The organism is Bacillus sp. UNC438CL73TsuS30 (assembly GCF_000482325.1).
Lineage (GTDB): Bacteria > Bacillota > Bacilli > Bacillales > Cytobacillaceae > Neobacillus.
Genome location: NZ_AXVA01000026.1, coordinates 1 through 57,671, shown reverse-complemented (window position 1 = coordinate 57,671; position 57,671 = coordinate 1). Strand labels below are relative to the sequence as shown.

The 57,671-nt window shown below is 39.9% G+C and carries 50 protein-coding genes and 1 pseudogene (1 of these 51 running past the window's edge); 11 read left to right on the top strand and 40 right to left on the bottom strand.

All coding sequences use genetic code 11. The annotated features are described in order from the left end of the window. From M028_RS0110510 to M028_RS0110495, 4 genes are all read right to left on the bottom strand, one after another. Window positions 1-519 carry the 5' portion of a helix-turn-helix domain-containing protein gene (locus M028_RS0110510; protein WP_026573882.1) on the bottom strand. 1,113 nt of this gene lie to the left of the window's left edge, so 519 of the gene's 1,632 nt are visible here — the first part of the coding sequence; its start codon is at window positions 517-519; its stop codon lies beyond the left edge, outside the window. Window positions 520-1,012: 493 nt separating this feature from the next. Next, entirely contained in the window at window positions 1,013-2,134 is a 1,122-nt protein-coding gene (gene solA / locus M028_RS0110505) for an N-methyl-L-tryptophan oxidase (RefSeq protein WP_026573881.1), read from the bottom strand. Between the two features lie 205 nt (window positions 2,135-2,339). Continuing rightward, window positions 2,340-3,044: a hypothetical protein gene (locus M028_RS0110500; RefSeq protein ID WP_231510796.1), complete on the bottom strand. Its 705-nt coding sequence runs from the start codon at window positions 3,042-3,044 to the stop codon at window positions 2,340-2,342. 131 nt (window positions 3,045-3,175) lie between these two features. Continuing rightward, entirely contained in the window at window positions 3,176-3,802 is a 627-nt protein-coding gene (locus M028_RS0110495) for a metal-dependent hydrolase (RefSeq protein ID WP_026573879.1), read from the bottom strand. Between the two features lie 833 nt (window positions 3,803-4,635). Between M028_RS0110495 and M028_RS31470 the strand changes: the two genes are divergently transcribed. Next, window positions 4,636-7,800 (top strand): EAL domain-containing protein, encoded by a 3,165-nt coding sequence (locus M028_RS31470; protein WP_051590998.1) that lies wholly within the window; start codon window positions 4,636-4,638, stop codon window positions 7,798-7,800. A gap of 59 nt (window positions 7,801-7,859) precedes the next feature. Here M028_RS31470 and M028_RS29770 read toward each other — a convergent pair whose 3' ends face one another. Beyond that, a complete protein-coding gene (locus M028_RS29770; RefSeq protein WP_081810711.1) occupies window positions 7,860-8,948 on the bottom strand; it encodes a patatin-like phospholipase family protein in 1,089 nt (362 codons plus the stop codon). Between the two features lie 292 nt (window positions 8,949-9,240). Between M028_RS29770 and M028_RS32725 the strand changes: the two genes are divergently transcribed. Next, window positions 9,241-9,396 carry a hypothetical protein gene (locus M028_RS32725; RefSeq protein WP_155925541.1) on the top strand — a complete coding sequence of 52 codons (156 nt, stop codon included), beginning with the start codon at window positions 9,241-9,243 and terminating at the stop codon, window positions 9,394-9,396. Window positions 9,397-9,451: 55 nt separating this feature from the next. Here the strand turns inward: M028_RS32725 and pyc are convergent, their stop codons facing one another. The 23 genes and pseudogenes from pyc to M028_RS29755 all read right to left on the bottom strand — a co-directional run bounded on the left by pyc (window position 9,452) and on the right by M028_RS29755 (window position 34,953). Next, window positions 9,452-12,892 (bottom strand): pyruvate carboxylase, encoded by a 3,441-nt coding sequence (pyc, locus tag M028_RS0110465; RefSeq protein ID WP_026573878.1) that lies wholly within the window; start codon window positions 12,890-12,892, stop codon window positions 9,452-9,454. Between the two features lie 52 nt (window positions 12,893-12,944). Next, on the bottom strand, window positions 12,945-14,252 hold the full coding sequence (locus M028_RS0110460; protein ID WP_026573877.1) for an aminotransferase class I/II-fold pyridoxal phosphate-dependent enzyme: 1,308 nt from the start codon (window positions 14,250-14,252) through the stop codon (window positions 12,945-12,947). A 47-nt stretch (window positions 14,253-14,299) separates the two neighbouring features. Further along, window positions 14,300-14,884, bottom strand: coding sequence for a cysteine dioxygenase family protein (locus tag M028_RS0110455; protein WP_035424060.1), 585 nt, complete (start codon window positions 14,882-14,884; stop codon window positions 14,300-14,302). A 481-nt stretch (window positions 14,885-15,365) separates the two neighbouring features. Further along, the gene (locus M028_RS0110450; protein ID WP_081810716.1) at window positions 15,366-15,740 is read right to left on the bottom strand and encodes a RidA family protein; all 375 of its coding nucleotides are present in this window, start codon (window positions 15,738-15,740) and stop codon (window positions 15,366-15,368) included. A gap of 133 nt (window positions 15,741-15,873) precedes the next feature. Continuing rightward, window positions 15,874-16,677 (bottom strand): annotated as a pseudogene (locus M028_RS29765) (sulfite exporter TauE/SafE family protein). Window positions 16,678-16,724: 47 nt separating this feature from the next. After that, complete coding sequence (locus M028_RS0110440; RefSeq protein WP_026573874.1) at window positions 16,725-18,152, bottom strand: MBL fold metallo-hydrolase; 1,428 nt, start codon at window positions 18,150-18,152, stop codon at window positions 16,725-16,727. A 16-nt stretch (window positions 18,153-18,168) separates the two neighbouring features. Next, window positions 18,169-18,750, bottom strand: a complete 582-nt coding sequence (locus M028_RS0110435) for a hypothetical protein (protein ID WP_026573873.1) — start codon at window positions 18,748-18,750, stop codon at window positions 18,169-18,171. A 26-nt stretch (window positions 18,751-18,776) separates the two neighbouring features. Then, window positions 18,777-19,976 (bottom strand): NAD(P)/FAD-dependent oxidoreductase, encoded by a 1,200-nt coding sequence (locus M028_RS0110430; protein WP_026573872.1) that lies wholly within the window; start codon window positions 19,974-19,976, stop codon window positions 18,777-18,779. A gap of 286 nt (window positions 19,977-20,262) precedes the next feature. Next, complete coding sequence (locus M028_RS0110425; protein ID WP_026573871.1) at window positions 20,263-21,006, bottom strand: amino acid ABC transporter ATP-binding protein; 744 nt, start codon at window positions 21,004-21,006, stop codon at window positions 20,263-20,265. Between the two features lie 20 nt (window positions 21,007-21,026). Next, window positions 21,027-21,710 (bottom strand): amino acid ABC transporter permease, encoded by a 684-nt coding sequence (locus M028_RS0110420; protein ID WP_442852781.1) that lies wholly within the window; start codon window positions 21,708-21,710, stop codon window positions 21,027-21,029. Window positions 21,711-21,721: 11 nt separating this feature from the next. Next, entirely contained in the window at window positions 21,722-22,540 is an 819-nt protein-coding gene (locus tag M028_RS0110415) for an amino acid ABC transporter substrate-binding protein (protein WP_026573869.1), read from the bottom strand. A gap of 368 nt (window positions 22,541-22,908) precedes the next feature. Continuing rightward, entirely contained in the window at window positions 22,909-23,250 is a 342-nt protein-coding gene (locus M028_RS0110410) for a thioredoxin family protein (protein ID WP_026573868.1), read from the bottom strand. 13 nt (window positions 23,251-23,263) lie between these two features. Next, window positions 23,264-24,229, bottom strand: a complete 966-nt coding sequence (gene trxB, locus M028_RS0110405) for a thioredoxin-disulfide reductase (RefSeq protein ID WP_026573867.1) — start codon at window positions 24,227-24,229, stop codon at window positions 23,264-23,266. A 230-nt stretch (window positions 24,230-24,459) separates the two neighbouring features. Next, window positions 24,460-25,932 carry a Na+/H+ antiporter NhaC gene (gene nhaC, locus M028_RS0110400; RefSeq protein WP_051590997.1) on the bottom strand — a complete coding sequence of 491 codons (1,473 nt, stop codon included), beginning with the start codon at window positions 25,930-25,932 and terminating at the stop codon, window positions 24,460-24,462. Window positions 25,933-25,960: 28 nt separating this feature from the next. Beyond that, window positions 25,961-27,133 carry a MalY/PatB family protein gene (locus M028_RS0110395; RefSeq protein WP_026573865.1) on the bottom strand — a complete coding sequence of 391 codons (1,173 nt, stop codon included), beginning with the start codon at window positions 27,131-27,133 and terminating at the stop codon, window positions 25,961-25,963. Window positions 27,134-27,258: 125 nt separating this feature from the next. Continuing rightward, window positions 27,259-28,239 (bottom strand): 1-aminocyclopropane-1-carboxylate deaminase/D-cysteine desulfhydrase, encoded by a 981-nt coding sequence (locus tag M028_RS0110390; protein WP_051591002.1) that lies wholly within the window; start codon window positions 28,237-28,239, stop codon window positions 27,259-27,261. A 17-nt stretch (window positions 28,240-28,256) separates the two neighbouring features. After that, on the bottom strand, window positions 28,257-29,429 hold the full coding sequence (locus tag M028_RS0110385; RefSeq protein ID WP_026573863.1) for a trans-sulfuration enzyme family protein: 1,173 nt from the start codon (window positions 29,427-29,429) through the stop codon (window positions 28,257-28,259). 243 nt (window positions 29,430-29,672) lie between these two features. Continuing rightward, a complete protein-coding gene (locus M028_RS0110380) occupies window positions 29,673-31,121 on the bottom strand; it encodes a sigma-54 interaction domain-containing protein (RefSeq protein ID WP_026573862.1) in 1,449 nt (482 codons plus the stop codon). A 253-nt stretch (window positions 31,122-31,374) separates the two neighbouring features. Continuing rightward, window positions 31,375-32,532 carry a trans-sulfuration enzyme family protein gene (locus M028_RS0110375; protein WP_026573861.1) on the bottom strand — a complete coding sequence of 386 codons (1,158 nt, stop codon included), beginning with the start codon at window positions 32,530-32,532 and terminating at the stop codon, window positions 31,375-31,377. A 291-nt stretch (window positions 32,533-32,823) separates the two neighbouring features. After that, on the bottom strand, window positions 32,824-33,009 hold the full coding sequence (locus tag M028_RS29760; protein ID WP_035424059.1) for an aspartyl-phosphate phosphatase Spo0E family protein: 186 nt from the start codon (window positions 33,007-33,009) through the stop codon (window positions 32,824-32,826). 426 nt (window positions 33,010-33,435) lie between these two features. Then, window positions 33,436-33,660 carry a hypothetical protein gene (locus tag M028_RS0110365; RefSeq protein WP_026573860.1) on the bottom strand — a complete coding sequence of 75 codons (225 nt, stop codon included), beginning with the start codon at window positions 33,658-33,660 and terminating at the stop codon, window positions 33,436-33,438. Between the two features lie 180 nt (window positions 33,661-33,840). Continuing rightward, window positions 33,841-34,548 carry a DNA alkylation repair protein gene (locus M028_RS0110360; protein ID WP_026573859.1) on the bottom strand — a complete coding sequence of 236 codons (708 nt, stop codon included), beginning with the start codon at window positions 34,546-34,548 and terminating at the stop codon, window positions 33,841-33,843. A gap of 138 nt (window positions 34,549-34,686) precedes the next feature. After that, window positions 34,687-34,953 (bottom strand): aspartyl-phosphate phosphatase Spo0E family protein, encoded by a 267-nt coding sequence (locus tag M028_RS29755; RefSeq protein ID WP_035424058.1) that lies wholly within the window; start codon window positions 34,951-34,953, stop codon window positions 34,687-34,689. Between the two features lie 312 nt (window positions 34,954-35,265). Between M028_RS29755 and M028_RS0110345 the strand changes: the two genes are divergently transcribed. Next, window positions 35,266-35,619 carry a hypothetical protein gene (locus tag M028_RS0110345; protein ID WP_231510795.1) on the top strand — a complete coding sequence of 118 codons (354 nt, stop codon included), beginning with the start codon at window positions 35,266-35,268 and terminating at the stop codon, window positions 35,617-35,619. A 146-nt stretch (window positions 35,620-35,765) separates the two neighbouring features. After that, on the top strand, window positions 35,766-36,233 hold the full coding sequence (locus M028_RS0110340; RefSeq protein ID WP_026573857.1) for a hypothetical protein: 468 nt from the start codon (window positions 35,766-35,768) through the stop codon (window positions 36,231-36,233). A gap of 504 nt (window positions 36,234-36,737) precedes the next feature. Here M028_RS0110340 and M028_RS0110335 read toward each other — a convergent pair. Genes M028_RS0110335 through M028_RS0110325 form a run of 3 tightly spaced genes read right to left on the bottom strand, consistent with a single transcriptional unit; the run spans window position 36,738 to window position 40,216 of the window. Further along, window positions 36,738-37,523: an SDR family oxidoreductase gene (locus M028_RS0110335; protein ID WP_026573856.1), complete on the bottom strand. Its 786-nt coding sequence runs from the start codon at window positions 37,521-37,523 to the stop codon at window positions 36,738-36,740. Between the two features lie 16 nt (window positions 37,524-37,539). Beyond that, window positions 37,540-38,814, bottom strand: coding sequence for a (Fe-S)-binding protein (locus M028_RS0110330; RefSeq protein ID WP_026573855.1), 1,275 nt, complete (start codon window positions 38,812-38,814; stop codon window positions 37,540-37,542). Then, window positions 38,807-40,216: an FAD-binding oxidoreductase gene (locus tag M028_RS0110325; protein ID WP_442852782.1), complete on the bottom strand. Its 1,410-nt coding sequence runs from the start codon at window positions 40,214-40,216 to the stop codon at window positions 38,807-38,809. Before M028_RS0110325 ends, M028_RS0110330 begins: the two co-directional genes overlap by 8 nt. A gap of 80 nt (window positions 40,217-40,296) precedes the next feature. On the opposite strand from M028_RS0110325, the gene M028_RS0110320 reads away from it, so the two are divergent. Further along, entirely contained in the window at window positions 40,297-40,938 is a 642-nt protein-coding gene (locus tag M028_RS0110320; RefSeq protein ID WP_026573853.1) for a hypothetical protein, read from the top strand. A gap of 289 nt (window positions 40,939-41,227) precedes the next feature. Here the strand turns inward: M028_RS0110320 and M028_RS0110315 are convergent, their stop codons facing one another. From M028_RS0110315 to M028_RS0110280, 8 genes are all read right to left on the bottom strand, one after another. Next, window positions 41,228-42,025: an ABC transporter permease gene (locus tag M028_RS0110315; RefSeq protein ID WP_026573852.1), complete on the bottom strand. Its 798-nt coding sequence runs from the start codon at window positions 42,023-42,025 to the stop codon at window positions 41,228-41,230. Then, window positions 42,025-42,972: an ABC transporter permease gene (locus M028_RS0110310; RefSeq protein ID WP_026573851.1), complete on the bottom strand. Its 948-nt coding sequence runs from the start codon at window positions 42,970-42,972 to the stop codon at window positions 42,025-42,027. The genes M028_RS0110315 and M028_RS0110310 overlap by 1 nt, the downstream gene beginning before the upstream one ends. Further along, window positions 42,936-44,033, bottom strand: a complete 1,098-nt coding sequence (locus M028_RS0110305; RefSeq protein ID WP_026573850.1) for an ABC transporter ATP-binding protein — start codon at window positions 44,031-44,033, stop codon at window positions 42,936-42,938. Before M028_RS0110305 ends, M028_RS0110310 begins: the two co-directional genes overlap by 37 nt. Window positions 44,034-44,050: 17 nt before the next feature. Beyond that, window positions 44,051-45,148 (bottom strand): ABC transporter substrate-binding protein, encoded by a 1,098-nt coding sequence (locus M028_RS0110300; RefSeq protein ID WP_026573849.1) that lies wholly within the window; start codon window positions 45,146-45,148, stop codon window positions 44,051-44,053. Window positions 45,149-45,180: 32 nt separating this feature from the next. Next, window positions 45,181-46,158, bottom strand: a complete 978-nt coding sequence (locus tag M028_RS0110295) for a TAXI family TRAP transporter solute-binding subunit (RefSeq protein WP_026573848.1) — start codon at window positions 46,156-46,158, stop codon at window positions 45,181-45,183. A gap of 151 nt (window positions 46,159-46,309) precedes the next feature. Next, the gene (locus M028_RS0110290; protein ID WP_026573847.1) at window positions 46,310-47,695 is read right to left on the bottom strand and encodes a sigma-54-dependent transcriptional regulator; all 1,386 of its coding nucleotides are present in this window, start codon (window positions 47,693-47,695) and stop codon (window positions 46,310-46,312) included. Then, on the bottom strand, window positions 47,670-49,589 hold the full coding sequence (locus M028_RS0110285) for a transporter substrate-binding domain-containing protein (protein WP_269320927.1): 1,920 nt from the start codon (window positions 49,587-49,589) through the stop codon (window positions 47,670-47,672). Before M028_RS0110285 ends, M028_RS0110290 begins: the two co-directional genes overlap by 26 nt. A gap of 967 nt (window positions 49,590-50,556) precedes the next feature. Then, window positions 50,557-51,720 carry a CdaR family transcriptional regulator gene (locus M028_RS0110280; protein WP_026573845.1) on the bottom strand — a complete coding sequence of 388 codons (1,164 nt, stop codon included), beginning with the start codon at window positions 51,718-51,720 and terminating at the stop codon, window positions 50,557-50,559. A gap of 137 nt (window positions 51,721-51,857) precedes the next feature. Between M028_RS0110280 and M028_RS0110275 the strand changes: the two genes are divergently transcribed. The 6 genes from M028_RS0110275 to M028_RS0110250 all read left to right on the top strand — a co-directional run bounded on the left by M028_RS0110275 (window position 51,858) and on the right by M028_RS0110250 (window position 57,087). Next, window positions 51,858-52,853 (top strand): ornithine cyclodeaminase family protein, encoded by a 996-nt coding sequence (locus M028_RS0110275; protein ID WP_051590996.1) that lies wholly within the window; start codon window positions 51,858-51,860, stop codon window positions 52,851-52,853. 134 nt (window positions 52,854-52,987) lie between these two features. Continuing rightward, the gene (locus M028_RS0110270; protein ID WP_035424052.1) at window positions 52,988-53,362 is read left to right on the top strand and encodes a RidA family protein; all 375 of its coding nucleotides are present in this window, start codon (window positions 52,988-52,990) and stop codon (window positions 53,360-53,362) included. A 21-nt stretch (window positions 53,363-53,383) separates the two neighbouring features. After that, window positions 53,384-54,649 (top strand): NAD(P)/FAD-dependent oxidoreductase, encoded by a 1,266-nt coding sequence (locus tag M028_RS0110265; RefSeq protein ID WP_026573842.1) that lies wholly within the window; start codon window positions 53,384-53,386, stop codon window positions 54,647-54,649. Window positions 54,650-54,672: 23 nt separating this feature from the next. After that, complete coding sequence (locus M028_RS0110260) at window positions 54,673-55,605, top strand: substrate-binding periplasmic protein (RefSeq protein ID WP_026573841.1); 933 nt, start codon at window positions 54,673-54,675, stop codon at window positions 55,603-55,605. A 27-nt stretch (window positions 55,606-55,632) separates the two neighbouring features. After that, complete coding sequence (locus M028_RS0110255; RefSeq protein WP_051590995.1) at window positions 55,633-56,406, top strand: amino acid ABC transporter ATP-binding protein; 774 nt, start codon at window positions 55,633-55,635, stop codon at window positions 56,404-56,406. A gap of 12 nt (window positions 56,407-56,418) precedes the next feature. Then, window positions 56,419-57,087 carry an amino acid ABC transporter permease gene (locus M028_RS0110250; protein WP_051590994.1) on the top strand — a complete coding sequence of 223 codons (669 nt, stop codon included), beginning with the start codon at window positions 56,419-56,421 and terminating at the stop codon, window positions 57,085-57,087. On the opposite strand, the gene M028_RS34050 is transcribed toward M028_RS0110250, so the two are convergent. Next, window positions 57,049-57,671 (bottom strand): hypothetical protein (locus M028_RS34050; protein WP_035424051.1); only part of this gene is annotated, 623 nt, incomplete at its 5' end. The genes M028_RS0110250 and M028_RS34050 overlap by 39 nt on opposite strands.

Here is a 57,671-nt window from a genome sequence, read left to right as displayed (position 1 = left end):
AGAAGTCAACCCTACCAACTTGCTTTTATCCCAAATTTCTTTTGACTGTCTGATATTGCCGTATAAAAGATCGTATGCCAAACTAATCCTAAGCGAAGACATAAACCCTTCGATGTCGCCCTTTGTTTCAGTCCCTCTACGTTGCCATTGCCTTTTACATTCATGGAACAGGCAACAAACCATTTCCTTGTGCAGCGGTTTTTTCAAGCAGTCAATCGCTCCGTTTTTAAAATAACTTCTCATTTCCTCGTCACGGTACTGATCTTTTACAATCACAATTCTTGATTCGGACTGACTGTACTTTAAGTGGTCCAATATTTGCTGTTTCTCATCTTTCAAAAAGCAATCAAAATCAATCACGGTAACAGAGGGATAGGTATCGAAGGACAGCCTCATTTCCAAATAATCTTTGCTGTTGCAAACGTCAAGCACAAAGGGAAAGTCATATTCTGCAATGATATCTCTAATAAGTTCGATAACCTCTATATCGTCCATGACTAACAATACAGTATTCTTCACTCGGAACACACCCTTTCATTCTTACTTAGCTCTGTGTACCTATAATACAAAAATTCCATTTTTTCATCTAGGCTTGATCACAGGGTTGCTGTCATAGACCGCAAAGTAGATATTTAATACTTGAATTATAGGCCGAATAAGACTTTTTTTTATTGTTTATCTTTACCTAAGGTAGAAATATTACATATATAGGGAGAGACAGACATGAAGAGGAGTTGGACAGAAGACGAGCTATTAGAACATTCTCTATAGCCCCAAAATGAACTTGGACAGCTCTAGTTAATTATTTTATAATAACTCAACTTTCGCAGTTGAATCTTAATTAGCAATAATAGAAACATCCCTTATGCGGGAAGACTTAAAGCATATCGTTCTGAATACCATAGGGGCGGTTCCGATGGTTCTCTGAAGAGGTCCACAGAGACAGTTCTCTTGGTCTATTTTTTCATCTCTCTGACAAAAAAAGCCGACAGAACCGTCCCCATGGACATTATCACCTTATTGAAAATCTACTCAAATCGTAATCCGCTTTCCCCTTTGTAACAACCTGGCTGATGACTTCACCAATCACACTTGAAAACTTAAATCCATGCCCCGAAAACCCAGCAGCAATAAACAGATGAGGGTACTGAGGATGCTGATCCAAAATAAAATCTTCATCCGGCGTTAACGTATAAAAACAGGTACTTCCTTTTACCAAAGGGCCATTAGCTCCCGGCATGTATTTCTCTAAAAAGGTACGCATCTCCTGTTCATCATCCGCTCCATACGGGCTTACTGTTTCATCCGGGTCCACCGGTACTCCCCCATCATGGCGGCCGATTTTCACTCCACTTCCACCAATACTCGGAAACCCATAATAATGGGCATTCAGTAAATCAACTGTAAAGGCGGGAAATATGCTAGAATCATATAATTGCCGGTCACATTCCGACCATGAAACGGTTTTCCTGGTGGGCTGAAGCGAGAGATCCAATCCTAACTCCCTTAACAATTTCCCCGACCATGCACCTGCACTTACAACCACAAAATCTGAATGATAGGTGTCATTTGCCGTTGCAATGGTTGCTCCGCTAGAATGAACTTCAATCTTTTCAGCCTTTGTAAACGGAAGTAAGGTCATACCATTTTCCAGACCCAAGTCTCGAAAAGCCTGTATGCATTGTTCACTGTACAGAACGCCTGACCTCGTTTCAAAGCATCCGGTAAACCCTTCTGGGAAGGAAATACCCGGCCATCGATACGTCATCTCCTCACTAGATAAGACCTCAAAAGGCAAAGAATACTCCTTGCCGCTATGGATCGCTCCTTTTATAAAAGGGGAGCCTGGTGCTCCAACACCTAGCACCCCGGTTTGGAGAAATAATCGTTTATTCGATTCCGCCTGAAGCTGTTCCCATAATTCCTGTGCTCGTAATACGAGGGGAACATACTGTTTCCCTTCCCCATACGCATGGCGGATAATCCTTGTTTCCCCATGATGGCTTCCCTGATCATGCGGTGGATTGTTTTGGTCTAGAAGCAAGGTTTTGATGCCCAGCTTGGATAAATAATATCCCGCAGCCATTCCCATAGACCCTGCTCCAACAATAATCACATCATAATGTTTTCCCATCTGCGTTCCCCCTCCCTTGTAATCTTCTACATAATAAAATTAATTCCTTTACTATTAATAAAATACATCGGAAAGGCTTTCCCTTACAACTCCAACAGGAAAAGCAGATTTGAAAAGGAAATCTGAAAACAATAAAATAAGCATCGAAATCGATGCTTATTTTGCATGTTAAAATCATATATTTTCAACTTAATAAAATACCAGTTTATCGATCGCATCTGTACTTGAACTTAGGCTCTGTCTGAATATAATAAGCATTTCTTACCTCTGCACTCCAATTGGCAAAGGCTTCTCTCCATTCAATGGTATTAAAGAATTCATCAACCGTTTGATTTTCAGAATCCCAAACAATAAAGGTGTTGAGCGGGGCAATGCCGCCTGACCAAATTCCATTATTGGCGTCCGTATTATCTTCCCTTACTAATAATATAGGCAGACCAAATTGGAAAGCCATAGAAGGTTCTACTTGTGAATATACGGATCCTTCCCAGAACGGAGGGGTCGATGGGGATGGTCCTTCATTCGTTTCAACGACCTCAACGAGAAATCGACGAAAGTTCATGGTCAACATTCCATAACTTGATGAAACCAACCGGCGAATATCCGTTAAAATGGATTCAGGATAACTTTCACTTAATGGTAAGGTACGCGGAAAAAGCAAAGCATTCTCAATATCTAATATGAGACGGTTTAGAAACATGCTTTGATTGTCATTTAAATGTGTGGTCGTACTTAAGAATATCGGAATGCGATAGGCTCGCTCAATAACTTCTTGGTGTTTAGCTTTATATTGTTCTTTACTGCTAGGATAGGCATACTCAACGCCTTCTTGGTGTTTATCTTTATTTTTTTCTTTACTACTGGGAATACGATTGTCTTGGTTACCTTTATGTTTGTCTCTACTCCCCACTGTCTTTTCCCCTTTTTATTAATACTTTAAGTTGACCACTTTTTGGCATTCTTCATGGGTGCCAATAACATTTAATGCAACAGGTTTGAAAGATGTGTGGGAAAGGAGTTATTTTCAAGGTAAATTACAATCTATAGTTCCATCGATGAAATAGGTAAAAACAACTTAACGCCCCGCTTGTTACATGGCAATATTTTCAAATCAGCAACCAGATGACTAATGTATCCTAGAATGCATGTATAAAAGACACCGTCCATTCCGAGTGACGCTTCTAACTTTGAAGCAATCACCCCGAAGAAAATCACTCCCAATATCGAATGGGTATAGCTGCGATGTGGAACAAAGGACGCAATTAAAATATATATCCCCAGTAGAATCAACCACATTTCCTTTAAAGAGAATCCACCCGCTAGTACACCGATTCCGGTAAGGGTCAACATATGCTTTTGCTTGATCTTCGTCGATACCACCATCATCACCAAGCCAATCCCAATCCCCAACCATTTTTCTCTCCCTGCCCCCTCAAAAAAGCTATAAAGGATCATCAAAATTCCAATCAACTGTGCCACCAGTTGGATCACCTGATGGGATAAGGTAATTTTTTCACGAAGTTTCCCATCAATGTCAAGGTCGGGGACTAATCCCGAAACCCCACCCAATCCTATTAAAAATAGAGTCGTAGAAGGGGAGGCCTGTATAGTGTTGGCAACAACAAAACCTGTCGCTGCCCCAATTGCTGCATGTGCTGTTCCATTCAATCGAAAATCCACCTCTAACTAAATTTTTCTAAAAACACCATTGTCTTCATTCTACAACAAAACAGGTGTTCTGTTTAGCTTTAATTTAGGAATGCACGTTCATGTTCCTGATGTATTTAACTTTATCAGCCAGTTTTTCACTTTTATCCTCCACTTCCCTCCTTTTATCTTCCACTCTCTATTAAAACTACTAAACCCCCATGTATTTCTCTCAAAATAGGTCTCTTTTCAAAAGATAATCACCATTTTCAGTAAAATCCTACTCCGCAGGATCCAAGGAATCAACGCATTTTAACGGTACCCACCAGTTTTCCCACTTTTCCTTCCAGTTTTAACAATTTAGCTTCCATTTTTGCACTTTTATCTTCCACTTCGCACCTTTTATCTTCCACTCTCTATTAAAACTACTAAACCCCCATGTATTTCTCTCAAAATAGGTCTCTTTTCAAAAGATAATTACCATTTTCAGTGAAATCCTACTCTGCAGGATCCAAGGAACCAACGCATTTTAACGTTATCCACCAGTTTTGCCACTTTACCTTCCAGTTTTAATAATTTATCTTCCATTTTTGCACTTTTATCTTCCACTTCCCACCTTTTATCTTCCACTCTCTATTAAAACTACTAAACATCCATGTATTTCTATTAAATTAGGTCTCTTTTTAAAAGATAATCAACGGATCCAACATATTTACTTTATCTTCCACCTCTCCCCTACTATTTTTTAACAGAAACCAGAATCTATTTTTCGAAAAAACGTTTATAATTATTAAATATAGAATCTCAACCCACTAAACTTAGATCTTCAAATATTACGTTTAGGAGTTTATGTGATGGCCAAAGACATGATTGAACAATTAGAACTTTACAATCAACATTACCAATCGCTTTTTCAACATAATACCAGCATGGTCTTCTCCCTTGATTTAGATGGAACCTTCTCCCACTTCAATTCTGTTTGTGAAAAACTTATAGGGTTTCGGAAAGAAGAACTATTACGGCCGATGAAAATAAGAGACCTGATCATTTTGGAACAACGCGAACAAGCTCTGCACCACTTTGACCAATGTATAAAAGGAGAACCACAAAACTTTCGTACGACGATCCTTCATAAGAACGGATCAAAGATTCATTTACAAGTTACCTTCGTCCCCATTATCGTAGAGGGACAAATCAATGGTATTTTTGGAATCTCACAGGATATTACCAATCAAGTACAAATAGAAAAAAACTATAAACATATGGCCTTTCATGATTACTTAACAGGCCTGCCAAATCGAAATAAGTTAAACTCAACGCTTCCAAATGATTTGAACCTAGCCGCAGAAAAGAAACAAAATATTGCTGTATTATTTATGGACCTAGATCGATTCAAAATGATCAATGATACCCTTGGTCATCATACAGGGGACCAATTATTAAAAGCAGTAGCTGCGCGTGTAAAGTCAACAGTAAAGGATAAGGATATCGTTTTTAGACAGGGCGGCGATGAATTTATTGTCCTTTTATATAACGCGGATCGAGAAGTGGCAGCAAAAGTTAGTAGAAGAATACTAGATGCTCTAGCTTCGCCCTTTAAAATTCAAAATTACGATATTTTTACGAGTCCCAGCATCGGAATCAGCTTATTCCCAGAAGATGGCGAGACAGTGGAAAGCCTAATCAACCATGCTGATTTTGCGATGTACCAAGCCAAAAAGGATGGAAAAAATAATTTTAAATTTTATTCCCTGAATAACCGCGAAACGGATATAAATCCGTTGAAATTAGAAATGTACCTGCATAAAGCAATCCAACAGGAGGAGTTACTCCTTTACTATCAACCGAAGATCAGTTTAAAAACAGGGAAAATCGTTGGGGTTGAGGCATTAATCCGTTGGAACCATCCAGAACTTGGGATGGTCGCGCCGAATACCTTTATTCCGGTTGCTGAAGAAACGGGGTTAATTATTCCGATTGGCGAGTGGGCACTCTATACCGCATGTAAACAAAATAAAGAATGGCAGCAAACAGGATTCGTAACAACGGTATCTGTTAATCTATCAGCAAAGCAGTTTACCCAGTCCAATTTAGAAGAAACCGTTGCGAAGATTCTACTCGAAACGAAGCTGGAGCCAAAATATTTAGAGTTAGAAATTACCGAGAGCATGACGGCGAATATCGAACGTACGATTAACACCTTACACAAACTAAAGAAGCTTGGGGTCCATATTAGTATTGATGACTTTGGAACTGGCTTTAGTTCATTGAATTATTTGCAAAAGTTTCCGGTGAATACCTTAAAGATTGATCAATCGTTTGTTCGTAGTCTGCAAAACAACCCGAATGACGAAACGATTGTAAAAACCATCATTTCCATGGCGCATAACTTAAATTTAAGTGTGGTCGCGGAAGGAATTGAAACAAAAGAACAACTAATCTTTTTACAGCAGCATCTCTGTGATGAAGGACAAGGGTTCCTCTTTACGAAACCATTATCCGCACAGGAATTAGAGGGTTCCCTTACTGAACTTGAAAAAGTAGTGAAAGATTGCGGAATTTCTCAAGATATCAATGAACGGAAGTGGTCCGAAGAATTAGTGCGTCAAGCCAAAAAAGAATTAAATGAAACGATCCGTTTACAACAAGGAATGATTTTTAAATATAAAAAAATAAACGGCCAATTTATTCACACCTTATGTGACGGTGAATTATTGTATCGTTTAGGCCTTATTCCTAACCATGTCGTAGGGAAACAATTAATCGAGTTTTTTCCGGAAGAGATTGCGAAAGAAAAGGAAATGTATTATGAGCGGGCCTGGAATGGAGAAGAACGCGTTACCTATGAAACAGAGGTAAATGGCGTTTCCTATCTTGCTGTGTTAAGCCCGATTAAACGCGGCGGAGAAGTGATGGAAGTAATTGCTTCCTGTATCGATATTACGGATCGAAAGAATACAGAAAGAGCACTGCTGGAAAGTGAAAAGAACTATCGGTTGATTGCCGAAAACATGTCGGATTTACTTATTTTATTTGATCTGAACGGAAACGGGATCTATGCATCACCCTCTCATGCAACTGTATTAGGGTATTCTCCGGAGTTTTTTGAAGGGAACAATACCCTTCAACTGGTTCATCGCGAAGATTCTCCCATGATCCAAAGGCAATTTGATGAAGTGATCAAGACCCAATCCATTTCCAAGACGGAGGCTAGGCTTTTACATGCCAATGGCGAATGGAGATTATTTGAATTAACAGGAACCCCCGTAATGGTTGAGAATGGTAACGTCGAGCATATCATGGTCGTCGGAAAAGATATTACAGAGAAAAGAAAAGCAGAAGAACTCCTATGGAATTCAGAGAAGTTATCTTTAGTTGGGGAGTTAGCTGCGGGAGTCGCACACGAAATAAGAAATCCGCTTACCTCGATAAAAGGGTTTATTCAACTATTCCAACAGGGGCCATTAAAGGAAGAATACTATAACGTGATTCTTTCAGAATTTAATCGAATCGAGGATATAATCAAGGAATTTCTTTCCCTTGCCAAACCGCAGGAAATTCAGCTTAAACAAGTAAATATCTCTACCTTGATAAAAGAAGTAGAAACCTTACTAGAATCGGAATTCCATCTGAAAGGGATCCAATTTTTCACCGAAATGGTACCGGAACTCCCTTCCATCATGTGTGATGCCAATCAAATCAAACAAGTCTTACTTAATCTTTGTAAAAATAGTATTGAAGCTTTAGATTGCAACAGAAGAGGGATGATCACCATCACCGTTCGGCTCGAGAACGGAGAAAATCTTCTGATTCAGGTTCGTGATAACGGAGTGGGAATCAGCGAAGAACGGATCAAGAGATTAGGCGAACCCTTCTATAGTAACAAAGAAAAAGGAACGGGATTAGGTTTAATGCTATGTATGAGGATTATCAGACAGCATAAAGGAACGATGACCTTTGAAAGTATCGAAAATCTGGGCACGACTGTAAATATTAGGGTGCCGCTTTCTTTAGGTTAAAGCCACAGGGATGGTTCTCTTGGTTCAAAAATGCCATCAGAACCGTCCCAATGGTCCACTTATTGGAAAAAGCAATCAAACGGTCGGGCTTTTTTCCTGCCGGGAAGGATGAAAGTTTGGGCCTCAGGGGAGTCCGAACCAAAAAACTTTTCAACATCAAATGTTGACTCGACGCCAATCTTATCGTAATTTTCCTTGATCCATGAATCCGCATTTTTTCGGCCGAAATCACGCAAGTAAGTGAGATAATCCCACGAAACATTCAATTTGCTTGAACCATTTAAATGGTTCAACCCTTCACCTGTATTAATAAAATGAATATATACTTTCTCCAATTCACCATCGTAATCAAATCCATGATCAACAAGTCGATTTAACCCATTGATGAAACGTATTTCACGCATTAAACTAGCATTAAAACCGATGTCGGTTGCACGGTCAACAATATCATGAGCCGTTGTTGGCAGCTTGGGGAAATTGGTCGGGTTAATTTGAACAACCATTAAATCATTACAATCATGGTCCCATAACAGAGGGTAAAGAGCAGGATTCCCTACATAACCACCGTCCCAATAATGCTCTCCGTCGATTTCAACCGCTTTAAAGACTTGCGGCAAGCACGCTGAGGCTAGGACGGTATCGACGGTAATTTCATCGGTATCAAACACTTTAACTTGTGAGGTCCTCACATTCGTAGCAGATAAGAAAAGCTTTATTTTCTGATTGTTACGGACCTTCTCAAAATCAATCATTTCATTCAGTGTATTCTTAAGCGGGTTAAAATCGAATGGATTGAGCTGATAAGGGGAGAGGAACGAAGTAATGATTCCCCATGTTTGATAGAGCGGATTGAAATCCATATTTCCAGGACTCACCATCCGATCGAACCATGTCGGTTGAATCGGAGAAAACATTCCTGCTTCTGCGTTTTTACGCCAAAATAAGTTAAGCATCTCGCGCGCTGTTTGCCTGTTTCCAATCGTCAATCCATAGGCCAATACGGTTGCGTTAACCGCCCCCGCACTCGTCCCAGATACAGCCGCAATTTCTAAGTTTTCTTCTTCAAGCAATCGATCGAGTACTCCCCAAGTAAACGCTCCATGCGCCCCTCCGCCCTGTAAGGCTAAGAGAATCTTCTTTTTTTCCATATTTTCTTCTCCTTAAAATAATGGGATTTTCTTCATACTTACAGCTTTTAGGTACATATATGTATCTAGGCTCTTGTTCATTTACCTTTAATTGTAAGTGATAACATCCGTAAACACCTATATTTTATCATTTTAGTTTTCGACACGATTAGCGGTAATGTCGAATTTTTTGGAATTTTATCAATTTTTTATATATGAAATTTATAGTACTATTTAAATAGTTTATTCGCGGTCGAAAAATGATTAATAAAATGACCATATTTTTCATGAAAATATAAGGAGTGGTAGGTTTATGAGGAATCCTGATAGCATTACAATAGAGGAGTTAGATGAACGAATTGCGCATTTTGAGGACCGTCTTACCGATTTTATAATTACCGAAGATCAAATTGAGTTCATCCAAGAAAGGTTAAAGGAACTAAAAACGCTAAAGAATGCAAAACTCTAATGCCACAGGGACGGCTGACCGTCCCTATGGGCGATTTATGCTTTCTGGAAAGGATTTATTGGCTTACCTCAATAAGCAAATCCCCTTGTTGAATGGCTTCCCCACTTTTCACATAAATATCTCTTATGATTCCGTCGAATGGTGCTTGAATGGTGGTCTCCATCTTCATCGCTTCGGTAATGATGAGATGATCACCTTTTGAGACCGTTTCTCCCTTTTGCACCAATACTTTGATAATCGTACCCGGCATAGTAGCTCCCAGATGGTTTAAATTCGTTAAATCAGCTTTCTGTCTAGAAAGGATAGTGGTCTTAATACCCTCATCTTTAATCATGACTTCACGGGATTGACCATTTAACTCAAAATACACCGTACGTATGCCATCCTGCCCAGCCTCACCAATGGAGACAAGCTTAACAATCAACGTTTTCCCTTTTTCAATTTCAATTTCTATTTCTTCGCCAAGGCGCATTCCGTATAAGAAAGTAGGTGTGTCTAAAACGGAAATATTCCCAAATTGTTCAACGGTCTTCTGATAATCGATAAATACTTTTGGATATAAGGCATAAGCAATCGCTTCTTGACTGGTAACAGGACGGTTCAGCGAAGAAAAAAGCGTTTTTTCTATTTGTTCAAAGTCAACCTCTTCTAGTCGTTCTCCGGGACGAACCGTAATCGGCTCTTTCCCTTTCAGAACAATGCGTTGAAGTTCTTTTGGGAAACCTTCATAAGGCTGACCTAAAGATCCTTCAAATAGTTCAATCACCGAATCCGGGAAATCGATTGTTTCTCCGCGCTCGTAAACATCCTGCTCCGTAAGATTGTTTTGAACCATAAATAGGGCCATATCACCAACGACTTTGGAAGAAGGGGTTACTTTGACGAGATCTCCAAATAAATGATTCACCCTTGAATACATCTCTTTTACTTCATCCCAGCGATCCCCTAATCCCACTGATTTGGCCTGTTGCTGCAAGTTGCTGTATTGACCTCCGGGCATTTCGTGAACATATACCTCTGTATGCGGTGCGATCATTCCACTTTCAAAAGGTTGATAATACTTACGAACATCTTCCCAATAATAGGAGAGCTTCTCAAGACTCTGAATATCGATATTTGGTTTCCTTTCCTGACCCTCTAACGCATAAAATAACGAATTCGCACTTGGCTGCGAGGTTAAACCCGCCATCGAACTAATGGCTGTATCGATAATATCCACACCCGCCTCGATGGCCTTCGCATACATATAAATTCCGTTGCCGCTTGTATCATGGCTGTGCAGATGAATCGGAATGTCTACCGTTTCCTTTAGGGACGAGATTAACTCATAAGCCGCTTGCGGCTTTAATAATCCAGCCATATCTTTAATCCCTAAAATATGGGCCCCCGATTTTTCTAACTCTTTCGCAAGCTGTTTATAATAATCCAAATCATACTTTCTTCTCGTCGAATCTAAAATGTCTCCTGTATAACACATGGCTGCCTCGGCAATTTTACCGCTTTCTCTTACAGTATCAATCGCTAATGACATGCCTTTCACCCAATTTAAACTATCAAAAATTCGGAACACGTCAATTCCGGCATTTGCTGATTCTTCAACGAATTTTTTAATGACATTGTCAGGATAGTTTTTATAACCAACAGCATTGGAAGAACGAAGAAGCATTTGGAATAATAGATTGGGCATTTTCTTGCGTAATTGGAATAACCGGTCCCATGGATCCTCATGTAAAAAACGATACGATACATCAAATGTAGCACCGCCCCACATTTCTACCGAAAAAAGGTGAGGAGCTAAGCGTGCCGTTGGCTCTGCAATTCGCACTAAATCATTGGTCCGTATCCTGGTTGCCAGCAGAGATTGATGGGCATCACGAAAGGTCGTGTCGGTTAACAATACTTCTTTTTGTTCCTGAATCCACTTGATGACACCATCAGCACCCTTAGCATCCAAAATTTGTTTCGTACCAAATCGAATCGGTTCAGAGTTGATGGTCTTAGGTAAGGAGGGTTTTGTAAATACCGGCTTCTTCTTTTTCTCGATGCCAGGGAACCCATTTACTGTGACATTCCCGATATACGTCAGCAATTTTGTCCCACGGTCCTTGCTTTTTGGGAATAGGAATAATTCTGGTGTCGTATCAATAAAGGACGTGTCAAAGTCACCCTTTAAAAACTTTTCGTGCTTGACCACATTCTCCAAATAAGGAAGGTTCGTTTTAATCCCACGGATACGAAATTCACGAAGGTTACGCAGCATTTTAGAAGCCGCCTTCTCAAACGTATCTGCCCATGTTGTTACTTTTACGAGCAAGGAATCATAATAAGGAGTGATGACCGCCCCTTGAAACCCATTTCCAGCATCCAAACGAACACCAAACCCGCCACCTGAACGGAACGCCATAATTTTCCCTGTGTCCGGCATAAAATGGTTGAGTGGATCTTCTGTCGTCACCCGTGATTGAATCGCAAATCCATTGATTTGTATGTCATCCTGAAAAGGAATCCCCATTTCCTTACTGTGTAAGGAATATCCATCTGCAATGAGAATTTGCGACTGAACAATATCAATTCCTGTAATCATTTCAGTAATCGTATGTTCCACCTGAACTCGTGGATTCACTTCAATGAAATAAAACGCTTCTCCTGACACAAGGAACTCTACGGTTCCGGCATTTTGATAGCCAACGTTTGCCATTAATCGAATAGCTGCCTCGCAAATTTGTTTACGCAATTTTTCCGATAAGGTAACACTCGGTGCGATTTCCACTACCTTTTGATGTCGGCGCTGGATCGAACAATCACGTTCATATAAATGAACGATGTTGCCGTCTTGATCACCCAAAATCTGTACTTCAATATGCTTAGGGTTTTCAATAAATTTTTCGATATAAACCTCATCATTCCCAAACGCAGTCTTTGCCTCAGACTTAGCACGTTCATAAGCTTCTTTTAATTCATCCGCACTTCGAACAATACGCATACCACGGCCGCCACCACCCAATGCGGCTTTAATCATAAGAGGATAACCAAAGTCTCGGCCGAACGTTTCTGCTTCATCCTGACTTGAAATTGGACCATCGCTCCCAGGGATCACGGGAATATTAGCTTGGAGGGCTTGATAACGAGCTTTCACCTTATCACCAAATTGATCAAGATGTCTGGATTGTGGACCAATAAAGATGATACCCTCTTCTTCACAACGTTTGGCGAATTGAATATTTTCCGACAAAAACCCATACCCTGGGTGAATGGCATCTACTTCATGTGTTTTGGCCAGTTCAATGATTCCTTCAATGTCTAAATAGGCTTCAATTGGCTTTTTCCCTTTTCCAATTAAATACGCTTCATCCGCTTTATAGCGATGAAAAGATCCTGCATCTTCATTGGAATAAATGGCTACAGTCCGGATACTTAGCTCTGTGCACGCACGAAAGATACGAATCGCAATTTCCCCTCGGTTTGCCACTAACACTTTGTTAATTTTTCGAGTCATATTTCTACCTTCTCCTTATGATCTATAAACTTAGTAAATAGTAATCTCTTATCTATAATTTGACCAAATTCGTCTCTAGTTCCTTACTGGCTTGATAAATACATTCAAAAAGTTGTTGTAAATCCTCTACTTCAACACTTGAAAAAGCAATCCGGAGATTCTGCTGTCCAAACGAAATGGTACCTACCCCATATTGATCAATTAAATATTTCCGAAGGGACTCCGCATCCACCTGCTTGATACGGAGACAGACAAAATAACCCGAATTAAAAGGATAGGCCTCAAATGCATCCATATACTTTTTACTGCTTACAATCTCTTTAATTCTTTGCCAACGCGATTTCATTACTTGAAAATGGTCCTTTCGTTGGACCTCAAAATTTGGATGCTGAAGAACATCTAAAATAAAGGTTTGCGAAGGGTGCGGACAACAGGAAATCGTGCTTCGAATCGAAGCCAAAGTCTTTTCCTCTAAAGCTTCTAAAACTTCCGGATTCTGAATGCCAAAGGTCAGAAATCCAACCCGAAACCCCCATGCGTATTCTTCTTTCGTTGCGCCATCTACCTTGATTGGAAGTACACGTGGATGAACACCAACTAACCGTGAAAAAATCGATTCTTTTATTGAATCCTCATAAAACTGTCCAAAGTACGCATCATCGGCTACCACAACGAGATCAATACCTGAATTCGCTACCCTTATAATCGCCTCAATAATCTTGGCCACTTCTTCTTCATATGGAGTGTATCCTGTTGGATTATTCGGGAAATTCATCACTAAAATTAACTTGGACTTGCCGCATTGCATCATGGCTTCTTCCATCGCTTCTACATGAAACGTACCTGTGCTTGTAAAAAGAGGGTAGGTTATGGTTTGGCTTCCGTGTCGTACATCAAACGTTAAGTGATAATTATCCCAAAACAAATTGGGCAGAATGATTGGATCCCCCTTTTCCACAAATAAGTCAGCCACAATGCTTAATCCATGCGTTAGACCGTTGGTGACAATAGGGAGACCCAATTTCTTTTCGCCTAATGAGGGATTTTCCTTCATTAATTTTTCTTTCCAGATCGTTCGTAACTCCATTTTTCCTGTTGGAGGAGCATAAGGATATAAATCCTTTGGATCAAACGCTGCTAGTTTGCTTTGTAAAGCCTCCAAGTACATGGGACTTCCTTTTTTTGTGGCAGTCCCAATCGTTGCATTAAAGGTATGGGCCTTTTCACGGGCCTCTCCACTCTGACTTACAATTCCTCTTGGAAAATACAGGGACTTCCCAAGCGAAGATAACATTTGATAAACATGTGCAACATTTTTTTCTATCGTATGATTTAATTCTTTAGCTAACGGGTTTAACATGGCTCTCCTCCTCGTGGTAATAAATTCTAGTCAATCCGGATCACAGCCTATACAGCGGTGTATTCCACATACTTTTCTTGTGCCAGATAGAGCCCTTCTTCTTCTTCTAACGGAGTGAATTCCCGGAATTTCCTCAATTGCTTTCCATAAACATGGATGGTGATGGCGGGATAATCCCCCACCCCCTCTAAAATATGACAGTCGGCTGGAGGCAATAGCGTCCCTGTATTCTGCTCGTTTACAACGATGGTATCCGTCTGCTCCAACTTAACGATTTTTCCCCCTGATAATTCCTCTAATCGGATATAATTCGTAACTTTGATCTGACCCGCTACAACCCCTTCTGCGCCCCATGTTTCATCGTGATCATGAAGCGTGGTCTTCTGGCCGGGCTTCCAGACGAGCGCGATCACTTCGAAACGATCCTTTGGATCACAATACAACGGATGCCGCGAGTATCCCCCATCACTTGGCCTTCTCTTCTCGGCAGGCAGCCAGGAATGGGATTGAATTAATTTACCAACTAACCTTTCCGCTTCCAAAACACAAATTTTATCATTATGACTCCGTTCAACCATATCGGTCATATCCTCAACAAAATCTTTGAAATCATATTTATTCCTGTGATCCATCCTAATTCCTCCTCAATGTAACCAGTTCCTTTAAGGTTTCAATCACAGCAGGTGGTGCCTTAAAATCCATGTCTGCCCCCTACATGGGCAGGACATCATTTACACCAAAGCGTGTCTCAAGGTCATCCTACTTTTCGCATGCTGTAATAAATCCGGTTAATTTCCTGATAAATCATTTTGCTCCCCCTAACTAATTAACTCTTTACACCAAACTATATTGCAAAAACCATGCCAACCATAAAAATGATCCTTAAGCATGAATACAGCGACCTCTGCTGTATTCGTTCAATTTTGCTTTTGCCCCCTATTAGCAAATCTGAAAAAATTCATCTCATATCCGAAAAAAAATCCTTCCTTAAAAAGGAAGGATTTTCTCATGATTGAAATACAGCTTGGATTAACTTACTCGCGATTTTCAAAGCCATATTGACCAAAGTATACGTGAAGATCCTAAGTACGGGAAAACTTTAGAACACAAAATTTATTTCTTAGCAATAGCTTCAATTTCGATCATCACATCTTTAGGAAGACGGCTTACCTCCACAGTAGACCGTGCAGGGTTATGCCCCTGCATAAATTGACTGTACTCTTCGTTAATAACAGGGAAATCATTCATATCTTTTATAAAAATAGTCGTTTTCACGATATTCGTAAGTAAATAATCTTCCTCTTCTAAAATGCCCTGAATATTCTTTAAAACCTGCTCGGTTTGAAGTCTAATATCCTTTTGAACTACCTCTCCCGTTTCGGGATCAAGCGGGATCTGCCCCGAAAGAAATAGAAATCCATCTACTCGAATGGCTTGCGAGTATGGCCCAATCGCTTGCGGTGCTTTATTTGTTGAGATAACTTTCATCATAGTAATCACTCTTCCTTTTCAAATTTAATCTTAATATCACATTTCTACCGTGCAATAGTGGAAATTAGCATACTTTCAATCTAACAAAAAATAAATCGATTCCTTCCTGTTGTCTCTACAAAATATAGATTCATAAATTCAAAGCGTCTCCATTTTTAATCATCATATAAATAGCTACAGTTATGACAACAGCAGAGAAGATATAGTGAAGAGCTTGTCGTTGTTTGCTTAAACGCTTTGCAACGATGGTACCAAAGATTCCCCCTATAAATCCACCGCATACAAGTGCCAGTACTACGAACCAATTAACCAATCCAGAAAGGCTGTAATTCAGTGCCGTTGTTAGTCCAAAAGTTCCTACAGAAAACAAAGATGTGCCGATTGCTTCAACGATGGACATATTTGTGGCTGCCAGCAGGGAGGGAACAACCAAGAATCCACCGCCAATGCCAAAAAATCCTGATGCCAATCCTGTCATAACACCGAATAGGGATAATTTTTTTCCATTAAATTTATCCATTTAACTCAAACCTTCTGTTTCAATATTTGCTGCCTTTTTTACTGCCTTTTTAGGCATAATCATCTTAATAGCCATAAAAATCATAAGTAGCGCAAAAAGAAACAACAATTGCTTGCTCGGTAAAAGCTTGCCAAGATAAGAACCAAAGAGGGCGCCCACTACACCTGGTATTGCAAATACGATGGCCGGTCTTAAGTGGACATGCCCTGCACGTGAATGAGGGATAAGATTCAAGAAGGCATTAATGGAAACAGCAAGAGCTGTACTGCCAATCACAATATGCGGGTCTTTCATCCCGACCACATAAAGCAAAAGAGGAACCGCTAAAATGGAACCGCCACCGCCAATAAGTCCTAAAGTAAAGCCAATTATTCCGCCAGAGGCAATTGTGAGAATCCATTGTAGAATTGTCATTCGATAACTCCCTTTTACAATCCACGATGTGTATATAGGTGTTTTTTTTAGTGAATTTTTTTTACTAGTTTTATACTGCTCTCTTTTAACCATTGGTCAAACCCGCCTGCTAAGTTAAGGACTTGGTCAAATCCATTTGCTTTCAAGATACTTATGGCAATCGCCGATCTCGCGCCCGATTTACAGTTTATAAGAATTGGTTTTTCACTAGGAATCTCGTTCATTCTGTCTTTTAAATGTCCAAGCATGATATGGTGAGCCTTAGGAATATGTCCTGCCATCCATTCACTGTTCCGACGAACATCAAGGACATAATACTCCTCAAGCCTCTCCATAATCTCTTTTGGTTCAACTGATTGATAATCCACGACATCCATTTCATCCAATTCAAGCTGTTCTATGAACGAGTGATCCATCACAGCTTTCACCTGATCTAGTCCAATCGATTGTAATGCTTTCAGTGTTTCCGCTCCTTTTTCCTTACTTACCAATAAATAGATCGGCTGATCATAATCAAGCAACCAGCCTGCCCACGTTACAAAGGATTGATTGCAGGGAAGATTGATGGTTCCCGCAATATGTTTTTCCGCAAATTGCAACGCTTGCCGGGTATCCACCACAATGCCGTTTTGGATCCATTCCTGAACGAGGGTTAATGATGGTTGTGCATGATGGAATGGCTCAAGATTTTCGATTAGGGTAGTCCCTTGTTTATTTAATCGTTTCATAATCCCGAAATATTTTGATACCTCAGGCTGCCCGGAAAGTAACGCTTCGATAAATAGATCTTCCTCATCATATTGCAATGCCCAGTTGGCTAGCTTTTCATATCCAACGGTTGATGAAGGCACTGCCCCCAATGCTTTCCCGCACGCACTCCCCGCTCCGTGCGCCGGCCAGACTTGTAAATAGTCTGGAAGCTGTTTAAATCGCTGCAAGGATTTAAACATTTCTTTTGCCAGCGAATAGGCCGAACCATTTACACCGGCAGCTCTTTCCAGTAAGTCAGGACGGCCCACATCACCGGCAAAAACGAAGTCACCTGTAAATAAGCCAATAGGAGCTTGGACTGCTGAGCCGCCATCTGTCAATAAAAATGAAAGATGCTCCGGTGTATGCCCAGGAGTATGCAGTACTTCAAAGGTTAAATTCCCAATTGAAAAGCGATCCCCGTCTTTGAGCATTTGGGAATCATACTGATCGGCAAACTGATACTTCCAATCTGCATCCCCCTCATCTGACAGATAAAGTTTGGCCCCTGTTTTGGAAGCAAGCTCCTTTGAACCAGAAATATAATCAGCGTGTATATGTGTCTCCGTAACGCCTGTAATCGATAATCCATTAGCCTTCGCCGTATTCAAGTAAGAATGGATGTCACGGGAAGGGTCAATCACAATGGCCACTCCCTTAGCTTGACACCCGACTAGATAAGAGGCATGAGCCAATTTCTCATCGTAAAAATATTTAATTAACATGAGAGTGAACACTCCTTTATTTTGATTTAGGATCTGAAGCCAGGGTCACAAGCGCTTTAACAAAATGAATCCCCCGCTGAACGGCAGGTTCTTTGATTAATTTGAATACGGTAAAGATGGTCACAGGTGAATGGTCTTTGTCCGCTTCATTTTTCGCCCGCTGAATCAAATCCCAACCACTTTCAACCTTTTGCTGAATCGGGCCTGCGAGCTCTTGTGCCCCCTTATATAAATAATCAACGGACTCCTGATCACGGGAGATCGATAATAGGAAATCCATGATTGGTTCTACCATTGACAAGTATTTAGTATATTTCGGAAGGTTATGGACCAGTGCCATCAATGCCTCCAATGATTCTATAGTAGGAATGTATTTCCCGAATTCATCTCCTAGTCCACTCAATAAATAGTCCATCGATTCTTTATCGCTCAGAGTGGATTTTATAAAAGCGATGTTTCGTTCTAAGGCAGAATACTGGTCAACAAGGAAGGGCAATTTTTCCAGTGTTTGGATTAAACTAGTTTGTATTTCCTTCTGGCTCAATAATGAAAGTAATGGTTGGAGATCAGATAAGTGATCAATCGTTGTTTTCTGCATAATCTTCCTCTCACTGACATGTTTTTTTATAACAAACCTTTCAACATTCCGTTCCAATAGACAATAGGGAGTACCTGCTTCTTTAATAAATACATACTGTATCTTTCCTTAGCTTGATCAAAAGGAAAGCTCTCATCCGGCTTAGATTCATAATCAAACTCTGCTAAAACTAAGCTGCCATATCCCGTTACAAGTGGGCACGAAGTATAGCCGTTGTACTTTTGCATACCTGTCTTTTGGTTCATTAGACATAATAAGTTCTGGACAAGAACCGGCGCTTGTTTTCGAATAGCGGCGCCCGTTTTTGATGTTGGCAAATTGGTGCAGTCGCCAATTCCAAAGATATTTCCATATTTTTTATGGCGCAATGTATACGGATCTACATTCACCCAGCCAGTCTCGTCGGCTAATGGACTTTTCACAATGAAATCAGGCGCACTCATTGGCGGGACGACATGAATCATGTCATAGGAAACCGTTACCAATTCATTCGTCGAAAGGTTTTTAAAAACAGCCTTTTTTTGCTGTGCATCGATTTCCACTAGATTGTGCTGAAAATGTGTTTCAATTTCTTTTCTTTCAATTACTTTGGTCAATGTATCCGCATATTTTTTTACGCCAAAAATACTGCCCGCTCCTGAGAAAAAGTGGATCGTGGAATTTGAGCGAACCCCTGATTTGCGAAAGTAATCATCCGCCAGGTACATAATTTTTTGCGGTGCACCGCCACATTTAACCGGTGTATTCGGATTTGTAAAGATGGCATTACCGCCGCTGAAATTGCGAATATTTTCCCAAGTACTATCGACATAATCGAAAGAGTAGTTACTGCAGACGCCATTCTTGCCAATGCTTTCTTTTAAACCTTTCACCTTGTTCCAGTCAATTTGAATACCTGCTGCAACCACTAAATAGTCATAACTCAATTTGTTGCCAGATGACGTTACGATTGATTGTTCATTTGGAAAAAAATCTTCAACCGCTTCTTTAATCCAAACAATACCATCTGGAATTAAAGTAGACTGTTCTCTTTCTGTTACCTTTTTATCAACAACCCCGCCACCAACCAGTGTCCATAGCGGCTGGAAATAATGTTTTTCAGCAGGGTCAATAATGGCAATTTTCCCATAAAGAGCCCTTGATTCTTTTAATAGACGTGCTGCCACAGTAATACCAGCACTTCCGCCGCCTACAATCACAACTTTGTAGTCTGTCCTATCATTCATATAAACCCTCCTCTAGTCACCTAAGTTTGCACAGATTCAAAGTCTATTTTTTTTAATTTCCTCCACCTCCCTCTTTTCGTTTTTTTATCTTGCAAGTGTTGTGCCAAAATAAAACCATTGGTAATTCAGCTTTCTTGCTTCTGAAAAAACCAGTAATTTATCATTTCCGCTATGAAAATAGTGTAAATCTGCTGTTTCGCACTGTTTTTAGATTCCCAAATTTGAAAATACTTTCTTAATTATTCAAAAAAAGATTGCAAATGAGATTTGCAATCTTAGGCCTTTCCTATGAACAAAGTTTATTTAAAAATTGTAATGTCCGTTCATGCCCTGTATGTTCAAAAATTTGTTGAGGTGTTCCTTCTTCAACGATCACACCTTTATCAATGAATACGACTTTATCCGCCGCTTCACGTGCGAAATTCATTTCATGTGTCACAACAACCATCGTCATTCCTTCTTTAGCAAGTTCTTTCATGACCTTTAGAACCTCTCCTACTAACTCAGGATCTAACGCGGAAGTAGGTTCATCAAAAAGGAGGACTTCAGGCTCCATTGCCATCGCCCGGGCAATTCCTACCCGTTGTTGTTGTCCACCGGAAAGCTGGGATGGATAGTGGTTTGCCCGTTCCGATAATCCTACCTTTTTCAGCAATTGAAGAGCCTTCGTACGAGAGGTTTCCTTGTCTTGTTTACGAACGTAAACTAAACCTTCCATAACATTTTCTAGTGCCGTCATATGAGGAAACAAATTGTACCCTTGGAAAACCATACCTGTTTGTTGACGGAACTTAATCACTCGATCTTTTGGAACTTGTTTTTTCTCCTGAAAATCCAAAGAAAACTTTCCAAGCGTAATGGTCCCTTTTGTAGGCGCTTCCAATAAATTCAGACAACGTAACAAGGTTGTTTTCCCTGAACCCGATGGCCCAATGATACAGACTGTATTGCCTTCCTCAATTTTAAGATCGATTCCCTTTAAAACCTCTGTTTGTCCAAATTGCTTATGCAGGTTCTTTATCTCAATCACGCGGATATCCCCCTATCAAATTAACCCGTCACATAACGATCAAACCGTTTTTCCATCCGTCCTTGAGCGTTAGAAAGAACTGTACTGAAAATCAAATAAATAAATCCTGCTAGACAATAGAGTACCAATGGTTCATAGGTTGTTGCGGTAATTTGCTGAGCCACTCTAAACATTTCCGTCACCGTAATGGTAGCGGCCAAAGATGTATCCTTTACCAAACTAATAAAACTGTTTGCCAAAGGCGGAACAGACACCCTTGTTGCCTGCGGGAGAATAATTCTTTTTAATGCCTGCGGGTAGCTCATCCCAATGGAGTAACCTGCCTCCCATTGACCTTTGGGAATGGAAAGGATAGCTGCGCGAATAATCTCTGAGTTATAGGCGCCCATATTAATGGTAAAACCGATTATTGCGGATGGCAGCGGACCAATGGTAACCCCTATACTTGGAAGACCATAAAAAATAATAAACAGCTGAACAAGCAGCGGTGTTCCCCTAATCACCCATACATAAAATCGTGCAGCAGCATCCAGAGGTTTAATTCCAGAGATTCGAGCCAGTGCAGTAAGCAGAGCAAGAATCAGTCCCAGAAAAAAAGAAAGGAGTGTCAACGGCACGGTAAAAGCAACCCCGGCTTTTAACATCGGAAAAAATGAGTTGACAACGATGTCAATAATTCGGTCCATTCTATCTTGATCCATCATTTGAACACTCCTTATTTGGAAACATCGGTTTCAAAGTATTTTTTTGAGATGTTTAAATACGTCCCATCTTTCTTCATATCGGCGAGTGCTTTATTGATAGCATCGACCAATTCTATATTCCCTTTTCTTAACATAATTCCCATTTTTGTTGGTTCATCAAGTTCGGCTGCAACTTTAAGTGGCGCATTAGGCTGTTGCTTTTTGAAATCAAGATAAGACAACCCATCATTAATCGTCGCATCCACACGTTTTGAAATTAATAAATCAATAGCTTGATTAAATCCTTCAACACCGACGATTTCAGCACCATTCGAAGCTGCCATGTCTTTAAACATACTAGTTAGTGTCTCAGCTGACTTTTTCCCCTTCAAATCTTTGAACGATTTAATCGTGTTATTGTCTTTACTGACAATTAAGTAAGGTTTTGATACATTCGTTGGATCAGAAAAATCATATTTTTCCTGCCGGTCAGGACGAATACCTACTTGACATGCAATGATGTCGAAGCGCTTCGAATCAAGTCCCGCAAAAATTCCGTCCCATGGAGTTTCAACAAATTCAGCTTTCACACCAAGTCTTTTTGCTACTTCTTCAGCGATTTCGATATCAAAACCAGTCAATTTTCCCGATGCATCATGGTAACTAAACGGTGCATATGTTCCTTCTGTACCGATTTTAATCGTCCCATCTGCTTTTATTTTTTCCAGTAGGTTCTTACTTTCTGCCGCCTGATCAGGCTTGGCTGATGTTTCTTTTTGAGTGTTTCCACATGCCGTTAATACAAGTGCTACGAATACTGAAAAAGCAAATATAAATAAACTCTTTTTCATAAAAACTCCCCCTGTATTTATAAAAAATGGATGATTTGCGGTTTATCAGTTTTATTTTTCAGTATCATTTAAATATTCTGTTAATTTATCCCGTTTCAATATTCAAATGAACTCCACCTCCTCCTATTCAATTACTTTTTATGCAAAAGTTGTGCCATAATAAAATCCTTGTTAATTCAACATTCCTGCTAAAAAAAAAGATGCATCATTATCATTTCTGCAATAATTCTAGTGAAAACCTACTGTTCAGTACTATTCTCCTAATCCCAAATTCGAAAAAATATTTTCAATTATTCGAAAATATTCCTTTTAAAGCCAATAAATATAGAGCAATATCTCCATATTTATTGGCCCCTGGCAAGGATTTTCTATCCTAGTTTTCCACTTGCCTCAACAATTTGATTAAGAAACTGTTCAACCTCTTCCTGACTTTTTCCAAGTTTACTTACAAAGCGGTCCAGTTCCTTCCCTTCTTGAAAAGCAATAAAGCTTGGGATTCCGTACACGTCTAGTTTCTCTAAAACTTCTGGAAAATGTTCTCGGTTTACTGCAATCATGTCTACCTTTTCTTTATACGATTCTTCTAAAATGGGCATAAATAAATCGGTATGCTGGCAGTCAGGGCAATATTCGGCATAGAATTTGGCCATAACTGGTTTTGTTGATAAAATTGCCTCTTCAAACTCTTGTTTTGTTTTAATCTCTTTCATTTTTAAATCCTCCCTATATTTGGTTTTCCATGATAGATTGATTGTTTTCACTACATAATTCACTTGCATCAAGGTATTTTTCGCAATCCAGTGCAGCCATACAACCGCTTCCTGCAGCGGTAATGGCTTGGCGGTATTTATGATCTTGAACATCCCCGCAGGCGAATACACCTGGAATATTGGTTTCGGTGCTACCAGGATTCACCATGATATATCCCATATCATCCGTTTTGATTTGATTGTCTAAAAATGCTGTGTTCGGTTTATGGCCGATGGTAACGAAAATACCATCAGTTTCCAAGACTTCCTCTCTTCCTGTTTCACTGTTTTTTACTTTCAAGCCAGTAACGTGTCGATCCCCTGCGATCACTTCTTCAGGAATGGAATTTAAGCTCCACGTAATTTTAGGATTCTTTTTGGCGCGGTCTTGCATAATTTGAGAAGCGCGAAGCTCCTTTCTGCGGTGCACAACGCGAACCTCTGAAGCAAACTTTGTTAAAAAATTGGCCTCTTCCATAGCTGAATCCCCGCCGCCAACAACGATAATTTTCTTTCCTCTAAAGAAAAATCCATCGCATGTTGCACAGGTGCTTACCCCTCGCCCAATATTTTCTCTTTCTCCCGGGATCTCCAAAAGTTTCGCCGAAGCTCCCGTTGAAATAATTAAAGATTGCGTTTTAAGCTCACCAATTCCTTCCACCGTTAAGGTAAATGGGTTATTTGAAAAATCGACCTTTTTAACCCATCCTCTTTTAAACTCAGCACCAAAAACCTCAGCCTGCTTTCGCATGTTCTGCATTAGCTCTCGTCCCATAATCCCTTCAGGAAACCCAGGAAAATTCTCGACATCTGTTGTCAATGTCAATTGCCCCCCTGGTTCTGGCCCTTCAATGACTAAAGGACTTATGTTAGCACGTGCTAAATAGATTGCAGCGGTTAACCCAGCAGGTCCAGTCCCTAGAATAATAGCTTTATACATCTCATTCCCCCCTTTCTCTTAGTCATGAAGATTAACTTGCAATATTCGTGCCAATCTTAAATTCCTTGTAAAATCACTAGTTTCCCAGCTTCTGATAGGTTACTTATTCCTATTTTCTATCACGTTTGAAAAAAATTTTTTTAAAACTAAGAAAACATGAACCAGGTCAACTTACCCATTATAAAAAAGGCGATTCCTATCAGGAATCGCCTACATAAAAACCTATTTACTTAGATTGCTTTAGTTACTGTTTCAACATCCTCGAGCTTCTCAGGCTTTAACTTCTTTATTGCAAATCCAGTGGCACCATAAAGTAAATCGAATAATGGGACAAAGAAGGCTAGAAAGACATATGGGAAATAGGCATATGGCGATACGCCCAACATTTGCGAACAATAGATGGCGTTGGAATTCCATGGAATAACCGGTGCACCCATCGTTCCAACATCCTCGATATTACGCGAAAGATTTTCTGGCGCCAAATGATTATTTTTAAAGACATTTTTCATAAGTGAACCCGCTACAATCGCAGTTAATAACATCGATGAACCAATCATATTTGTGATTAAAGCAATCAACATAGTCACTAAAGTTATTTTAAAAGTAGAGCCCTGTGTTCGTTTAACTAATGGCTCTACTAAAGCACTGAGAATGCCTGATTGTTCTAACATGCCGGTTACACACATGGCTAAAAGAACAACAAGGAATGAGCTCATTAAACTGTAGAGCCCGCCTCTGCTTAGGATGGGGTCTACTAACGTACTGCCGCTTTTAAACACAAATCCATTGGTCATGATATCAAACACTTTTGTTAAATGATACCCCTGAGTAAAAACAGCGACAGCCATGCCGCTAAACACTCCCATTAATAGCGAGATAATAGATGGAATGCCCTTTATGAGCATCACTAGTACCACCAGAAGAGGAATCAATGAAATCCAGGATAAATTGAAATGCTTTGATATTACACCAGTGATTTGTTGAATCTCCTGCATATTCGATCCATTTTTTCCATACTTTAAGCCTAAAATGATAAAGATAATTGCTGTTAGAATATACGCCGGGACAGTTGACCATAACATATGTTTTACGTGTGACATAACTTTAGAGCCGGCAACGGTAGCTGCTAAAATGGTACTATCAGACAATGGTGACAACTTGTCTCCGAAGAAGGAACCACAAATAATGGCACCTGCTGTCATTGCTTCGGGAACTCCAAGTGCATTACCAACTGTCATTAAGGCCAAACCCACTGTACCCAAAGTCCCCCATGAAGTTCCGGTTGCAAGAGATGTTGCTGATGTTAGGAGCAAAGCCGTGATTAAAAAGTATTGCGGTGAAATTAATTCTAAGCCCCAATACATAACATAAGGGATTGTACCAGAAGCCATCCAGGTAGCAATCATGACGCCAACTACTAAAATAATCGTATTCGGTTCAAAAGATTGCTTCCCCATCTCCCATGCCATATTTTGGACTTCATTATATTTATATCCTAGTTTCATAACAAGCAGGGCCACGACGATCCATAATAACAAAAACATTAATTCCAGAGATGCACCAAAACCAAGTGTTCCTGTAAGCAGCAGGCCGAAAAAGATTAAGACAGAAACCGCAGCATATTTAAATGACACCGGAAATCTATACGATTTATCATCCCACGAAACAGTTGCATTACCTTGTTTTTCAGATTTGTTCCCCATACGCAAAACCTCACAATTCAATTAGTTTTTAAAAACCATATTTGTCATAGTTTAGCTTAATCTGTTTCAATGCGTGCTCTAGTAAAGCCCTTGTGCAAGCAATATTTACTCTTACAAAGTTGCCACTATCTTTTCCATATGAACTCCCATCATTGACTCTAACCCCTGCGTCTGTAAAAAATTCAGCCAATTCCGTACCGGTGAAGCCCAGCCCCTCACAGTCAATCCATAACAAATAGGAACAATCAGGGTACTGAACTTTTAACTTTGGTAAATGTTTATGGATATAGTTAATCGAAAAATCAATGTTGCTTCGTAAGTAAGCATTTAATTCATCCACATAATAATCGCATTTAGTATAAGCCGTAATTAAAGCCTCAACTCCTAAATAGTTATAATCAAAGTGGTATTTTGTGTAAATATCATCAAATGCAATTTTCATTTTTTTATTTTTTATAATCACATATGCACTGAAGAAAGAGGCTAAATTAAAGGTTTTACTTGGAGAGTTCATTACCACCACATTTTGATCTTCTTCCTCACAAATCTCTAAAAAGGAGTGGAAAGGCAAACTTTTGTGAATCATATCGCTATGAATTTCATCACTTATAATCATTACGTTATTCTCACGGCATAAATCATACATTTTCTGCATTTCCGCTTTTGTCCATACCCGCCCGATTGGATTGGCTGGATTACATACAAGAAGTATTTTCACATCTGGTAGCTTTAGTTTAGCTTCTAAATCTTCAAAATCAATCTGATAACTTCCGTTGTAGTAATTTAATGGATTGTCGACTGCAACTCTATTAAAATTCTCTATTACCCTTTTAAAGGTTGCATAGACAGGAGGCTGTATCACTACTTTGTCTCCTGGATTGGTATAGGCATCTAAAAACATCCATAACGCCCCTGTCATTAATCCAGGCGCATAACTAATATCGTCTGCCCTAATATCAATTTTATGATGGCGGCCATACCACCCTTTGATCGCATCATTAAATCGATCATGCGGAAAATATCCATAACCAAATACGCCAAAATCCACCTTTTCCCTTACAGACTCTAAAACTTCACGTGGTGCCTTGTAATCGGTATCGGCAATGCCCAGTGGAATCAATTGGCCGCATTTTCCTTCATTGTCCCATTTATCGGAATCCGTACCAATTCGATTAATCGTTTCATCAAAGTTGTGAATCATACTTACCTCCTCATTTTTCTAAAAAATTACTGCGAATGCGTTTTCATTTTCGCAGCCAATATATCAAATGAAACTTTTTAAAAGTCTTCCGGACACACCCCGAGATGTGTCCAAAGAACAGACAATTAAATAGCTCCATATAACATTTTAATCTTCTCGTCCGTCCAGCCAAAAATCCCACCGGTATGAATAAAAAGTATGTTTTGGCTTCCCTGAAGTTTTCCATCTTTAAGTTCGTTGTATAAACCATACATCGACTTCCCGGTATATACCGGGTCAAGGATAATTCCTTCTTCTTGTGCAAATTTCTCTATGAATCTCAGTTCATCCAATTGGCTCTTACCGTAACCTAAACCTATATAGCGATCAATAATGTTGATTTCCTCAGCCGAAAAACGGAGATGATGGTCCCTATATTGATTCATATCTTCTAAAATGTGTAATAGATCATGAACGGCTTGTTCCCTCTGATTTAAGACACTCATGCCAATAATGGTTTTATTTTGATTGCTTTCTTTATTTCCGTATAACAAACCGGCATAAGTACCGCCCGACCCATTCGTAACCACAATCGTGTCAAACACGATTCCTAATTCCTGTTCTTGCTGGAGTATTTCATAGAAGGCTTCTACATACCCTAGAGCACCAATGCCGTTTGAGCCCCCCATCGGAATGACGTAGGGGTTGTGCCCGGTGTCAGTCAATTCTTTTGTCAATTTTGCAATCATGGGTGTTAAATCTTGATACTCATCCTCAGTTGCCACCTTAATGGTTGCACCAACTAATTTAGTAAGAAATAGATTCCCTTCCGTTCTATTTACTTCACTTTCTTTTAAAATCAACAAGGACTTCATCTGATATTTAGCCGCCAACACCGCAGTCGCCCTCGCGTGGTTCGATTGGATCCCGCCACAGGTAATTACATAATCACACTTTCTGTTTTTTGCATCGGCTAATAAATATTCCAGCTTTCTTATTTTGTTTCCCGATGATCCCATTCCCGTCTGGTCATCGCGCTTGATAAAAACTGACTTGTTTAAATGTTTATTGAAAAAATCGACTTTTTCAACCTTTGTGGGTACATTGGCAATCTCTATTTTCTCCATTAAGTATTTTCCAATCATTATAGGATTTTTTTCTGTAAGACATCGGCTGTTTTTACATGATCCAAGGCTTTAAATAAATCATTTAGAAGATCATTTTTATCTTCAATGCCGCAGCTCAGCCGAACTAGCCCGTCTGTCACCCCTAATTCAAGCCTCTCTTCTTCAGGAATTACAGCATGAGACATCGTGAACGGATAAGATAATATCGATTCAACACCGCCTAAGCTAACGGCCACTATAGGAATGCTTACATGGGCAAAAAAGTCCTTCACATTTTCATAACTTCCTAAATCAAATGTTAAAACAGCTCCACCGCTGCCTGCTTGGGAAAAATGAATCTCCCGTCCATTGTGATATTCAAGACCCGGATAATAAACAGCCTTCACCTTGCTATGTTTTAAAAGCTCACCCGCAATAAATGCCGCATTTTCAACTTCCTTTTCCATACGGATTTTCATGGTCTTGATTCCTCTTAAAATTAACCAACAATCATATGGGGGGAGCATACTGCCCAGCATTTTTTGCGTTTTGAATAACGTTTCCGCAATCTCTTGATCATTGGTCACAACCAATCCAGCGGTTACATCACTATGGCCATTGATAAATTTTGTCGCACTATGGATGACGATATCCACTCCCAATTTAATCGGATTTTGGAAAATGGGTGTCATAAACGTATTGTCGATGATGGTCAGCAAGTTGTATTTCTTTGCTAAATTAACAACACCTCTAATATCGGTAACCGTTAATAGGGGATTAGAGGGTGTCTCAATATAAATTCCTTTTGTATTTTGCTTGATTGCTTTCTTCCAGGCGTTAAGATCCGTTTCATCCACGAAAGTGTATTCAATTCCGTATCTCGGAAACATCTCGGTTACGAGCTGATAGGCTCCCCCGTATATATCTTTACAAAGGATTACGTGATCCCCCTGTGAGAAATTTAGCAATACCGCAGAAATTGCCGCCATACCGGAAGCAAAGGCATATCCATATTTAGCAAACTCCAAACAGGCAACCGTTTCCTCCAATGCTTTCCTTGTTGGGTTGCCAAAACGCGTGTAGGTAAACTCTTGTGATTGCGCAAATTGAGCTTGATGAAAGGTAGAGGATTGATAGATCGGTACGGATGAGCTTCCGGTATGCTGATCAATCAACGGACCACCGTGAATTAATTTTGTATCCAGTTCCATTTTGTTCACTCCTTTTGATTAATAATTATGCAAGAGTTGTGCCATAATAAAATCCTTGTTAATTCAACATTCCTGCTTGCAAAAAGGAGATGAAATTATCATTTCCGCGATGGTTATAGCGAAACATGACCAATTAGTACCGCTCTTCTATTCCCAAACTTGAAAAATATTTTATTAATTATTCAAAAATATTTTTCCTTAAAGTAAAAAGATTGCAAATGAACTTGCAATCTCATGGAAAAGTTATAAAACTTTTAGATGATATCGTTCTAGCTTACGATAAAGTGTCGATAAACTAATTTTCAATTCCTCGGCTACTTTTTCTTTGTCATTTCGACCATGACCACTCATAAAGAAACTTTGAATAATGGACTTTTCATATTCGGCAACCATCTCATCTAAGCTTAACCCTCCTGTCTGAATAGGTGCCTGAATCTGGTACAAATAATCCGGAAGATCTTGAAAACCAATTACATCCGATTCCGCCATATTCACCATATACTCCACAATATTTTCTAACTGCCGAATATTCCCTGGCCAATCATATTGGATTAGCCATTTTTCTAAATGTGGGTCCACCGTCATGTACGGACGGTTTAAGATTGAACAATACTTACAAATGAAGTATTGGAGGAAGAAGGGAATGTCTTCCCTCCTCTCCTTCAATGACTTTGTATTTAGCGGAATCACATTGATTCGATAATATAAATCCTCACGGAAGGTACCATTTTGAACCATCTCTTCTAAATTGCGGTGTGTTGCCGTTATCACACGAATATTGACAGGAAGCGATTTGTTTCCTCCCACTCTTTCAACCTCTCGTTCCTGTAATACCCTAAGAAGTTTGGGCTGGAGAGAAAGAGGGAGATCTCCTATTTCATCAAGAAAGATGGTTCCATGATTCGCCAGCTCAAACTTCCCCGCTTTTCCTTCCCGGTTTGCCCCTGTAAAAGCCCCGCCCGAATAGCCAAACAATTCACTTTCTAGTAAACTCTCCGGTATAGCGGCACAATTAACCGCAATAAAAGGGTTGTTTTTCCGATTCCCTTCATAATGAATCGCCTTTGCCAATACCTCTTTCCCCGTTCCCGTTTCCCCTCTAATTAAAACGTTTGCCATGCTGTTTACGATCCGCTTGGCTTTACGGATTACCTCTTTCATATCCTCGTTTTTGCTGACAAAGTTATCAAAGGTAATGACTTTATTTGTATTTAATGTCTCTTCGTATAAATTGCATTGTGATGCGAATCTTTCATTCTGCGAGATTAACTGGGATTCTACTATAAGACTTAGATGTTGAAGGAATCCCTTAAGTGATTCAGCATTTTCAATCATCTTTTCTTTTTGTTCCATTGAAAAGCCCATGAGTCCTATAGCTCCTAATGTCTCACTTCCCTTGACAATCGGAAAACCAATGGTTGCTGTCTCTTTGCATTCCTTAAAAAATTTACAGCTCATACAATGGGATTCATTTTTAATAACATCATAGGTCATATCAGGTCTGCCGGTCTTCATTACAGCACGCAACAAGGAGCCATCAGGTGCAGGTTTGCCAATTTGATGTTGATAGCTTCCTGTGCCGCTAACCCGATATCCGTTTCGGTCAAGGATGGTGATATCAAAACCAAGTACCGCTGTAAGGTTTTCCGAAAATAGTTGAATGAATTCCCGATTTTGAGTGATACCTCTCACGTTTTCTACCTCCTGTATGCTCCAGTTCTTTTAAATTTTTCCACGTACTATTTCTCCATGCAATTTTCAAGCCAACTATAAATTTCCGAAAAACTATGTAAAAAAAAGCAAAACATCATTGTTTTGCCAATTTTCTATTTTCCTATTATACTAAATTTTTCAATTATGAAAATACATTCTCTCAAGGTTGATAAAATTTCAGATATTTACCTACCAAAGACGTTACTGAAGAGTAATTCCTATTGCCGTACTGTTATTCTAATGCTGTTTCAAGATCCTTCCATATATCTTCTACATCCTCAATTCCAACTGAAAAACGAACGAGTCCATCATCGAGACCTGCTTTTTCTCTTTCTTCTTTTGGGATAATCGCATGTGTCATCGAAGCTGGATGTTGAATTAATGTACCTACATCACCTAGGGAAACGGCTAAAGTACTCAGTTTTACTGAATTCATAAGTTTAACACCTGTTTCGTATCCCCCCTTCAAGACAAAAGAAATCATTGCTCCGGGACCTTTCATTTGTTTCTCCATGATCTGTTGATCTTCAAAGCTTGCAAGTCCGGGAAAATATACCTTCTCTATCGCTTCATGTTTTTCCAGACGTTCAGCCAAAATCTGTGCATTTTCTTGAGAGCGGTCCATGCGAATATGCAAGGTACGTATCCCCTGACAGAGAAGCCAGGCATCCATAGGGGACAAATTTGCTCCCATCGTCTTCTGCACTTCTTTTCTCATCGGATCAATGATTTCCTTACTGGAAATGACGAGTCCGCCAATAAGATATCCATGACCAGACAAATATTTGGTTGCACTGTGGATGACAATATCAATGCCGCATAAAATAGGATTTTGTAAGTATGGAGACAAAAATGTATTATCAACAACCGTCAAGATTCTCTTTTGCTTAGCAAGCCCCGCTACACTCTTCATATCTACCAAGGAAAGCGTAGGATTGGAGGGGGTTTCAAAGTAGATTACTTTCGTTCTATCTGTTATGTGTGGTTCAATCTCTTCCCCCGTCTTAAAGGGGACAAATGTTACATCAATTCCAAATTTCTTTACCGTTTTAGATAGAAATGCGTGCGTCGCCCCATACAACGCTGTGTGTGCAACAACATGATCCCCTGCCTGCAAAACACCCAACAGGCAGCCAGTTATGGCAGCCATTCCAGATGAGAAAGCCAAACACCCTTCACCAAATTCCAATTCTGCTACCTTCTCCTCCAGTTCTCTTACATTTGGATTTCCCAGGCGTGAATACATAAATCCTGGATCCGCTCCCGCGAAGCGTTGTGCTCCTACCTCTGCATTATCAAAAACAAATGTGGAAGTCATATAAACAGGGGTGATGTGTGAGCCATGCCCTGTATCTTTGTTTACTTTTACTAGTTTTGATGTATAGTTCATGAGTATTTTCGCCTCCTAATTTTTGTAATCTGAATTGCTGCAGTTTTTATTTCTTCCTATTCGTTGTATACAAGTCTTTATATGCAAAAGTTATGCCAATTCTGTAAACCTTATAAAATCTGCAGTTTTCATTTTAAAATTTTCAAGTTATTTTCATTTTTGCCAAGGTTCACTGCAAAACATTGGAATGATCGAACCTACCAATTTTGCAATATTGAGAATAATTTCCTATAATTGGAGGGATTCTAAATATGATTCTAGCTTCTAAGTATTTCGTATGTCCGTAACACCCTAGGAGAGGTGCTTAATTCTCCGTGCTAATCCTGGATATCTAATTTTCATCATTTTGTTAATTAATATATCTAAATCTTGACTATATTTAATGGTTCTTGGATCAGACAGGCCATATATTGATCCTGACTTTTCCATTTCTATTTTTAGATATTTGTATTCTTCCACATATTTCATAAGTTCCATCTTTATTCCTCCTTAAAGCAATCAAGGGATATCAATCTCCTTTGCTAATGTATATATAGTTTGCAATTCCCATGCCAATCTTTAATTCTCTGTTAAGTGACTGTTCTTCAAAGGGTGTATTAAACTAGTCAGTCTTATTTCATTTCATAATTGAGAAAAATGTTTTCTAGATTGAAAAAAACTTTATTAGTCTAGTAAGCATTAATTTTTGAGGAAAGGAGGTGAGGAAACTTTTAGTAATTTGTTTCTATTTATCCTTAAAAAATCATTATTTTTAGCTAGATATACAGATGTAAATCCATAGGGACGGTTCTACTTGCCTTTTTTCAGGCTAAAAAAGCCGTACGTGGTTCCCCACCCCGTACAAAAAAACTGACCCAAATGGGTTGTCATTCAACGCCCGCTTGGGTCACCTTCATGTCGAAATTAAAACCAACAAAATGGAAATATTGGCCAGCAAAATGGAATGAAACATGCTCCCCAAAATCCATATCCATAACCTTCATTTTTATAAGAAGGATTGAATTCAACAATTTCTAATCCATCCTGTCTTATTTCAACGACTCTACCTACTGCCCATTCTCCGTTTTCTTTCTTAAAACGAACCAATTCACCCTCTAAGTGACGGGCCGTTTCATAATTTAATTGCATGTAAGTCCCTCCTTTCAAAAGTGGACTTACTATAAAGTATGATAGATATGACTTCTTGCTAGGGCAAACATCATGCGCTTATCTGAAATGCTAGAAATTCTTATCACTAGATTTAGATTAAAAGCCACAGGGACGGTTCTCATGGCCTAAAAAAGCCGTAAGAACCGTCCCCGTGGTCACTTAACACCTAACATATTTACGTTTGAAGCCAAGTCTCCCTCGGTCTAGATCTTTTTGAATATTTTCGGAAGCATGCAGAATACTGCTTTTTTTCTTGTCCCGCTTGATTTCGACTGGACCCACTGCCTTTGCCGTTTCAACCGCCTTCTCATGGAGCGGCACATAGGAAATCCCGACGGTGTACATAAAATTATTCATCCCCGATTTCGTCCGATCCGGAGCATCATGTATCGTATTTTTGACCAGATCAAGCATACCGGCAAGCTTGCTCGCACTAAACTCACTGTCCGGGCGATTACCCAAAAGCCAGCAGTAACAGCTCCAGCCTGCCGACATTTTAAGCTCTTCCCCGCTAGCAATCCATTTATCGGCAACAGCTTGCGCAATATCAGTTTCCGCCAATGTTACGGCAACAACATAATCAGACAGCATATAAAAATACGCCGTATCGATCCAACGCTCAAAATCCTCCTCCGTCATGGCCATGGGATCCGCAATGATTCCAGCAAAATACATGGCATCATAGTTTCCGGTGGCGTAAAGCTCCTCGGCCAATGACTGATCTTTCTTGATTTTCTTCGCAATCGGCTTCATTGCACCCGTAGCCACGCCAAAAAGCGGTTCATGTGCACCATTGCTTATGTAAATCTTTTTCATCCGTTCCTTGCCAAGCGCTTCCAGTTCCTGCATAACCGTTTCGAAATTCATCATTTTCCACTTCCTTCCTTTATCATCATACCCAAATTCTATAGGGATGTTCTCATGTTTATTTTTCAAAAAAGAATAGAGAAAAAAAGAGTGACATTTTCAGCCACTCCCTATCAAAATGAAAATATCATTTTCACATTATAGTATAGAAAAAATAGAACTGTAACCTATACGTACAGACTTAAAAAGTGTTTTTTGTAAAAATAGTAAAAATTCATGGTATACATCTATTGGATTGGTTTGTTTTGTTTCAATTAATACATAATGATTATAATCATTTAGTAGCTGATCGAGCTCTTGGCTACATTTGATTGTTTCATGACACACCAATCCTTTATCCATTCCTACCTGAATCATCTCTTCTCTTTTCTTGCTTATAGCCATTTCCAAATCTGCCAGTTTCATTTTGGAATCACACCTCGAAAAATTATTATTACTGTGTATATCTGCTAATCATATGAGGCAACTTGGACACTACAATCATTATAACATTTTCCGACTTTTAAAAAATCCATTCGATAAAACAAGATAAAAACAGACAAAAACAGACACTATTCCACTAACAAATCAATATGGTTGAGCGGCCTCATCGTGGATCCAGTCGCATTTCCTAATTTCTTCTGTTTCCTATTCTAACTCAATAGTAGTACCAACTTACATTTCCTTTATGTTACAATAAGTGTAAAATTACACTAAATAGAAAGGGTGGTTCTAAAATTGAGGGAGACTATAATATCTCCAATATGGAGAACAGTCAAAAAAATTTTTATTTTTATTATTTGTATATTAAGTGTCGCTGCGGGAATATGGGGATATGTGAAATATAAATTAATTTCCGTTGAAAATGCAGTTAATAAGTATTTCACAACCGTATCAAATATCCCTGAAAAACACATAGTATCAGAGCCTTTTATTGCAAACCTTTCAGGAAGTAAAAATTGGATGGTTTCCGTGAAGATTAAAGGCGATCCTAAAACTTATTACTATTTCAAAAATGCTGAAGGTAAGATTGTTTTAGAATCCTATACTTTAAATGGCGAAGAAAAGGTATTAAACAAAATAATGAATTAGGTACATTTATATGGCTCGTTAACTTTCTCTGAAGTAAAATAATTGGTGATAGAATAAATACATAGACATATCTAGTTAAATTTTCAAAAACTGACCATAATGGAAAGGTAAGGATTTGTCCTTTAGATAGAAGAGGAGGAATGGAAATGTCCTATGTCGTTGATTTTAAAAATGTGTCTACGGTTGGTTTAGAGTCTTCACCTGTAGCAGACGCACTTGCTGGTTTACGTGCGAATGAAGCCCGCTACTTTATGAACAAATACAAGCATGAATTTACGGTTGTACCAGCTAGCGAAAGCGGGGAGACCCTTGATTATGTGAACCGAATTTTGAAAGAAGAACGTGATATTGAGTTTGCGGCCAAACCTTTAGAGACATCGCGTTTTCAAGTGGAAAATATCAATTGGACTTACGTTTTTTATGAGGATGGTCTTTCGGTCAACGTACTGTATACGCTTGATGGCCCTAAGCCGAAGCGGGCCGTTGGTTTTAAGCTGTCTGATGGGATGGAGGTACCAAAGGAATTAGAAGAGAAGTTTAAGTTTGCTAGGCAGAAGTCTAAACTAGCAGGAACCATTCGAGGCTCGTATTTTGTCATTAAAGGAGAATATTAAATTCCACCGGGACGGTTCTCCCGGCTTTTTTTGTCTATGAGTGAGAACGGTCCCTGCGTCCTTAAAATTGTCGTTAAAATCTAATTTTGTGTTGATATCCTATCAAAAAGTGTTGATAAAATTCCATTTTGTGTCGATATCATAAAAACGGCCATTTCTTTACCCACTGGTATTGGCTCTTTTCCCAACACTTTGTGGCATTTACATTCCGGTTCTTACCTTTTACCCACCACTTCGTATTTTAGCTTCTGAAAATCAGGTATCTTTCTTTAAAAATTACCTTTTTAAGAAATAAATTACCACTTTCAGTAAAATCCCAACCCTAGATCATGCCTCTTTTTCAACCTAATCTCATTTACCCACCGGTTTTGGCCCTTAACCCACCATTTCGGGGCGTTTACATTCAGGTTCTCCCCTTTTACCCTCCACTTCTAGCCATTTACCCTCCATAAAAAAAGCAGGCTTCATATAGAAACGAAGCCTGCCCGAAATGTAACTAGGTCCTTAAACCGATTTCACCATCCCACCGTCCACCAACAACGAACTTCCTGTAACATAGGTGTTCGCATCCGAAGCTAAAAAAGCTACAACCCTTGCAAACTCCTCAGGCTTACCATACCTTCCAAGAGGAATATTCTTTTTGGCAGCCGCCTCCACCTCATCAGAAGAAACTCCCAGCTTATCTGCCTTAAGCTGATCCAGAAAGGCTACTCGGTCTGTTGCAATTCTGCCAGGTGATACGGTATTAACTAAAATATTATACGGAGCCAGTTCTTCAGCAAGGCTCTTCCCAAGCCCAAGAACGCCTAAACGAAAAGTATTCGATAAAATTAACCCATTTATCGGTTGTTTAATAGAAGAAGAACCGATATTAATAATTTTACCGCCTTCTTTCTTTAAATCTGGCAAGACTTCTCGTACCAGCCGCACATAGCTTAATAGATTCAATTCGAAAGCCTGATACCAATCCTTATCTTCAAAATCTTCAAACCCTCCCCCCTGTGGTCCTCCAGAGTTATTAATTAAAATCTGAATGTTCCCTAGGGTTTCCCTCGTATGCAGGACCAATGCTACAATGTCTTCCGCTTTGGTAATATCCGCGGGAAAATAGGCGACTTTTCCTTCCCCCAACGACTGAAGCTCTTCTTGAACTTCCTTCAACTTTTCTTCATTTCGACTCGTTAACATCACATTAGCGCCCTCCATGACGAGTTGGGCCGCTATCGCTTTTCCCAATCCTTGACTTGATGCCACCACAATCGCTGTCTTTCCTGCTAAATGTAAGTTCATTTTTTTCTCCCCCATATCAAATTTTATCGATCTCACAGGCCTCTGCTAGCAGTTCAACAAGATGAACCACTTTAATTTTTTCTGCTTTCCCTTCGCGCTCTACACCTAATTTCATCTGTAAATGGCAGCCTGGATTACTTGTGACGACGATGTCCGGCTCCACTTTTTCAAGATGATGCATCTTTTGATCCAGCACTTCCATTGCTTCATGGTAGTGGACGACATTATAGATTCCTGCAGAGCCGCAGCACATGTCCTGTTTTTCAAACATACGGTAATCAATCCCCGGAATCTTCTTGATTAATTGCTGAGGCTCATTCACGACTTTTTGAACATGTTGTAAATGGCATGAAGGTTGGTAGGCTGCGACTTTTCGAATTTCTTGAGTAAATGGCAATGAACTCTCGGCCAATAAAACGCTAATGTCTTTACACCGCGCGGCAAATTTCTCTGCACGGGAATGCCATTCTGAGTCTGCCTCAAACAATTCCGGATACTCCACCAACATCGCACCACAGCCACCGATACTATTGACAATAAAATCAAAATCATAGCGTTCAAAGGCGGCGATATTTTTTTTAGCAAGGGCGATGGTCTCATCCTTTTTCCCACTATGATGCAAAAGGGCTCCACAGCAGGTTTGTTCTTCAATCAAAGTGACTTCACAACCAGCAAGCTGCAGCAATTTCATACTGTCATTATTGATTTTTGAAAACATCACATCCATAATACAGCCCACAAAAAATCCAACTGTATAGGTCTTCTTCCCAATTGGAGGGAGTACTCGATATTCTCTTTCCTTTTTTGTCGGCATCTTAATCATGGGAGTAATGGATTCCATTGCCTGAATACTTTCTGGGAACGCCTTCATGATGCCTGACTTTCTCGCTAAAGACACCATTCCGGTTTTTTGCGCGAATTGTAACCCTCTCCCCGCAATCTTTTGCCACTTTTTATTCGGCAATCCTTTTTCAAGGAGCACCGTTTCCATTTTGGAAGCAGGCTTCGTTTTTGCGATCAATTCCTTAGCAGATTGCAAAATGGTTCCATATTGAACATTGGTTGGACAAGCAGTTTCGCAGGCTCGGCAGCCTAAACATAATTCAATCGAAGAAGCGGCAGCCTCGACTGAAATTTTTTCTTCGGCTAATAATTTTACTAGATTAATACGCCCCCGCGGTGACTGGGTTTCCACACCGGTCGTCTCGTAGGTGGGGCATTTTGGCAAACAATAGCCGCATTGGACACAGGCAAACGTTTCTTCATAGGCTAATCCATGGCTTCTACTCATCGGTTAACACAAACCTTTGTCCAGGCTCCGGAAATATTTTTCCAGGGTTTAAAAGATTAAGAGGATCCCAGGCTGCTTTCATCCGTTTCATCATCGATAAACCGGTTGTACCTAGCTCCATTTCCATAAACGGGGCCTTCATCGTTCCAATCCCGTGTTCTCCTGATAATGTGCCGCCCATTTCCACTGCAGCTTGAAAAATCTCCTCGACCGCTTTTTCCACTCGTTTCATTTCTTCGCTATCACGTTTATCCGCGATGATATTGGGATGCAAATTCCCATCTCCAGCGTGGCCAAATACAACTAAATCGAGGTTATACTTTTCTCTTATTTCCTTTAAACGTTGAAACATGTCGGGAATCCGACTGCGCGGAACCGTCGCATCTTCTGAGATCTTCGTTGGCTTTTTTCGAACGATCGCTGGAGAAACGAGTTTTCGTGCCTTCCAAAGTTCGGCTTCTTCTCCCTTTGTTTCTGCTATTTTCACTTCTCGTGCGCCAACTTCCAAACAAATTTCCTTCACCCTTTGGGCTTCTGCTTCGATGGCAGCAGGATGTCCGTCCAATTCGATTAATAGTAGCGCCTCGATATCGGTGGGTAACCCGGATGGCTCAAATTGTTCTACAGCGACAACAGATGCTTGATCCATAATTTCCAATTTTGATGGTAAAATCCCGCCTGTCAGGATGCTGGAAATCGCTTTTCCGGCAATGACGAGGTCATCAAAAAGGACCATTAACGTTCCGGTAGATTGCGGTTTAGGGATTAGCTGTAAAATTGCTTTTGTGATAATCCCTAACGTCCCTTCCGATCCCACGATTAATTTCGTTAAGTCATAGCCAGTTACATTTTTTACCGTTCTTCCCCCGGTTTGGATGACTTCACCGTCAGCCGTAACCACTTCAAGGCCGAGCACATAATCTTTCGTCACCCCATATTTAAGTCCACGCGGGCCGCCGGCGTTTTCCGCTAAATTTCCGCCAATCGTGGACACATGGGAGCTGCTCGGATCAGGAGGATACATTAGACCAAATTCACTGGCCATTTTATTAATATCTGCCGTGATAACCCCTGGGGAAACAATCGCGACTAAATCATCTGGTTCGATCACTAACGTATCTGTCCATTTAGAAAAATCAAGGACAATCCCTCCATGAACCGGTAAGGGACCCCCGCTTAAGCTCGTTCCCTTTCCCCTTGGATAAATCGGCGTTTTATGTTTATTGGCCACTTTGACAATTCCAACCACTTCATTGGTAGAAGTGGGCTGCACGACCACATCCGGGGGAAACACGCCGAAAGAGGCATCATAGGAATAACTGGCAAGGTCCGCCTCATTGGTAAGGACTCGACGTTTGTCCTGGACCACTTGGCGGATTTCCTTTTCGATTTCTGTATGTATCAAGGTCCCAACCTCCCTTTGAAAAAATAATAGAATTATAGTTATAATGAACAAAATGAGAATGAGAGAGGATGACAATTTTGAAAGTAGCTTTGATCCATGCCACGACCACTGCCTTAACGCCGATTGAAAAAGCGTTTCAGAAAGCAGCCCCTGAAATCGAACTGCTCCATTTTATGGACACCCATCTGCTTTCCATGATGGAAAAATCCGGGGGCCTCGCTCCCGAAATCATTCGCAGATTTTCAGCATTGGTAAACCTTGCTGCTGAATCGGAAGCCAATTGCATTCAACTCACTTGTTCAGCCTTTAATAACATCACATCGATTTTGCAGCCCATGCATGCCGTAAAACTATTTCGATCAGATGAAGCCATGTTGGATGAAGCACTTGCCTATGAACGAATTGGCCTCATTTCCACCGTAAAAGAAACACCCATCGCCTTAATGAGTTATTTACGAGAAAAAAGACCGGATTGTATTATTGAATCTCTAGTTGATCCGGGACTGATCCATCTTCTTTTTCAAGGAAGGATCGATGAACATGACGAAAAGGTACGAAACATGATCAGACAAATGGACGGAACAGTGGATGTCATGGTCCTTTCCCAGTACAGTATGGAACATGTTGCCCATCAGGTTCAGACCTCTGTTCCGCTTCTTACTGCCCCACAAGCAACGGTGAATCGATGTTTAGACTATTTAAAAACTTATTCTTCTTAAACGTAGGCTGTTTTCTAAATGTTTTTGAGAACGTAAATTTTTCCAAAAAGGTTGATTGGAGCGGAAGGTGCGAGACTCCTGCGGGAGTAGCGGGACAGGTGAGACCCCACAGGAGCAAAGCGACGAGGAGGCTCACCGCCCGCCCCGCGGAAAGCGAGCATCCTGGAGCGGAGATCAACCTCCCCTATTCAAATAGCAGCAAAGTTTACGAAAACAGCTTGAACATAAAACAGCCGGCTTTCTTGCGATAACAAGCAAACAGCCGGCTTTTATTTTTCCACATCATTTCCTAATGATGCGTACCACCAAATAACTTTCCAACCCCATGAATTTTTTCAAGGATGAGGATTAAGATCACAGAAATGAAAATAACCACACTCGACACGGAAGCGACGATTGGATTATAAGCATCCTGCATCGTTGAGAAAATCTCGATGGGAAGGGTTCTCATATCAGGAGATATCATAAACAATGAGACGGTGACATTATCAAAAGACGTCAAGAATGCAAATAATCCTCCTGAGATCATCGCCGGCCGGATAAGCGGCAGAGTTACCTTCCAAAAAACAATCAATGGATTTGCTCCAAGAATCGCGGCTGCTTTTTCCAAATTGTAATCAAATCCACTTAACCCTGTTAGGACCAGTCGAATCACATACGGAATACAAATGATCGTATGGGCGATCAAAAAGCCTGTGGATGTACCGGCAAGCATCATCGGTGTGAAATAAATCAGCAAGGCAATCCCTAGTACAAGTTGCGGTACACTTAACGGCGCTGTCAAGATCGATGTAATATAGTGTTTTCCGGGAATATCATACTTGGCAATCGCAAGTGCCCCGAGCGTCCCGAATACAACAGCAAATAATGCAGCTAAGGAAGCAAAGAGTACACTATTATAAAAGGCTTCGACGAATTCAGTGCGTTCTAAAATCTTTGTATACCATTGCAGCGAAAAACCTTTTGGTGGAAAGCTTGGATACGCTGCACTTGTAAAAGATGCAGGGATGACCACCATTAATGGAAGTAAGATATAGATGATCCCGATCACAGCAAGGATCACGCGGAACTTTCCAAGTACTTTCATCAACGGAACACCTCCCGAAACTTACTTTTTTCAAATGCTCGTGTAAAGATGAAAACGGAAAGAAGCGTAATCAATAGGAGTACGTACGACAAGGCTGAACCAAATGTCCATTTCAACAGGTTGTTAATTTGATCGTATACAACCACTGGCATCATCGGAACATTCGCGCCTCCCATTAAAGAAGGAGTGACATAGGCACTCATCGATAAACTAAAGACCAGCACACAACCCGATACGATCCCAGGCAAGCTAAGCGGAAGGGTAATCGAAAAAAAGCTCCGTAGTGGACTGGCACCGAGAATCGCTCCCGCTTTCTCTAATGATGGGTCAATATTATACAAGCTCGTCACAATCGCTAACACCATGAAAGGTAAATAGGCGTTTGAAAGTCCGATGACCACACCAATTTCAGAGAATAATAGATTGAGCGGCTTATGAATAAGGCCAAGATTCATTAAAAGTGAATTGATTGTACCGTTCGGCAATAATAATAAGTACCAGCCAAAATTACGTACAACAATGCTGACCAAAAGAGGGGAAGCAATTAATAAAGTAATATATCCCCGAACTTTAACTGAGCTTTTCGCCATCGTTAACGCAATGGGGTATCCCAGGATCAGGGAAACAAGCACAGAATAGAAACTAATTTTCACCGTCAACCACATCGAAGATAAGTAATAGTGGTCGGAAAATAACGTGATATAGTTTTGTAAGCTAAAAGCGGCATCCGCACCATTCAAACTATCAGTAGAAATAAAACTTAAATACAAAATATACAACATCGGAACCACAAAGAATCCAAAGATGAATAACAGGATCGGGACTAAAAGAAGAAGCCCGGCAATCCAGGTTCTTCTTTTTTTCACTTTCGGCTTATGTTGCGGTTCCGCCTTTACCGTTTTATGATTACTTACTTCTTGATCAGCATAATTTCTGACGGGTTCCATCCAACATACACCTCACTTCCATTTTGCCAAGTTGAGTCATATGCACTGGTTAATAATTGAAGCGTTTTTCCTTGCAGGGAAACATCTACTTCCCATGAAGTACCAAGGTAATTAAGCTGAATGATTTTAGCCGGCTGAAGTTCCAATGCTGATGATGTTTCCCTCGTCGAGGAAATGTGAACATTCTCAGGGCGAATATAAAGTCTCACCTCATCCCCTGCTCTCAAGGAACGATTCTCACCAATCAAATTTTCCGAATCGACATGAAAAATTTCCCCACCGACTTTCACTGAAATTTTCCTGCCTTCGGCTCCCACAACCTCTCCTTCAAACGAATTCGATTTTCCAATGAATTGGAAGACGAATTCCGTGTTAGGATGATTGTAGATCGCGGTCGGTGTGCTAATTTGTTCAATTTTTCCTGCGTTCATCACCACGACCCGATCCGACATCGATAAAGCTTCCTCTTGATCATGGGTAACAAAAATCGTGGTGACCCCTATTTCTTTTTGTAAACGCTTAATTTCCGCGCGCAGTTCATGTCGTAATTTTGCATCCAGATTGGATAGCGGTTCATCGAGCAGTAGTAATTCCGGCTCCACCACAAGCGCTCTGGCAATCGCGACACGCTGCCTTTGTCCTCCCGATAATTCCCTTGGATAACGATGTTCAAGCCCTGACATCTTCACCAGTTCAAGAACTCGATCGATTTTCTTTTTTTGCTCCGATTTCGCTACTTTTCTTAGGTTCAAACCAAAGCTTAGGTTTTCTTGCACCGTCATATGTGGAAACAAGGAATACGTTTGAAAGACCATTCCTAAATCGCGCTTATAAGGAGGGACTTTCGTTACCTTTTTCCCTTTAATGTACACATCTCCCTGATCGGCTTCCAAGAAGCCTGCAATTAAATTCAATGTAGTCGATTTCCCGCAGCCTGAAGGTCCGAGCAGGGTTAATAACTCACCCTGCTTTACTTCTAAGTCAATATCATTCAGTACGACATTGGATCCAAATTGCTTTCTTGCACCTCTGATCTCTACATCGCAAGGAATTGCATTCATGGTCCGTCCCTCCATTCTTATTTCAATTTTTTACCGATTTCTGGAACGACTTCTTTCGTCCAACGATCAGACCATTCCGCCCGAACTTTCGCGTATGCAGCAAAATCAGGTTTATAGGTTTTGTCTGTATCCTTTAGCCCAATCGATTCTTGGAATTTCTCTGGAAACTTCACGCCATCAACAACTGGATAAAATCCCTGTTCTGCAATTAAAGCTTGTGAATCAGCACTTACTACATAGTTAAGGAATTCAAGTGCTTCCTTCTCGTGAGGAGTATTTTTCACAAGGGTTCCACTAAAGGCTTGAATCGGTACCCCTTCTTTTGGTACCACCATTTTAAGTGGTACGCCTTGAACCGCTAAATCACCAATCGCATAGCTTCCCATTACGGTTACGTCAGCAGCACCTTGCTGAAGCGCTGGCATCACTTGTGTTGAATTTTTATAAAAAGTCGTGGAGTAACCGGCAAGCTCTTTTGCTTTTTGGATTCCTGGCTCGACATTATCTGTACCGCCGCCGTTTGCCATCGCTAGTGCGTTTAAGGTGTTAAAGCCCCAGTCATTTGTAATATCCACAAACGCTGTTTTTCCTTCATATTGACCAGATGCTAAATCGTTCCATGATTCAATTGGTTTCAAGTTCTTCTCTTTAAACGATTTTGTATTATACGCAGGGGCAATGGCCAATCCAAATATTGGAGCACCTGCATCCTTAACGGCTATAAACTTCGGATCGACATGACTCATATTCGGAGCATTCGATTCATCGATTTTATCGATAAGCCCCTTATCATTTGCGCGCTGTACATCTGTTGGTACAAAGATCGCAATGTCAATTTGTGGAGCATTTTTTTGTAATTCTACCTTCGATAAAATTTCTCCAGAAAGTCCTGGAACAAAGTTAATCGTAATACCTGTTTCCTTTTTGAACTTCGGAGCAATCACGTCACGAATGGTTTTTTCAATAACCCCGCCATTTCCTGCAATGGTAATGGATTTTTTTCCATCTTTACCCGCTTTTGCAGCTGTCCCTCCGGCCTTTTGTGGATTAGGAGCGCCACAAGCTGATAAAACAATTAGTAAAGCGATCGAAATTAAGGTAAGGATCTTTTTCATTTTCACTTGCCCCCTATTTTTTTGTTAGTATTTTAATGGATAATTTCTTTGAAAAATTGCTTTGCTCCAGGATGGAAATCGATTGGAATCCCTGCAGTTGCATCAGATAAATGGATTTCCATTGCTTCTGGATAGGCGTTTTGTGATTCTGGTAAATGTTCATATAACGTTTTTACTAGTTTGTAGGCTTCTTGTTTAGGCAAATCTGGGTATGTAAAAAGTACATTTTTTACAGCTAATGTAGGTGTACGCTCGAGACCAGTGTATGTTTGCCCGCTTATTTCATCGAGTGTGTAAAATTCATACTCCTCATGAAGACTTTCAGCAACTTGTTTTGGAATTGGAACAAGTGAAATTTTCATCTCTGAAGCAAGTTCCGAAATCACTGGATTCGGTAGACCAGAAGAAAAGAAAGCCACATCAATCGTTCCATTTCTTAAGGCATCCGCCGATTGTGTGAAGGAAAGAGTTGATACATCCATTTCATTGCTTGCTAGATTAGCAGCCTTCAGGATCCTTTCAGCCATCAGCTTTGTTCCGCTTCCGACGGTTCCAATACTGACTCTTTTTCCTCGTAAATCCTCTAAACTACGAATATTGCTTTTGGTCGTGACAATATGGATGAAATTCGAGTAAAGTCCAGTTAGGGCGAGAATTTTCCTTTTTTTCATTTCTGGCAATGCAAGGGCATCCACCGTACTAAATCCTAATTCAGCTTTTTTCTGACTCACTAGTTTTGTATTCTGAATCGAAGCGTTCGTCACTTGTGTTCCAGTTGCTTTTCCATTGTACTTTCGAAATAAGTCAGCCATCGCCTCTCCCATAGGAAAATAGACACCTGACATATCCCCCGTGGCAATCACCAATGGAGTTTGACTCCCTGTGAGTTCCTCTGAAGGGGGAGGAACGGCTTGAACCCCACTTGGAAATAACTCCCGACTAACCGTTATACACCCAATCAAAAGAAAGAGTAAAAGGACTAAGATTTTTATAAGTGTCCCTGTTTTCAATGACTGTCCTCCTTTCACACAGATAATATGCAATTACCGTGCCAATTTTCAGATTATTGAATTTTAAAGCGTTTTCATAAATAGCAGTCCCTTTTTTAAAAAGAAAAGCGGCAAATTCTGCCGCTATTTTCAGCAAAATTTGCCGCATTATTTATTCATTCGCTGTTTTTTCGATCTCATATAGTTTTATTTTATCCCGGAGACTTCTTTCCGAAATTTGTAAGGTCTGGGCCGTCCTTTGCCGGTGTTTTCCACAATGCTTTAAAGTCCCAGAAATGACCTTTTTCTCAATTTCCTTCATCGATAGACCAATCGGAATGACGATACTATTCTCAGAATCATTTAAAATACCGCCATCCTCTTTCTTTTGCTCTAGCATGTAAAAGGGCAAATCCCCCTCATCAATGACGGGTTGAATCGAGAGCGCTACTGCGTATTCAATGATGTTTCCCAGCTCCCGAACATTGCCCGGATAGTGGTAGTCAAGTAAAAGTCTGCGAGCATCCGCAGATAAAGATCTCTTTTCTCTGTTCATTTCTTTACAATACTTTTGCAAAAAATAATCAATCAACAGCGGCAGATCCTCTTTTCGCTCTCGTAATGGCGGTGTTTTAATCGGAATCACGTTCAGTCTGAAGTACAAATCCTCACGAAACTTCCCATCTTGAACCATTTGCGCAATATCTTTATTCGCCGCACATAATATTCGTACATCTAATGAGATTTTCTTATTCGACCCTAGAGGTGTCACTTCCCGTTCTTGAATCACCCGCAATAATTTAGCCTGAAGGGGCAGGGGCATCTCACTAATTTCATCAAGAAATAAAGTTCCTCCATTGGCGGCGACCCACTTTCCTTCCTTGGACTGTGTTGCCCCTGTAAACGCTCCCTTTTCATACCCGAATAATTCAGATTCAAGCAAGGTTTCAGGAATGGCTGCACAATTCAAAATTTCTAATGGTCCATCCTTACGCTTCCCTGAAAAATGAATCCTTTTTGCAACCAGTTCTTTCCCCGTTCCACTTTCTCCGGTAATCAAGACGCAAGAGTCGATATCTTTAATGCGATCGATCATTGAAAAGACATTTTTCATCGCTTTACTATTTCCTAAGAAGTCTTTAAAGCCCTTCCTTTCCTCCAGCTCTTCATGGAGGGTTTCGAGCATATTCGAGATTTGCTTAAACTCAGCGGCTCTTAATAAAAGCAAGGATAGGTTTTCGATATTAATCGGTTTTTCAATATAATAAAAGGCACCCATTTTGATCGCTTCGATGGAGGTTTCAATCGAAGCATAAGCAGTCATCATGATGACCGTCACCGACGGGTCTTTTTGTTTAATTTTTTGCAAAACATCCAGCCCATTATAACGTCCAATCCGAAGATCCAGCAGAATAATATCGACCCGTTCTTTTTCTACGATGCGTATGCCTTCCTCCGGATCCGTTGTCGTCATCATAAAATAATCATCTTCAAGAGCAAAGCTAAGTGAGGTACAAATGGCTTGTTCATCGTCAATAACCAATACTCTCGGCTTCAATCCGAATCTCCTCCTTTGTGTATAAAGGCAATAAAACCGTGAATGTCGTTCCTTTATTCGGAATACTGTTTACTAGAATATCTCCATGGTTCTCTTGTATTAAATTGTAGGATAAGGTCAACCCCAATCCGACGCCCTTTCCCTTTGTCGTAAAAAATGGTTCAAAGATATGGTTGAGCTCCCCTTGCTCCATCCCTTTACCCGTATCGCTAATCATAATCCTCCCCTTCTCGAGATCCGCTTTCTCCATGCAGATGTTAATTTTCTTCACGTCTGTTTCTTCGACTGCATGAATGGCATTTAATAATAGATTAAGGAGGACCTGACGAATTTGCTGCGGATCAATGTGAAAAACAAGGTCAGGTTCAATGCATTGTTCAAATTCAATCCTATTTTTATCCATCGTTACTTTTAGGATAGCGAGTAAGGATGTCAGCTGTTGAGCCGTGCAGGGTTGAATATTCGGTAAGCTTGGACGAGCATAATCAATTAAGTCGGTTACAATCCGATTGAGTCTGTTCACCTCTTCTGGTAAATGCTCCATTAGGACCTTTTGAAATTTCGGTTGATCGTATTTCTTTGGAATCAGGTCAATGAACGTTTTAATCGACGTTAACGGATTCCGGATTTCATGCGCCACACCTGCTACTAACTGGCCGAGCGCATGAAGCTTCTCCTGTGTAATCAGCTTTTGTTCGAGTTTCTTTTTTTCTGTTTCGTCGTTCATGGAGAGCAAATAGCCTGCCTGGTTTTCAAGTGAGTTAAACATCTTATTCAGAGAATAATAGATGACCTTTCGTTCTCCATGATCATTGATTTCTAAAAAGCGATAATAGTCAGCACCTTCTTGTTGCAAAGCTTGTCCAGAACGATCATGCTCAAAAAGCTTTAAAAAGATGGGCGAATCCTGAAGGTTGAACTTCGTATGGGCAGGAAGTTCGAGAATTTCCAATGCCCGCTGATTACAGCTTGTGATCTTAAAATCGATATCGAACGTGACGATGCCCGTGTCGATATTATTTAAAATTTGATCTTTAAACGCATTGCTATCAGCCGTTCGCTGCCGTTGCTGTTGCAGGTCTTCATTTAATAGTTGGAGGTCTTTTGTTTGAAGATTCACAGCTGCTTTTAACCGTTGATTCCAAATATAGATCGCAATGAGGATCAGGGCACCAATCAAAAGAAAGATAGATAAATAGAAGATAAAATGTTCCAAACGGGCAATTTTCGCTTCGGTTTCGGGACGAACCCATTGATCAACTAATTTACTTACCTCTCCCTTAGCCTTTAATTTTGTAAGCGTTTGATTAATAATCGAAAGAAAGTCCTCATTCCCTTCCTTTACGGCAATCGCATAATCGGCCGGATTCATGACTTCATCAAGAATGAGATAATTGTCTTCTTGACCAGACTCTTTTAAAAAGAAGGAAGCGGTAAATTCATTCCCAATAAAAACGTCCGCCCGCCCATTTAGAAGCGTCAATAGACCAGAGTATTCATTGGACACCAAGGTAAGATTCGTATTCCTTAAATTTAATAACGTGCTTAGAACAGGTGTATGATCTTGCAAAACAATATGCTTATTCCTTAGATCTTCGATACTTTTAATTTTGTCCTTACTTGCTTTTGGGATAATTAACGAATCGGACATCGTAAAGTAGGATTGAGAGAAATCGAATACTTTATCTTTTTCGGTGGTATAGGTGACCCCAGCGATCGCATCTACTTTACCATCTTTTAAGGCCTGTTCCGCTTCATGCATCTCCATTGGTATGTATTCAAATGTAAGCCCATTTTCTTTTGCGATTTTTTCCATTAATTCAATATTTATGCCTGTCAGTGACCCTTGTTGATCTTTATAAGAAAAAGGAGGAAGATCCCATTCCCCGGCGATTTTATAGGTTTTCCCTTCAGCAAATACGATCCGTTGTGATACGGATATAAAGAATAGTAGACTAATGATGATAAAAAGCCTTCTTGCCAGTTCTTGGATAACACTACCTCCTTTGAATAAGGATTCAAAATTCAGAATAATAATATAATCATAGGGAAAACTTGGGATGATAGCAAGTGCTCTGGAGTTCAGATTGGGGCGGTTCTGCGCCGGATTCGGTCAAGATTGTCCGTTTTCAAGGGGATATATTAAATTGTCGATAGTATCCTATTATTGTTGATATCCTACTGAAAAGTGTTGATATAATTCTATTTTGTGTTGATATCCTATCAAAAAGTGTCGATATACCTCCATTTTGTGTTGATATCCGGTGAAAAAGTGTTGGTATCCTAAAAGAGGGTCTTCGCTTACTCACAAATAGAGCCAGATTTCATTTTAAGGTCCCAATCACCGCCTCATTTGGACAAAATCTCCTAGCTATTAAAAATCAGGTAACCTTCTTTAAAGATTCCTTTTTAAAAGAGAAATTACCAACACTAGGTTGGGCCTCCTTTTCAATCTAATTTCGTTTACCCACCGGTTTTGGCTCTTTACCCACCACTTCGGGACGTTTACATTCCGGTTCTCCCTTCTTACCCTCCACTTCGCTTTTTAGCTACTGAAAATCAGGTATTCTTCTTTAAATATTGCCTTTTCAAGAGAAAAATTACCATTTTCAGTAAATATCCAACCCAAGATTGGGTCGCCTTTTCAACCTAATTTCGTTAACCCACCGGTTTTGATTCTTTACCCACCACTTTGGGGCGTTTACATTCCGTTCTCCCCTTTTACCCTCCACTTCTGGCCATTCACCCTCCACTTTGCTTTTTAGCTACTGAAAATCAGGTATCCGGCCTATTCGGACAAGCAATGTCAAAAAGGAGGCTGCAGCAGATCTGTTTTATCAATCAGCACAAGCCATCTAAGTCTAATAGTCAAATCGTTTCAGCTGTAACAGTAAGTATAATTTAGTAGCATTGTGAAATTGGGTTATATCAAGACCTGTCAGCGCTTGAATTCTACTAATACGATAAATCAAGGTATTTCGGTGAATATTCAATTCTCTTGCTGTTTTGCTTAAATTTAAATCGTTATTACAAAAGGAATAAAACGTATCTAGCAGTATTTCATTTTCAGGTAATAGGAATGTCACCACAGCAGAATTATTCAATAAATTTGTTCGTGTACTTTGGCTTACTTCGCTAATAATTCTTCCAACAACCATTTCTTCTATATGAAATACTCCGCCCGTTTCCCCCATCCTTTTTGCAATGGAAATAGCGTTTTCTGCCTCTTGATAAGATCGTTTAAGATTCACAACATCCTCGTAACGATTACCAATCCCAATCATGCACCGAACTCCGTGTTTGTTTAGAAGATGGTCTTTTAATTTATGAACATGGTTAATTTCATTATGGTTGGATGGTAGAGCTAAGGTCTTAAAAACTAAGAGCTGATGGCTGCCCATTTTAGATAAAATATTTTGTGGGTTATCGAAGAAATCATCCACTGTTTTTAAAATTTTATTTAGTTCTTTAAGATAAGGTTCTTTTTTTATACTAAATTCCTTACCATCTTTTTCTACAATTTCAATTGCAAGGGCAACGCGCGGGATCTCTAGATTATAACCATTGATTTGGGCCAATGATTTAAGATAACTTACATTTTGTTCAATATCATGGGAAAGCAATACTTGAATAAATACATCTAATGCTTCCGATTTCATTTTATAGATTTCAAAATACATCAGTTGTTGGTACATCATTTCTACTTGATTTCTTACCAGCCCCAAATACTTTTTTGTTTCCTTTGGATTCCCACGAATACCTACAGCCCCAATCACCTGGTTATTAAACACGATTGGGCATGCCACCCCTTCATATGCACCCGTATAATTTTTGACCTCCTCTTCATCATGTTCTATATATTCCCTATTATTAAAAACAGCATCTAAGCCTTCATGAATCGTATTCACCCTTGATTTATCTCCGGAACCGATAATTAATCCTGATGAATTGATAATGGATACTGTGTACCCGCAAATATTGGTTGTCAGCTCGGCAATATTTTGAGCAATATCACGATCAATCATAAGGCACCCCCGAATTTATTGTTCATTTTATACAAAAAAATCTATAAGTTTTTCTGCTTTTTTATACAGTACAAACTAATAGCACGATGGACATATAATCTAATAAATAGTTGTTTTCATTCATTGGAGGTGACAAATTGAATTCACTGAACCTTGGAAGTGAAATTCTATATTTGACCAAAAAAGATTGTATTCAGACTGAAATTACCAATTTAGAGGTGATTCAATATGTAGAAGAAGCCTTAAGAATCCATGGTAAAAAGGAATTAGACATGCCTGCAAAAATCGGAATCCATCCTTTGGAAGATTCATTTATGCATGCAATGCCGGCCTACATCCCGGAGCAAACTGCTTGTGGAATGAAATGGGCAAGCGGATTTCCTGATAACCGGAAAAAGTATGGTCTCCCACAAATCTCCGCCCTCGTAATACTAAATGATCATCAATCAGGTTTACCTGTTGCCATTATGGATGGTACATGGATTACAACAGTAAGAACGGCAGCGGTAACAGCGGTTGGTGTGAAATGCTTAGGAAATAAAAACTCAGAAACTTTTGGTATGATCGGCTGCGGTGAATTAGGAAAAAAACATATTGAACTCATACAGCTTGTATTACCTAACTTAAAAGAAGTGTATATCTTTGATAGGAACCATGAGGCAATGAACCAATTAATTACGGAGATTCAGCCAAAGATAAATGCAACAATCAAAAAAGCATCCTCATTAGAAGAACTAGTAAAAAGTTCTTCAATCATTACATCCGCAACCGTGATCACGGCAACACCCCAACCACAAATTAGAGATGAATGGATTATGAAGGGACATACCCTATTCCTTTGTGATTTGCACACATTATATGAACATCAAACCATAAATAGAGGCGACAAATATTTTGTCGATAGCCTGGAGCAAAACAATCTTTTTTACCAGTATGGTTATTATCCTGACGGTTTACCTGCCATTAATGGAGAACTGGGTGAAGTGGTAGCAGGTCTCAAAGTAGGTCGGCAAAATCAGGATGAATTGATCATTAATAATAATATTGGTATGGCAGTTGAAGATATCGTCTTAGGGAAAAGAGTGTTTGAGAGAGCTTTAGCCCATCATATTGGTCAAAAACTCCCATTGTAACGGCTCTATAAATATTTCTACAGTTTAAATATACCATAACAAAATTGAATATTCAGATAAATATTGAATAGTAATAGAATTATAGACTTCAAAAAGAGAATAATAAATTTCAAATAAAAAAGGGGATAGAAAAAATGGAAGTAATCAAAGGAAATTTACCAAACCTCGGACCCTTATCTGTTGCGGTTAAGAAAAATCAGATGTTTTATACCTCGGTTATTCCAGTTTATAGAGACGGTAGCTTTGAAACAGGTGATTTTACAAAACAAGCTGAATTGACTTTCAAAAATCTTCAGGCATTGGTAGAAGATGCGGGTGGAAGTTTAAGAGATATTGTCCAAGTCACGGTCTACTTAACCGATATTCATGAAACACCAAAAATGAATGAAGTCTGGAAAGAATTCTTTCAAGATCCCTACCCAAATCGCGCGACATTAGGCATCAGTTCACTAACCGTACCAGATTTAAAGATTGAACTGGTTGCAACTGCTATCATCGAGCAGGACTAACAAAGGAAAAGAGGGTTTACCATGACAAAAATAGCGGTAATTGGCGGCGGGATTATTGGACTTGCCTGTGGTTACTATTTGAAAAAACGTCATAACGACGTCGTCATCATTGATAAAGGAAATCCTGGTTCGGCCTGTTCTGCTGGAAATGCGGGATGGATTTGCCCCACTCTCTCAGAACCTGTTCCCGCGCCAGGTTTGGTTAGCAAATCTCTTAAATGGATGACCAAAAGAGACAGTCCCTTATATATAAAGCCTACTGCTATTCCTTTTATCTCTAATTGGTTGTTTCAATTTTGGAAGAATTGTAATGAAGAGACATTTAATAAAGGGTTTGATGCAGCATTAGAGATTAGCAAAAATACGCTCAAACTATTTGATGAGTTAGAGTCTGAGAAACTAATTCAATTTGAAATCCATCACAAGGGATTACTATTTGCCTTTCTTGATAAAAAAGGGATGGAGGAACGATTTGAGGAGCTAAGAATCGTAAATAAAGTAGGACTTCCATTACCCATCGTGAAGTCAAAAAAAGATTTACAACTAATGGAGCCCCAATTCTCCGACAATGTAGAAGCAGGGTTGTTTTTACCAAGTGAACGCCATGTTCGCCCCGAAAGTTTAAGTGGCGGATTTTATCAGTGGCTGAAAGAAAATGGCGTTGAATTTAGAACAAACACAGAAGTAACAGACATTATTCATCAGAATGGAAGAATTGAAGCAGTGGCATGCGGCAACGAAAAGATAGAAGCGGACCAGTTTCTCTTCACTTCAGGTGTTTGGGCCAATCAGCTGATTAAAAAGATTGGTTATCACTTTCCAATGACAGCGGGCAAGGGGTACAGCATTACGATTACTTCACCGAATATCACACTTAACCATCCTCTCTATCTAGGAGATTCTAAGACAGGTGTCACCCCTTATAACAATAATATCCGGATTGCCGGCACAATGGAACTTTCAGGTTTGAATGTAAATATTGATGAGAGACGGGTTCAGGGCTTAAGAAATTCAGTATCAAAATATCTGAAAACCCCTATTAAAGGGGAGAAGGAAGTGGTTTGGACTGGCATGAGGCCGATGACACCGGATGGTTTGCCGATATTAGGACCAATCCCCGAAATCAGTAATTCATTTATAGCAGCAGGTCATGCGATGAACGGTGTTTCGATGTCCCTTGCTACTGGGTGGATCATGTCGCAACTAATAAATGAAGGGCGAACGGATATTGATATTAACTCATTTTCACTCAATCGCTTTTTGAGTAAACCTGTTTTAACAAACTAACTTGATCGAAGGGGGATAATCCGATGTCAGCAAAAAAATCATTTGTTACTCTATTCATTCTAGTCTTCGCTTTAGTTGGTTTAGTGGGATGTGGATCAAATGAAAAAACAACGAGTGGAAATAAAAAGGATCCATCCAATTCCGGATCCCAAATAAAAACGGTGGAATCAGGATACTTAAACGTAGCTATTATTGGAGATATGCCGATGACAGCGGTGGAGAATGGCAAAATAATCGGAACAGACGGAGACCTGATTCATAAAGTTGCTGAAAAATTAAACTTGAAAGTAAGACCACAATTAATGCAGTGGCCTGCACCAATCGAAGCAGTTCGAACCGGCAGAGCCGATATTGCAATCGGCAATATCTTTTGGACTCCCGAACGCTCAAAAGTCATGTTAATGACCGACCCTGTCTATTATGCATCCTCGATGATTGTTCAGCAGCAAAGTAAAAAAGATGTAAAAAACATCGCAGAGCTTAAGGGACATAAAGTGGGTACGGTAACGGGATTTGCGTTTGTGCCAGACCTTCAAAAGCTTGAATCAGAGGGGAAAATCGCCAGTGTTACTACCTATAAAGATAACAATGCTCTTATTCAGGATTTAAAAATCGGTCGAGTAGATATTGGATTTGTTGATCCTCCTACAGGTGCTTACGTTATTAAACAAAATCCAAGCTACAACTTAAAAGTCGTTACCTTTACGGACAGCGATAAAAATTATTCTGTATTAGGAAAACAGTTTCAAACCGCTTGGTGTGTGAATCCAAAAGAAAAGGAATTATACGACGCCATTAATAAAGAAGTACAGGAAATGTGGAAAACAGGCTTAAACAAGGAAATGTTATCAAAATATGGCCTTGATCAAGACGGTTGGTTTATTCCTGATGGAAATCCTCGTGCTGGTGCTGACCGTTCAAATGAGTGGACACCGCCAACCTTAGCGGGAAAATAAAGCTTGATTGGATAATGGAGGTAGAAAATGATAGCAGACAATACAGAGCAAATTTCCAATGAGAGTCCATTATTAAGAGTGAAAAGTCTTAAAGCAATACTTGGAAATAAGGAAGTCCTTCGTGGAATAGATTTAGATGTAAAGAAAGGGGAAAAAGTGACAATATTAGGTCCGAGCGGTTCGGGAAAAAGTACATTATTACGCTGTATTAATCTACTTGTTCCTAAATCAGAGGGAGATATGTACTTTGATGGTCATTTAATAAACCAAATGGATCAAAAATCATCCATTCTTTTACGAAAAGAAATTGGCATGGTATTCCAACATTTTAATCTGTGGCCCCACTTAAAAATTCTAAGGAATGTTGCCTTGCCTCCAGAACGGGTATTAAAAATGTCCCGTGAAGAAGCAGAATCCTTAGCATTGGAACTGCTGAAGAAAGTAGGATTAGAAAGTTTTGTAGATTCCTATCCTGATCAACTTTCCGGAGGTCAAAAGCAGCGGGTTGCAATCGCCAGAGCCTTGGCGATGCAGCCAAAATTAATGTTATTTGATGAGCCTACCTCTGCTTTGGACCCGGAGCTTGTAAGAGAAGTGCTTCAGGTAATTGAACAGGTCGCAAATGATGGAATGACCATCGTGATTGTGACACATGAAATGAAATTTGCCCAACGAGTGAGTAACCGAATCTTATTTATGGATGATGGGAATATAGTTGAGGATAATACCCCAGAGAATTTCTTTCAGCACCCCTCTACCAATAGAGCCCAAGAATTTTTAAAAGATATTTTATGGAATTAAGGGGTGACCGACATGTTTGAAATTTTTTGGTCTATGTTTCCCGAAATTTTATCGAGGATATTGAAAGGGGCAATTGTAACCATTGAAGTCACCGTTTTTTCTTCCATTGGTGCCATCATGGTCGGTTTGCTCCTCGTTTTCCTGCATCGTTCAAAACTAAAACCTTTGTCTATGTTCGCAAAAGTTTATGTTGAGATAATTAGAGGAATCCCTGCAATGGTCATATTGTTTATTATTTATTTTGGTCTTCCTGATCTAGGAGTAAGACTTTCCCCCGTTATCTCTGCTGTAATCGGCTTGAGTATGAATGGGGGTGCCTATTTATCTGAAGTGTTCCGCTCTACAATTGATTCAGTTCATAAGGGACAAACGGAAGCAGCCATGGCCGTTGGGATGACACCTGCCCAAAACATGAGGTATATCGTCCTCCCCCAAGCTGCTGTCATCGCAATCCCCAATATAGGGAACTATGTAATTAGCCTTTTTAAGGATACAGCTATTGTCTCTACCATTGCGGCACCTGAAATTATGCTCGCCTCTACGAACCTAATTTCACAAACCTTTGTAGCGATGCCGATTTACTTACTCACCGCCGTTGTTTATTTCTGTATGAGTTATCCTATGTCCCTATTTGTCCGTCGTTTAGAAAAACGAATTGGTAAAGGGGTTCAAAGCACTTAAATCCATAGAAATCCATAGGGACAGTTCTCTTGGTCTATTTTCTTCGTTTTTTGGATCAAAAGAACCGAGAGAGCCGCTCTCTTGGTTCGATATCCTACCAAAAAGTGTCGATATCATAAAAGAAGGTCTTCGCTTACTCACGAATAAAGCCAGAGTTCGCACATCACGGGCCCAATCACCGCCTCTTAGTGAAGATTGGGTTTCCGATTGTTGCGACACTCTATTGGCTTTATCGGATTGAGGCAAAGCTTGATAGGGTGATCCAGACCATCCTAAGCTTGCCGGACCGTTTGAAGGAGCAATTGTAGCAAGTAAAGGACTTGCACCACTAACGTTAAACCGAGATCTCTTTTTTTCTTTTATTACAGAATTTTTTTGGATATAATGGATATATAATAAAAAAGAGAAGTGCTGCCTACACTTCTCCCTGCAGCTGCTACCGTCAGGGTGGTGGTTGTCAAAGTAGATTATTTGAGTGAACCACCCTTTTTGATCTGAACCCAAAAAGTTAGACACGAAGTTTAGGCAGCTACTTGGGCATGAGTTCGGTATTGAACCGGACTCATGCCTTTTAATTTTGCCTT

What these genes read in the sequence shown, in the direction of transcription:
- solA (WP_026573881.1), bottom strand. Translation starts at nt 2,134, where the DNA reads ATGGGAAAACATTATGATGTGATTATTGTTGGAGCAGGGTCTATGGGA.
- M028_RS31470 (WP_051590998.1), top strand. Translation starts at nt 4,636, where the DNA reads ATGGCCAAAGACATGATTGAACAATTAGAACTTTACAATCAACATTAC.
- M028_RS29770 (WP_081810711.1), bottom strand. Translation starts at nt 8,948, where the DNA reads ATGGAAAAAAAGAAGATTCTCTTAGCCTTACAGGGCGGAGGGGCGCAT.
- M028_RS32725 (WP_155925541.1), top strand. Translation starts at nt 9,241, where the DNA reads ATGAGGAATCCTGATAGCATTACAATAGAGGAGTTAGATGAACGAATT.
- pyc (WP_026573878.1), bottom strand. Translation starts at nt 12,892, where the DNA reads ATGACTCGAAAAATTAACAAAGTGTTAGTGGCAAACCGAGGGGAAATT.
- M028_RS0110460 (WP_026573877.1), bottom strand. Translation starts at nt 14,252, where the DNA reads ATGTTAAACCCGTTAGCTAAAGAATTAAATCATACGATAGAAAAAAAT.
- M028_RS0110455 (WP_035424060.1), bottom strand. Translation starts at nt 14,884, where the DNA reads ATGGATCACAGGAATAAATATGATTTCAAAGATTTTGTTGAGGATATG.
- M028_RS0110450 (WP_081810716.1), bottom strand. Translation starts at nt 15,740, where the DNA reads ATGAAAGTTATCTCAACAAATAAAGCACCGCAAGCGATTGGGCCATAC.
- M028_RS0110440 (WP_026573874.1), bottom strand. Translation starts at nt 18,152, where the DNA reads ATGTTAATTAAATATTTTTACGATGAGAAATTGGCTCATGCCTCTTAT.
- M028_RS0110435 (WP_026573873.1), bottom strand. Translation starts at nt 18,750, where the DNA reads ATGCAGAAAACAACGATTGATCACTTATCTGATCTCCAACCATTACTT.
- M028_RS0110430 (WP_026573872.1), bottom strand. Translation starts at nt 19,976, where the DNA reads ATGAATGATAGGACAGACTACAAAGTTGTGATTGTAGGCGGCGGAAGT.
- M028_RS0110420 (WP_442852781.1), bottom strand. Translation starts at nt 21,710, where the DNA reads ATGATGGATCAAGATAGAATGGACCGAATTATTGACATCGTTGTCAAC.
- M028_RS0110415 (WP_026573869.1), bottom strand. Translation starts at nt 22,540, where the DNA reads ATGAAAAAGAGTTTATTTATATTTGCTTTTTCAGTATTCGTAGCACTT.
- M028_RS0110410 (WP_026573868.1), bottom strand. Translation starts at nt 23,250, where the DNA reads ATGAAAGAGATTAAAACAAAACAAGAGTTTGAAGAGGCAATTTTATCA.
- trxB (WP_026573867.1), bottom strand. Translation starts at nt 24,229, where the DNA reads ATGTATAAAGCTATTATTCTAGGGACTGGACCTGCTGGGTTAACCGCT.
- nhaC (WP_051590997.1), bottom strand. Translation starts at nt 25,932, where the DNA reads ATGGGGAACAAATCTGAAAAACAAGGTAATGCAACTGTTTCGTGGGAT.
- M028_RS0110395 (WP_026573865.1), bottom strand. Translation starts at nt 27,133, where the DNA reads ATGATTCACAACTTTGATGAAACGATTAATCGAATTGGTACGGATTCC.
- M028_RS0110390 (WP_051591002.1), bottom strand. Translation starts at nt 28,239, where the DNA reads ATGGAGAAAATAGAGATTGCCAATGTACCCACAAAGGTTGAAAAAGTC.
- M028_RS0110385 (WP_026573863.1), bottom strand. Translation starts at nt 29,429, where the DNA reads ATGGAACTGGATACAAAATTAATTCACGGTGGTCCGTTGATTGATCAG.
- M028_RS0110375 (WP_026573861.1), bottom strand. Translation starts at nt 32,532, where the DNA reads ATGAACTATACATCAAAACTAGTAAAAGTAAACAAAGATACAGGGCAT.
- M028_RS29760 (WP_035424059.1), bottom strand. Translation starts at nt 33,009, where the DNA reads ATGGAACTTATGAAATATGTGGAAGAATACAAATATCTAAAAATAGAA.
- M028_RS0110365 (WP_026573860.1), bottom strand. Translation starts at nt 33,660, where the DNA reads ATGCAATTAAATTATGAAACGGCCCGTCACTTAGAGGGTGAATTGGTT.
- M028_RS0110360 (WP_026573859.1), bottom strand. Translation starts at nt 34,548, where the DNA reads ATGAATTTCGAAACGGTTATGCAGGAACTGGAAGCGCTTGGCAAGGAA.
- M028_RS29755 (WP_035424058.1), bottom strand. Translation starts at nt 34,953, where the DNA reads ATGAAACTGGCAGATTTGGAAATGGCTATAAGCAAGAAAAGAGAAGAG.
- M028_RS0110340 (WP_026573857.1), top strand. Translation starts at nt 35,766, where the DNA reads ATGTCCTATGTCGTTGATTTTAAAAATGTGTCTACGGTTGGTTTAGAG.
- M028_RS0110335 (WP_026573856.1), bottom strand. Translation starts at nt 37,523, where the DNA reads ATGAACTTACATTTAGCAGGAAAGACAGCGATTGTGGTGGCATCAAGT.
- M028_RS0110330 (WP_026573855.1), bottom strand. Translation starts at nt 38,814, where the DNA reads ATGAGTAGAAGCCATGGATTAGCCTATGAAGAAACGTTTGCCTGTGTC.
- M028_RS0110315 (WP_026573852.1), bottom strand. Translation starts at nt 42,025, where the DNA reads ATGAAAGTACTTGGAAAGTTCCGCGTGATCCTTGCTGTGATCGGGATC.
- M028_RS0110310 (WP_026573851.1), bottom strand. Translation starts at nt 42,972, where the DNA reads ATGGAACCCGTCAGAAATTATGCTGATCAAGAAGTAAGTAATCATAAA.
- M028_RS0110305 (WP_026573850.1), bottom strand. Translation starts at nt 44,033, where the DNA reads ATGAATGCAATTCCTTGCGATGTAGAGATCAGAGGTGCAAGAAAGCAA.
- M028_RS0110300 (WP_026573849.1), bottom strand. Translation starts at nt 45,148, where the DNA reads ATGAAAAAGATCCTTACCTTAATTTCGATCGCTTTACTAATTGTTTTA.
- M028_RS0110280 (WP_026573845.1), bottom strand. Translation starts at nt 51,720, where the DNA reads ATGATTGATCGTGATATTGCTCAAAATATTGCCGAGCTGACAACCAAT.
- M028_RS0110270 (WP_035424052.1), top strand. Translation starts at nt 52,988, where the DNA reads ATGGAAGTAATCAAAGGAAATTTACCAAACCTCGGACCCTTATCTGTT.
- M028_RS0110265 (WP_026573842.1), top strand. Translation starts at nt 53,384, where the DNA reads ATGACAAAAATAGCGGTAATTGGCGGCGGGATTATTGGACTTGCCTGT.
- M028_RS0110260 (WP_026573841.1), top strand. Translation starts at nt 54,673, where the DNA reads ATGTCAGCAAAAAAATCATTTGTTACTCTATTCATTCTAGTCTTCGCT.
- M028_RS0110255 (WP_051590995.1), top strand. Translation starts at nt 55,633, where the DNA reads ATGATAGCAGACAATACAGAGCAAATTTCCAATGAGAGTCCATTATTA.
- M028_RS0110250 (WP_051590994.1), top strand. Translation starts at nt 56,419, where the DNA reads ATGTTTGAAATTTTTTGGTCTATGTTTCCCGAAATTTTATCGAGGATA.